At 61.2% G+C, this 48,536-nt stretch carries 54 protein-coding genes and 1 pseudogene; 33 read left to right on the top strand and 22 right to left on the bottom strand.

What is annotated here, in order from left to right:
- The first annotated feature begins 84 nt into the window (after positions 1-84).
- Positions 85-1,011, top strand: a complete 927-nt coding sequence (locus A3722_RS01125; protein ID WP_067626548.1) for a DMT family transporter — start codon at positions 85-87, stop codon at positions 1,009-1,011.
- Here the strand turns inward: A3722_RS01125 and A3722_RS01120 are convergent.
- Positions 947-1,642, bottom strand: coding sequence for a thiamine diphosphokinase (locus A3722_RS01120; RefSeq protein WP_236627308.1), 696 nt, complete (start codon positions 1,640-1,642; stop codon positions 947-949). The two genes, A3722_RS01125 and A3722_RS01120, sit on opposite strands and share 65 nt — an antisense overlap.
- A gap of 53 nt (positions 1,643-1,695) precedes the next feature.
- Between A3722_RS01120 and A3722_RS01115 the strand changes: the two genes are divergently transcribed.
- Positions 1,696-3,900 (top strand): hypothetical protein, encoded by a 2,205-nt coding sequence (locus tag A3722_RS01115; RefSeq protein ID WP_236627307.1) that lies wholly within the window; start codon positions 1,696-1,698, stop codon positions 3,898-3,900.
- 59 nt (positions 3,901-3,959) lie between these two features.
- On the opposite strand, the gene A3722_RS01110 is transcribed toward A3722_RS01115, so the two are convergent.
- The 5 genes from A3722_RS01110 to nthA all read right to left on the bottom strand — a co-directional run bounded on the left by A3722_RS01110 (position 3,960) and on the right by nthA (position 7,189).
- Entirely contained in the window at positions 3,960-4,187 is a 228-nt protein-coding gene (locus tag A3722_RS01110; RefSeq protein ID WP_067626583.1) for a DUF2842 domain-containing protein, read from the bottom strand.
- A gap of 4 nt (positions 4,188-4,191) precedes the next feature.
- Complete coding sequence (locus tag A3722_RS01105) at positions 4,192-5,487, bottom strand: adenylosuccinate synthase (RefSeq protein WP_067626585.1); 1,296 nt, start codon at positions 5,485-5,487, stop codon at positions 4,192-4,194.
- A gap of 90 nt (positions 5,488-5,577) precedes the next feature.
- Positions 5,578-5,904, bottom strand: a complete 327-nt coding sequence (locus tag A3722_RS01100; protein ID WP_082849306.1) for a nitrile hydratase accessory protein — start codon at positions 5,902-5,904, stop codon at positions 5,578-5,580.
- Positions 5,901-6,575 (bottom strand): nitrile hydratase subunit beta, encoded by a 675-nt coding sequence (gene nthB / locus A3722_RS01095; protein ID WP_067626589.1) that lies wholly within the window; start codon positions 6,573-6,575, stop codon positions 5,901-5,903. The genes A3722_RS01100 and nthB overlap by 4 nt, the downstream gene beginning before the upstream one ends.
- Positions 6,572-7,189, bottom strand: a complete 618-nt coding sequence (gene nthA / locus A3722_RS01090; protein ID WP_082849308.1) for a nitrile hydratase subunit alpha — start codon at positions 7,187-7,189, stop codon at positions 6,572-6,574. The genes nthB and nthA overlap by 4 nt, the downstream gene beginning before the upstream one ends.
- 353 nt (positions 7,190-7,542) lie before the next feature.
- Between nthA and secG the strand changes: the two genes are divergently transcribed.
- From secG to A3722_RS01015, 15 genes are all read left to right on the top strand, one after another.
- Positions 7,543-7,908 carry a preprotein translocase subunit SecG gene (gene secG / locus A3722_RS01085; protein WP_067627076.1) on the top strand — a complete coding sequence of 122 codons (366 nt, stop codon included), beginning with the start codon at positions 7,543-7,545 and terminating at the stop codon, positions 7,906-7,908.
- A 179-nt stretch (positions 7,909-8,087) separates the two neighbouring features.
- The gene (locus tag A3722_RS01080) at positions 8,088-9,731 is read left to right on the top strand and encodes a CTP synthase (protein ID WP_067627074.1); all 1,644 of its coding nucleotides are present in this window, start codon (positions 8,088-8,090) and stop codon (positions 9,729-9,731) included.
- A 216-nt stretch (positions 9,732-9,947) separates the two neighbouring features.
- Entirely contained in the window at positions 9,948-10,739 is a 792-nt protein-coding gene (locus A3722_RS01075) for a 23S rRNA (adenine(2030)-N(6))-methyltransferase RlmJ (RefSeq protein WP_067627072.1), read from the top strand.
- A gap of 3 nt (positions 10,740-10,742) precedes the next feature.
- On the top strand, positions 10,743-11,036 hold the full coding sequence (locus tag A3722_RS01070; protein WP_067627071.1) for a DUF1330 domain-containing protein: 294 nt from the start codon (positions 10,743-10,745) through the stop codon (positions 11,034-11,036).
- An 85-nt stretch (positions 11,037-11,121) separates the two neighbouring features.
- Positions 11,122-11,559: a tellurite resistance TerB family protein gene (locus tag A3722_RS01065; RefSeq protein WP_067627069.1), complete on the top strand. Its 438-nt coding sequence runs from the start codon at positions 11,122-11,124 to the stop codon at positions 11,557-11,559.
- Positions 11,560-11,595: 36 nt separating this feature from the next.
- Positions 11,596-12,036, top strand: a complete 441-nt coding sequence (locus A3722_RS01060; protein ID WP_067627067.1) for a tellurite resistance TerB family protein — start codon at positions 11,596-11,598, stop codon at positions 12,034-12,036.
- Between the two features lie 111 nt (positions 12,037-12,147).
- A complete protein-coding gene (locus tag A3722_RS01055) occupies positions 12,148-12,924 on the top strand; it encodes an ABC transporter ATP-binding protein (RefSeq protein ID WP_067627065.1) in 777 nt (258 codons plus the stop codon).
- Between the two features lie 24 nt (positions 12,925-12,948).
- Positions 12,949-13,686, top strand: a complete 738-nt coding sequence (locus tag A3722_RS01050; protein ID WP_067627063.1) for a transporter substrate-binding domain-containing protein — start codon at positions 12,949-12,951, stop codon at positions 13,684-13,686.
- Between the two features lie 109 nt (positions 13,687-13,795).
- Positions 13,796-14,680 carry an ABC transporter permease gene (locus tag A3722_RS01045; protein WP_067627062.1) on the top strand — a complete coding sequence of 295 codons (885 nt, stop codon included), beginning with the start codon at positions 13,796-13,798 and terminating at the stop codon, positions 14,678-14,680.
- Positions 14,677-15,483: an ABC transporter permease gene (locus tag A3722_RS01040; RefSeq protein ID WP_067627060.1), complete on the top strand. Its 807-nt coding sequence runs from the start codon at positions 14,677-14,679 to the stop codon at positions 15,481-15,483. The genes A3722_RS01045 and A3722_RS01040 overlap by 4 nt, the downstream gene beginning before the upstream one ends.
- A gap of 100 nt (positions 15,484-15,583) precedes the next feature.
- Positions 15,584-16,918 (top strand): glutamine synthetase family protein, encoded by a 1,335-nt coding sequence (locus A3722_RS01035; RefSeq protein ID WP_067627058.1) that lies wholly within the window; start codon positions 15,584-15,586, stop codon positions 16,916-16,918.
- Between the two features lie 10 nt (positions 16,919-16,928).
- Positions 16,929-17,618 (top strand): type 1 glutamine amidotransferase, encoded by a 690-nt coding sequence (locus tag A3722_RS01030; protein WP_067627056.1) that lies wholly within the window; start codon positions 16,929-16,931, stop codon positions 17,616-17,618.
- Positions 17,618-18,979, top strand: a complete 1,362-nt coding sequence (locus A3722_RS01025) for a glutamine synthetase family protein (RefSeq protein ID WP_067627054.1) — start codon at positions 17,618-17,620, stop codon at positions 18,977-18,979. Before A3722_RS01030 ends, A3722_RS01025 begins: the two co-directional genes overlap by 1 nt.
- 14 nt (positions 18,980-18,993) lie before the next feature.
- The gene (locus A3722_RS01020; RefSeq protein WP_067627053.1) at positions 18,994-20,298 is read left to right on the top strand and encodes an NAD(P)/FAD-dependent oxidoreductase; all 1,305 of its coding nucleotides are present in this window, start codon (positions 18,994-18,996) and stop codon (positions 20,296-20,298) included.
- Positions 20,299-20,513: 215 nt separating this feature from the next.
- A complete protein-coding gene (locus A3722_RS01015; protein WP_067628408.1) occupies positions 20,514-21,692 on the top strand; it encodes a DegT/DnrJ/EryC1/StrS family aminotransferase in 1,179 nt (392 codons plus the stop codon).
- Positions 21,693-21,738: 46 nt separating this feature from the next.
- Here A3722_RS01015 and phaR read toward each other — a convergent pair whose 3' ends face one another.
- The 3 genes from phaR to A3722_RS01000 all read right to left on the bottom strand — a co-directional run bounded on the left by phaR (position 21,739) and on the right by A3722_RS01000 (position 24,832).
- The gene (gene phaR / locus A3722_RS01010; protein ID WP_067622929.1) at positions 21,739-22,287 is read right to left on the bottom strand and encodes a polyhydroxyalkanoate synthesis repressor PhaR; all 549 of its coding nucleotides are present in this window, start codon (positions 22,285-22,287) and stop codon (positions 21,739-21,741) included.
- 143 nt (positions 22,288-22,430) lie between these two features.
- Positions 22,431-22,874: a phasin family protein gene (locus A3722_RS01005; protein WP_067622858.1), complete on the bottom strand. Its 444-nt coding sequence runs from the start codon at positions 22,872-22,874 to the stop codon at positions 22,431-22,433.
- Positions 22,875-23,026: 152 nt separating this feature from the next.
- The gene (locus tag A3722_RS01000) at positions 23,027-24,832 is read right to left on the bottom strand and encodes a PHA/PHB synthase family protein (protein ID WP_067622861.1); all 1,806 of its coding nucleotides are present in this window, start codon (positions 24,830-24,832) and stop codon (positions 23,027-23,029) included.
- A gap of 50 nt (positions 24,833-24,882) precedes the next feature.
- Between A3722_RS01000 and phaZ the strand changes: the two genes are divergently transcribed.
- The gene (gene phaZ / locus A3722_RS00995) at positions 24,883-26,214 is read left to right on the top strand and encodes a polyhydroxyalkanoate depolymerase (RefSeq protein ID WP_067622864.1); all 1,332 of its coding nucleotides are present in this window, start codon (positions 24,883-24,885) and stop codon (positions 26,212-26,214) included.
- 9 nt (positions 26,215-26,223) lie between these two features.
- Here the strand turns inward: phaZ and A3722_RS00990 are convergent, their stop codons facing one another.
- The 3 genes from A3722_RS00990 to A3722_RS00980 all read right to left on the bottom strand — a co-directional run bounded on the left by A3722_RS00990 (position 26,224) and on the right by A3722_RS00980 (position 29,167).
- Positions 26,224-26,934, bottom strand: coding sequence for an alpha/beta fold hydrolase (locus A3722_RS00990; protein WP_067622867.1), 711 nt, complete (start codon positions 26,932-26,934; stop codon positions 26,224-26,226).
- Positions 26,935-27,076: 142 nt separating this feature from the next.
- Positions 27,077-27,829 carry an alpha/beta hydrolase gene (locus tag A3722_RS00985; RefSeq protein ID WP_067622870.1) on the bottom strand — a complete coding sequence of 251 codons (753 nt, stop codon included), beginning with the start codon at positions 27,827-27,829 and terminating at the stop codon, positions 27,077-27,079.
- Positions 27,830-27,880: 51 nt separating this feature from the next.
- Positions 27,881-29,167 carry an MFS transporter gene (locus A3722_RS00980; RefSeq protein WP_067622873.1) on the bottom strand — a complete coding sequence of 429 codons (1,287 nt, stop codon included), beginning with the start codon at positions 29,165-29,167 and terminating at the stop codon, positions 27,881-27,883.
- Between the two features lie 173 nt (positions 29,168-29,340).
- Here A3722_RS00980 and thrS point away from each other — a divergent pair, with 173 nt between their 5' ends.
- The 5 genes from thrS (at position 29,341) to A3722_RS00955 (ending at position 34,008) form a co-directional block, all read left to right on the top strand.
- On the top strand, positions 29,341-31,287 hold the full coding sequence (thrS, locus tag A3722_RS00975; protein WP_067622875.1) for a threonine--tRNA ligase: 1,947 nt from the start codon (positions 29,341-29,343) through the stop codon (positions 31,285-31,287).
- A gap of 224 nt (positions 31,288-31,511) precedes the next feature.
- Positions 31,512-31,814, top strand: coding sequence for a BufA1 family periplasmic bufferin-type metallophore (locus A3722_RS00970; protein ID WP_067622878.1), 303 nt, complete (start codon positions 31,512-31,514; stop codon positions 31,812-31,814).
- Between the two features lie 63 nt (positions 31,815-31,877).
- Complete coding sequence (bufB, locus tag A3722_RS00965; protein WP_150119976.1) at positions 31,878-32,723, top strand: MNIO family bufferin maturase; 846 nt, start codon at positions 31,878-31,880, stop codon at positions 32,721-32,723.
- Entirely contained in the window at positions 32,720-33,478 is a 759-nt protein-coding gene (locus tag A3722_RS00960; RefSeq protein ID WP_067622884.1) for an HvfC/BufC N-terminal domain-containing protein, read from the top strand. Before bufB ends, A3722_RS00960 begins: the two co-directional genes overlap by 4 nt.
- Positions 33,475-34,008, top strand: a complete 534-nt coding sequence (locus A3722_RS00955) for a DoxX family protein (protein ID WP_067622887.1) — start codon at positions 33,475-33,477, stop codon at positions 34,006-34,008. Before A3722_RS00960 ends, A3722_RS00955 begins: the two co-directional genes overlap by 4 nt.
- Here the strand turns inward: A3722_RS00955 and A3722_RS00950 are convergent.
- Positions 34,005-34,325, bottom strand: coding sequence for an ArsC/Spx/MgsR family protein (locus tag A3722_RS00950; protein WP_067622932.1), 321 nt, complete (start codon positions 34,323-34,325; stop codon positions 34,005-34,007). The genes A3722_RS00955 and A3722_RS00950 overlap by 4 nt on opposite strands.
- 171 nt (positions 34,326-34,496) lie before the next feature.
- Between A3722_RS00950 and A3722_RS00945 the strand changes: the two genes are divergently transcribed.
- The gene (locus A3722_RS00945) at positions 34,497-34,703 is read left to right on the top strand and encodes a cold-shock protein (RefSeq protein ID WP_067262111.1); all 207 of its coding nucleotides are present in this window, start codon (positions 34,497-34,499) and stop codon (positions 34,701-34,703) included.
- 54 nt (positions 34,704-34,757) lie between these two features.
- On the opposite strand, the gene A3722_RS22950 is transcribed toward A3722_RS00945, so the two are convergent.
- The 4 genes from A3722_RS22950 to A3722_RS00930 all read right to left on the bottom strand — a co-directional run bounded on the left by A3722_RS22950 (position 34,758) and on the right by A3722_RS00930 (position 37,686).
- Positions 34,758-35,063 (bottom strand): hypothetical protein, encoded by a 306-nt coding sequence (locus A3722_RS22950; protein ID WP_082849307.1) that lies wholly within the window; start codon positions 35,061-35,063, stop codon positions 34,758-34,760.
- A gap of 83 nt (positions 35,064-35,146) precedes the next feature.
- Positions 35,147-36,331 carry a cytochrome P450 gene (locus tag A3722_RS00940; protein ID WP_067622890.1) on the bottom strand — a complete coding sequence of 395 codons (1,185 nt, stop codon included), beginning with the start codon at positions 36,329-36,331 and terminating at the stop codon, positions 35,147-35,149.
- Positions 36,332-36,373: 42 nt separating this feature from the next.
- On the bottom strand, positions 36,374-36,853 hold the full coding sequence (locus A3722_RS00935; protein WP_067622893.1) for a dihydrofolate reductase: 480 nt from the start codon (positions 36,851-36,853) through the stop codon (positions 36,374-36,376).
- Positions 36,853-37,686 carry a thymidylate synthase gene (locus tag A3722_RS00930; protein ID WP_067622896.1) on the bottom strand — a complete coding sequence of 278 codons (834 nt, stop codon included), beginning with the start codon at positions 37,684-37,686 and terminating at the stop codon, positions 36,853-36,855. The genes A3722_RS00935 and A3722_RS00930 overlap by 1 nt, the downstream gene beginning before the upstream one ends.
- A gap of 260 nt (positions 37,687-37,946) precedes the next feature.
- Between A3722_RS00930 and A3722_RS00925 the strand changes: the two genes are divergently transcribed.
- Complete coding sequence (locus A3722_RS00925) at positions 37,947-38,381, top strand: VOC family protein (RefSeq protein WP_067622898.1); 435 nt, start codon at positions 37,947-37,949, stop codon at positions 38,379-38,381.
- Between the two features lie 151 nt (positions 38,382-38,532).
- Positions 38,533-39,279, top strand: a complete 747-nt coding sequence (locus A3722_RS00920; RefSeq protein ID WP_067622901.1) for a DUF1194 domain-containing protein — start codon at positions 38,533-38,535, stop codon at positions 39,277-39,279.
- Here the strand turns inward: A3722_RS00920 and A3722_RS00915 are convergent.
- The 3 genes from A3722_RS00915 to A3722_RS00905 all read right to left on the bottom strand — a co-directional run bounded on the left by A3722_RS00915 (position 39,273) and on the right by A3722_RS00905 (position 40,518).
- A complete protein-coding gene (locus A3722_RS00915) occupies positions 39,273-39,773 on the bottom strand; it encodes a MarR family winged helix-turn-helix transcriptional regulator (RefSeq protein ID WP_067622903.1) in 501 nt (166 codons plus the stop codon). The two genes, A3722_RS00920 and A3722_RS00915, sit on opposite strands and share 7 nt — an antisense overlap.
- 84 nt (positions 39,774-39,857) lie before the next feature.
- Positions 39,858-40,124 (bottom strand): succinate dehydrogenase assembly factor 2, encoded by a 267-nt coding sequence (locus A3722_RS00910; protein WP_067622905.1) that lies wholly within the window; start codon positions 40,122-40,124, stop codon positions 39,858-39,860.
- Positions 40,117-40,518: a helix-turn-helix domain-containing protein gene (locus tag A3722_RS00905; protein ID WP_067622907.1), complete on the bottom strand. Its 402-nt coding sequence runs from the start codon at positions 40,516-40,518 to the stop codon at positions 40,117-40,119. Before A3722_RS00905 ends, A3722_RS00910 begins: the two co-directional genes overlap by 8 nt.
- Positions 40,519-40,603: 85 nt before the next feature.
- Between A3722_RS00905 and A3722_RS00900 the strand changes: the two genes are divergently transcribed.
- Positions 40,604-41,806: a pyridoxal phosphate-dependent aminotransferase gene (locus A3722_RS00900; protein ID WP_067622935.1), complete on the top strand. Its 1,203-nt coding sequence runs from the start codon at positions 40,604-40,606 to the stop codon at positions 41,804-41,806.
- A 9-nt stretch (positions 41,807-41,815) separates the two neighbouring features.
- Positions 41,816-42,217, top strand: a complete 402-nt coding sequence (locus tag A3722_RS00895; RefSeq protein WP_067622908.1) for a hypothetical protein — start codon at positions 41,816-41,818, stop codon at positions 42,215-42,217.
- 3 nt (positions 42,218-42,220) lie between these two features.
- On the opposite strand, the gene A3722_RS00890 is transcribed toward A3722_RS00895, so the two are convergent.
- Positions 42,221-43,576 (bottom strand): MATE family efflux transporter, encoded by a 1,356-nt coding sequence (locus A3722_RS00890; protein WP_067622910.1) that lies wholly within the window; start codon positions 43,574-43,576, stop codon positions 42,221-42,223.
- 148 nt (positions 43,577-43,724) lie between these two features.
- Between A3722_RS00890 and A3722_RS00885 the strand changes: the two genes are divergently transcribed.
- The 5 genes from A3722_RS00885 to A3722_RS00865 all read left to right on the top strand — a co-directional run bounded on the left by A3722_RS00885 (position 43,725) and on the right by A3722_RS00865 (position 48,186).
- Positions 43,725-44,612, top strand: a complete 888-nt coding sequence (locus A3722_RS00885; protein WP_067622912.1) for an alpha/beta fold hydrolase — start codon at positions 43,725-43,727, stop codon at positions 44,610-44,612.
- Between the two features lie 47 nt (positions 44,613-44,659).
- Positions 44,660-44,908: a hypothetical protein gene (locus A3722_RS00880; RefSeq protein WP_067622915.1), complete on the top strand. Its 249-nt coding sequence runs from the start codon at positions 44,660-44,662 to the stop codon at positions 44,906-44,908.
- Positions 44,905-45,282: a type II toxin-antitoxin system death-on-curing family toxin gene (locus tag A3722_RS00875; RefSeq protein WP_067622918.1), complete on the top strand. Its 378-nt coding sequence runs from the start codon at positions 44,905-44,907 to the stop codon at positions 45,280-45,282. The genes A3722_RS00880 and A3722_RS00875 overlap by 4 nt, the downstream gene beginning before the upstream one ends.
- Positions 45,283-45,378: 96 nt before the next feature.
- Positions 45,379-47,334, top strand: a complete 1,956-nt coding sequence (gene parE, locus A3722_RS00870; RefSeq protein WP_067622921.1) for a DNA topoisomerase IV subunit B — start codon at positions 45,379-45,381, stop codon at positions 47,332-47,334.
- Positions 47,335-47,346: 12 nt separating this feature from the next.
- Positions 47,347-48,186, top strand: a complete 840-nt coding sequence (locus A3722_RS00865) for a TIR domain-containing protein (protein ID WP_067622924.1) — start codon at positions 47,347-47,349, stop codon at positions 48,184-48,186.
- Positions 48,187-48,242: 56 nt separating this feature from the next.
- On the opposite strand, the pseudogene A3722_RS00860 reads toward A3722_RS00865, so the two are convergent.
- Positions 48,243-48,536: pseudogene (locus tag A3722_RS00860) on the bottom strand (transposase); the annotation flags it as partial.

Genomic DNA, 48,536 nt, shown 5'->3' with positions numbered 1-48,536 from the left:
CTGTCTTAATCTCCTCCCTTGAAGCTGGTGGGGCAGGGCGTCATACCTGCNNCATTGAACACAAACCTTCCTTAGCGTAACGCAATGCAACAGGATCGGCCCCTTATCGGAATAGCCCTGATGATGGGCTTCTGCATCGTAGCGCCCGTGGGCGATGCGGTGGCCAAGCTACTGGGCGCTTCGGTCCCCTTGGGACAGGTGGTGCTGCTCCGCTTCGCCCTTCAGGCGCTGATCCTGATCCCGATCGTGTGGTACTCTGGCCGCGTCTGGCACATGCGCGGGCGGGTGTTTCGGCTGACCCTTCTGCGCACCCTGCTGCATATGGCGGGCATTGCCGCCATGTTCACCGCGTTGAAATACCTGCCCCTCGCCGATGCCGTTGCCATTGCTTTCGTCATGCCATTTTTCATGTTGCTGCTCGGCAAACTCATCTTAAAGGAAGAGGTCGGCCCAAGACGTTTGGGCGCGAGCATCGTTGGGTTTCTCGGTACGCTTCTCATCGTGCAGCCGAGTTTTGTGAACGTCGGCTGGCCCGCGCTGCTGCCGATCGTCGTGGCGGTCGTCTTTTCTTTCTTCATGCTGGTCACCCGTCAGATCGCCAAGGAGACGGACCCGATCAGCCTGCAAGCGGTGAGCGGGGTGATGGCTGTCGTGATGATCCTGCCGTTGCTGGCGCTCGGCGCCATCACGGAGTTCGCGCCTTTGCAGATCATACAACCCGATGCCTTCGACTGGACCCTGCTGCTCGGCATCGGGGTTCTCGGTACGATCGCGCATCTGCTGATGACATGGTCCTTGCGCTTTGCCCCATCGGCCACATTGGCGCCGATGCAATATCTTGAAATCCCCTTCGCCACGCTGCTTGGTTTGCTCATCTTCTCCGACCTGCCCAATCCGCTCGCAGGTTTGGGCATTCTGATCAGCGTCAGCGCGGGTCTCTACGTGATCATGCGCGAGCGGGCCACTGCGCGTGATCTGGCCGCAGCAGTTGCGCCGCCAGTGGCGCCATAAGACGACGTGGCAGGATCAGCAGCATATCGGGGCCGTCCATCTCAAGCGCGACGGGCCCCAAAGCGCGGTTCGACGTGCCAACTCGGCCACCAGGCGCAAAATCCAGCCCGTCAATCGGCCATTCCAATCCACGGCTGCGCCCCGTCACCGGCGCCAATGGCATGAGAGAGACCACATCCCCCGCCTCCGTCGGTAGGGTGATGCGCGGCGGCGCGAGCAGCACGATCTCATGCGCGCCCAACAAGATGCAGGGCCGAGCCGGATAGGTGGCGAGCGTATTAAAGGCCGCAAGCTGATGGTCCAACCGCGCCCCGGTAAAACCAACCCCCAGCACCAGCGGCGCGTCGATCCGGGTCAGCGCCTTGTCGAAATCCGTGCTCTCTTGCTGGGCGATCCGGTGACACCGCTCTGATGGGATCCGTGCCAACACCTCTGCCGGGGCGGAATCGAAATCGCCGATGACCGCCGCCAATTCCACCCCTGCCGCCAGAGCCAGCGCGGCGCCACTGTCGGCCGCAACGCAGGTGGGTGCCAGCGCCAGTGCAGCGCCGATGTCTCCTTCAAAGACCTCTCCGCCGCCGAGCAGCGTGACTGGTTTGTGGTCCCGCACGATATGGTCTGAAGTGGTCAATTAGTGCCCCTTTTGGAAATCTGCCTTAATCTTGCCTTGAAATCATACGTTGAATGGCACAGATTCGAGCCGCTTTGGTCTTGGACATCGTGGTAAACGATACCTGCAACACCGCAGAGGACGAGCATCCGATGATGAACAGCAACAAAATCTTGACGGTCTCCTATGGCACTTTTTCGTGTACGCTGGAAGGCTTCGATGATTCCTTCGGCACCATGAAGGCCATTGCCGAGTATTTCCGCGATCTGGCCTCGGATGACCGTTACTTCGGTGCCGAGCCACCACAACCGGATGCTGAGATGCTCACCCGGATCGCGCAGCGCGAAGTCTCCCGCCGGGTGCAAGCCCGTGAGCAGGAAGGCAAGATCGTGCTGAGTGCGCTGGAGAACCAAAGCGCCGAGGCTCCGGCCCAAGCGCCCCCGGCAGCAGCAGCCCCCGCCGCAGCCGCTCCGGCTCAGGCCAAAACCGCAGCGCCGCAAGCGCCCGCCGCGGCAGAGCCTGCGCCTGTGCAAGAAGAAACGCCAGCCCCCCTTAAGGCTGAGATCGCCGACACCGCCGCCGTGGAAGCCACAGCAGCAGCCGAACCTCAGATCGCAAAGGCCGTTGAAAAAGCCGAGCCCGCCCCTGCCGCCGAGTCTGCACCGGCAGCCGAAGCAGAGGAAGAAGACACCAGCGACGCCGAGGCGTTCTTTGCCGCCAGCCCGCAGCCGCAGTCCCACTACGAGGATGAAGCGCAGGCCGCCAGCGTCGAAGAGATCCCCGCCGCAAGCGCCGCCCCCGCCGACAGCATCGCCGCCAAATTGCAGCGCATCCGCGCCGTGGTCGCCCAGCAGGACGAGGATGAGGCCGCAAGCTACGACGAGGAAGAAGCAGCCGCGCCCCAAGTGGCCCGTGCCACCGCCGAAACGCAGGTCGAATCCGAAGAGAGCCAAGCCGCCATCGACGCCGCACGTCGCGACATCGAAGATGCGCTGGACGCCGATGAAGCCACAGAGATGGCGCAAGACGAAGCGGAAGAGGACGACGACGATCTCGCTGACATCCTCAACCGTCTTGAGGCCGAAGAAGAAGACGAAGCAGAAGTCGCCGAGACGGATGAGAGCCTGTTCGACGCAGAGGACGAAGAGGAACCTAAAGCCGAAGCCGCACTGGAGATCGACGCCGCCGACCTGCCCCGCAAAGGGCGCGTGATCAAGGTCAAACGCGCAGATCTCGAAGCCGCCGTGGCCCGGGGCGATCTGGAAGAAGTCTCTGACCCGGCACCGCAAGATGCACCCGCCGCGCAAGCCGAGGAAGCGCGCAACTCTTCACTGTCGCCCGAGGATGAAGACGAACTGGCCCGCGAATTGGCCGCGTTGGAGGCTGAACTTGGCGCGTCCACCCCGCCAGAGGCCGAGGAAACGCCCGCCCCCGCGGTCGAGATGACCGAGCCGGAAGCCGCGCCTGTTGAAGACGAACCCGCAGTCGAAGAGCCCGAAGAGGTTAAAGCCGCAGAGCAGGAACCAGCAGAGGTTGAAGCCGCAGCGGAACCGATCGAAGAGCAAGCCGAGCCTGCGCAAGCGGCCCGTCACAGCCTGCCCACCATCGACGATGAGACCGGCCCCGACATGTCGCGTCTGATGGCGGAAACCGACAGCAAGATGGACGAGGCCGAAAGCACCACGCGCCGCGATGCCTTTGCCCATCTTCGCGCCGCCGTCGCCGCGAAGAAAGCCGATGAGGCGATGGGTGGCCGCGCCACCACCGCGACCTCGGATGACGCCTACCGCGAAGACTTGGCCGATGTGGTCCGTCCGCGCCGCCCCGTGAGCCGTTCGGCCCGGACCGAGCGGCCAAAGGCCGACGCCCGTTCTGCTCCGCTGAAACTGGTAGCCGAGCAGCGCATCGACGTCGACAAGCTGCGCAACGCGGGCCCCGTGCGTCCGCGCCGGGTGGCCGCCGTGGTCGAGCCGGTCAAAACCAACCCCGACGCCGAAAGCTTTGCCGATTTCGCCGCCGACATGGGCGCTACCAAGCTGCCCGAACTGCTTGAGGCGGCGGCGTCTTACATGTCCTTTGTCGAGGGGCGCGACCAATTCTCGCGCCCGCAGTTGATGGGCAAGGTCCGCTCGATCGGGCTGCCGGACTTCACCCGCGAAGACGGACTACGCTCCTTCGGTCAACTGCTGCGCGCAGGCAAGATCGAGAAGATCAAAGGCGGGCGGTTCACCGTCTCCGATGAGATTGGCTACCGCCCCGATCACCGCGCCGTGGGTTAAACCCCCGACCAAAGTGCAGATACGAAAAAGCGCCCCGCGGGGCGCTTTTTTATTGCGTGTTACTGGTCGTCGTCCGCGTCCGGGTCCGCCTGTCCGATGCCTTTAAAGACAAATTTGAACGGCAGCGCCCAGACGATGCCAAGGGCAACATAGATGCCAAGCTCAAGCAGCACCGGCGGGCGGTCGAATTGGGCCACCGTCCAGACCGCCACCGCGATATAGCTTGGCAGCCCGATCAGCAGGATCACCAGCGCCCAACGGCGACGTGCTTTGTAGCTCAGCGCCATCAGATCAGTCCGCGAAAGGGTCGGTCACCAGAATGGTGTCCTCCCGCTCTGGCGAGGTGGAGACGAGTGCGACGGGGCATTGGATCAACTCTTCGACCCGGCGCACATATTTGATCGCATTGGCGGGCAGATCGGCCCAACTGCGCGCGCCTTCGGTCGATTCGGACCAGCCCGGCAGTTCTTCGTAGATCGGCACGCAACGGGCCTGCTGTTCGGCGGCGGTCGGCAGATAGTCGAGCCGCTCACCGTCCAGATCATAGCCGACGCAGACCTTCAGCGTCTCGAACCCATCAAGCACGTCAAGCTTGGTCAGGCAGATGCCGGTGATGCCCGAGGTGGCGCAGGTCTGGCGCAGCAGGGCCGCGTCGAACCAGCCGCAGCGGCGCTTGCGCCCGGTGGTGGTGCCGAACTCATGGCCCCGCTCACCCAAACGTTGGCCGTCTGCGTCTTCCAACTCTGTCGGGAACGGGCCTTCGCCGACGCGGGTGGTATAGGCTTTGACGATGCCCAGCACATAGTCGATGGCGGTGGGGCCAAGGCCCACGCCGGTCGCCGCCTGCCCCGCGATCACGTTCGACGACGTGACAAAGGGATAGGTGCCAAAGTCGATGTCGAGCAGAGCGCCCTGCGCCCCTTCAAAGAGGATGCGTTTGCCCGCTTTGCGTTTCTCGGCCAGCACTTTCCAAACGGGTGCGGCGAAAGGCAGAATTTTCGGAGCGATTTCTTGCAGTTGCGCGATCAGCGCATCACGGTCGATAGCTTCAACGCCCAAGCCCTTGCGCAGCGGGTCGTGGTGCTGCAGCGCACGGTCAACGCGGGCTTCCAAGGTCGCGGGGTCGGCCAGATCGGCAACGCGGATGGCGCGGCGGCCAACTTTGTCTTCGTAACAGGGGCCGATGCCACGACCGGTGGTGCCGATCTTGGTGCCCTTGCTGGCCGCTTCTTCGCGGGCGCGGTCCAATTCGCCGTGGAACGGCAGGATCAACGGCGTGTTTTCCGCGATCATCAGGTTCTCGGGGTTGATCTCAACGCCCTGCCCTTCGATCGTTTCGATCTCTTTCAGCAGGTGCCACGGGTCCAGCACCACGCCGTTGCCGATGACAGACAGCTTGCCACCGCGCACCACGCCCGAAGGCAGCGCGTGCAGCTTATAAACCTTGCCGTCGATGACCAGAGTGTGGCCCGCGTTATGCCCGCCTTGAAAGCGCGCGATCACATCGGCGCGTTCGCTGAGCCAGTCAACGATCTTGCCTTTTCCCTCGTCACCCCATTGGGCGCCGACAACGACGACATTGGCCATGATATATTCCTTTGCGATGTCCCGCGCCCGTATAGCGACAGTGGCAGGCGTGTGAAACTCGAAAAACGCGCTGAGCGCCAGCGAGGGGGTTTAGAGGTTTCCTGCCGCCTTCAAACGCACCGGATCGCCATGTGGCGTGCTGAGATAGGCGGCCTCCCACCTGTCGCGCAGGCTGCGCAGATCACCGGGGCGGGCATGGCCTGCGTCGATCAGCAGGGTTTCGAGGGTTTCCAGCCAAGCGTTGAAGTAGTCCTCTCCGCCGTTCAACTCTCGCCTTAGCCCATGCCGTGCCAAAGTCGCGCCAAAGCGGTCGGCCCAAAAGGGCCAATCGAAAAGACCACTCTCGTTCAGATGCACCGTCAGCGCGAAGAGATGCGCGTGCCATGGCGCCTCAAAGACGGGTTCCGGGGCGTTCATGGGGCCTCCAGATAGCTTTGCCATAGGTCGAGCACGACCTCATCGCGGGGGTGTTCGGGATGCGCCCAAAGCTCAGAGGCCGGAAAGGCTACGGCATAAAGCGGCTCGGGGGCTTCGCCCAGATCATGGGCGTTGCTGTCGGGTAAGACATGCGCGCCATGCAGCCGCAGCACCCGGCCCTTCGCGCCCGCGGCATAGGCAGGCAACCGAGTGTGGCCGCCGGGAACGATGGTGTTTTCAGGCCGCTTGCGGGTGACGACCGCATCACCGGGCGCAAAGATTGCCGCGATGTCAGAGGGGCGATCCGCCGGGCCGCCACGGGCCAGCACCCCAGCCACCTGCGGCGCCTTTAGCGCTTTTTCCGCCAGCGGGCTGGGCGCAGGATCGGCCTTGCCCGCCAGTTCCTCACGGCTGACCACCCCGCGGGCGACCAACATATCAGCCACCCCGGCGAGCCACTTCTCGTAATAGCTGAACCGCATGTAATCGGTGGGGGCGAGACATTCGCGGGCATGGCGCGACACGTCGATGTTCCATTTGCCTAAGGTGCCGGTGGCCAAGGTCAGCGCCAGCGCGCGGCGGTGCCACTCGGCGTGAAAAATCGCATCTTCGGCCTCGGGTGTGACCGGGCCATCGCCGAAACGCCCGCCCATATCATGCACGCGGGTCATGGGGCTTTGGCCAATCCGGTGCCGATCATACTGTCGCGGGTGACAAGGTCGGCCAGCGCCGCGACATCCAAGCCCTCGCTTCCCGCCGGGCGCTGCGGGATCACCAGATAGCGCACCTCGGCTGTTGAATCCCAGACCCGTACGGCGGTGTCTGCGGGCAGGTCCACCCCGAATTCCGCCAGCACCTTGCGCGGTTCGCGCACCACGCGGGCGCGGTAGGCGTCGGATTTATACCAACCCGGCGGAATGCCCAGAAGCGGCCAAGGGTAGCAGGAGCACAGCGTGCAGACGACGATATTATGCACCTCATCCGTATTCTCGACCGCGACCATATGCTCGCCCTGCCGCCCGAAGAACCCCATCTCGGCCACCACGGCGGTCGCATCCTTGAGCAGCGCCGCGCGGAAATCACGATCGCTCCACGCGCGGGCGACGACCTCAGCCCCGTTGCGCGGGCCGATGCGGTTCTCATAGGTGTCGATGATCTCATCCAATGCGGCGGGGTCAATCAGCCCCTTGGCGGTCAGCAGCGTTTCCAGCGCCTTGACCCTGAGCGCAGGCTCGGGCGGCAGCAGGGCATGGGAGTGGTCGTGGTCTGAATGATCATGAGGCATGGCGGCAGACTGCCCCAGAGGGGATCGGCTGTCCATCGCCGATCAGAGCCAATTCCTTCATTTCTCTGCAAAGAAAATGGGCGAATTTGCCCGCATTTCATGCTATAGTATTCCTACGAAGCGAGTCTGCACCACCTTAATTCCAGGATAACCCTCTTACATATTGTGGTTGAGTACTGCTTCAAAAGACCGTCGCCCCCATGCGGCGGTCTTTGCTCGTGCCGCGCGTCCGTCTGGTGCCCCCTCCCCGCTTTTCACCCCGGTCCGATCGCTGCTCGGCGGCAATCCACCCTTGCCCCCATGGGCAAAGACGAATAGATACCCGCCAACCAAAACCGAAAGCTGTCGTACCCATGGAAAATGTCGTTCTGATCATTCACCTGATTCTGGCCCTCGGCCTGATCGCCGTGGTACTGCTGCAACGGTCTGAGGGCGGTGGCCTTGGCATGGGTGGTGGCGGCGGCGGTGCCGTTTCGGGCCGCTCTGCCGCGACGGCACTGGGCAAGGTGACATGGATCCTTGCCGCTGGTTTCATCGCCACCTCGATCACGCTGACCATCATCGCGGCGGAAAAATCCGCAGGCTCGTCGGTCATCGACCGGCTGAGCGCGACACCGCCCGCCCAGAACCAAGATGGCAGCCCTGCCCTGCCTGCGGGCGACGATCTGCTGCCGCCTTCCGCGGATGGCAACTCACCGCTGGTCCCTGCGGCCGATTAAGCTAACGAACACAAAACCTTGAGGCACGGCCTTGTTCCGCAACTGCATGTTGCGGCAGGCCTTGCCTCACACGCACGAATCCTGTAAGGCTTAAATCCCGTGGTGCTGCGGTTTTCCGCAGCGCGTTTGGCTGGTTTTTGCCTGCAACAAACTTTGATTTCACGGGGGTCTCCGATCACATGGCACGCTATATCTTCATCACAGGCGGTGTGGTCTCGTCGCTGGGCAAGGGTCTGGCCTCGGCGGCCTTGGGCGCCTTGCTTCAGGCACGCGGTTTTTCGGTTCGTCTGCGCAAGCTGGACCCCTACCTGAACGTCGATCCCGGCACGATGTCGCCGTTTGAACATGGCGAAGTCTTCGTCACCGATGATGGCGCGGAGACCGACCTCGACCTTGGGCACTATGAGCGCTTCACCGGCGTGGCCGCACGGAAAACCGACAGCATCAGTTCGGGCCGGGTCTATTCCACCGTGCTGGAGAAAGAACGCCGCGGCGACTATCTGGGAAAGACCATTCAGGTTATCCCCCACGTCACCAATGAAATCAAAGACTTCATCGATATCGGCGATGATGAGGTCGATTTCATGCTCTGCGAAATCGGTGGCACCGTGGGCGATATCGAAGGTCTGCCCTTCTTTGAAGCGATCCGCCAGTTCAGCCAAGACAAGCCGCGCGGGCAGTGTATTTTCATGCACCTCACGCTGCTGCCCTACGTCAAAGCCAGCGGCGAATTGAAGACCAAGCCGACGCAGCACTCGGTCAAAGAGCTGCGCTCCATCGGCATCGCGCCTGACATTCTGGTCTGCCGGTCCGAGGGCCCGATCCCCGCGAAAGAACGCGAGAAACTGGCGCTCTTCTGCAACGTGCGCCCGGATTCGGTGATCGCCGCGCAAGACCTTAAATCGATCTACGAAGCGCCCTTGGCCTACCACCGCGAGGGGCTGGATCAGGCGGTTCTGGATGCCTTCCAGATCACCCCTGCCCCCAAGCCGAACCTGCGCCGTTGGGAAGACGTGGCCGACCGCATCTACAACCCCGAAGGCGAAGTCAAAGTCGCCATCGTCGGCAAATACACCCAGCTTGAAGACGCCTATAAATCCATCGCCGAGGCGCTGACCCATGGCGGCATGGCCAACCGGGTCAAGGTTAACGTGGAATGGGTCGACGCCGAGATTTTCGACAGCGAAGACCCCGCGCCGCATCTTGAAGGTTTCCACGCGATCCTCGTCCCCGGCGGCTTTGGCGAGCGTGGCACCGAAGGTAAGATCAAGGCCGCGCAATATGCCCGTGAGCACAAGGTCCCCTACCTCGGTATCTGCCTTGGCATGCAGATGGCGGTGATCGAAGCCGCGCGAAACGTGGCCGGACTGAAATCTGCGGGGTCAGAAGAGTTTGACCATGAGGCAGGCAAAAAGCGTTTCGAGCCGGTGGTTTACCACCTGAAAGAATGGGTGCAGGGCAACCACAAGGTGGCGCGGAAGGTCGATGACGACAAAGGCGGCACCATGCGTCTGGGTGCCTATGACGCGACGCTGGCCGAAGGCTCGCGCGTGGCCGAAGCCTATGGCACCACCACAATCGATGAACGTCACCGTCACCGTTATGAGGTCGACATCGCCTATAAGGAACAGCTTGAGAAGGCTGGGCTGAAATTCTCGGGCATGTCGCCGGATGGCAAGCTGCCAGAGATCGTGGAATGGTCGGATCACCCGTGGTTCATCGGCGTTCAATTCCATCCTGAGCTGAAGTCAAAGCCGTTTGATCCACATCCCTTGTTCAAGGATTTCGTGCGTGCCGCGAAGGATGTGTCGCGGTTGGTATAAGATCGAAGGCCCGAGCGTTAAACGCCGGGCCTTTTTCTGTCTGGCAGCCATCACAAGGCCCGGAATCAAGCCGCAGGCGCCGGGCCATCGCCTGCCCGCCCGCCACGCCGCAGGCGTGCCATCATTCATTCGCCGCACCTGCGGTGCGACGGGTAGGCTATGGCCCTCTCCGCTCTTTCGCGTTGCACCCGCCAACCACTCCGCTACAGCTAGACCATGCTGAGCTATCAACACATCTACCACGCCGGAAACCTAGCAGACGTGCAGAAACACGCGCTTTTGGCGTGGATGCTGTCGTATCTCACCCGCAAGGACAAACCGCTCACCTATCTGGAAACCCACGCAGGCCGGGCGCTCTATGACCTGTCGGACGCGACGGCGGAAAAGACCGGCGAAGCGCGGCAGGGCATCGACAAGGTGGCCGGTTGGTTCGCCCCCGATCACCCCTATTCCCAAGTCTTGCAAGAGTTGCGCGAGACCCACGGCCCCCGCGCCTACCCCGGCTCACCTCTGCTGGCTGCGAAACTGCTGCGCCCCGATGACCGCATCCATCTGGCCGAGTTGCACCCGCAAGAGCATAGCGCGCTTGATCTGGCGATGTCGCCCTATCCGGTGAAATGCCACCTCAGCGATGGGTTCGAGATGGCCTTTGCCCTCACCCCGCCCACGCCGCGCCGGGGGATGCTGCTGATTGATCCCTCCTATGAGATCAAGACCGATTACGAGACCATCCCGCGCCAGATCGCCAAGCTTAACCGCGCGTGGAACGTCGGGATCATCGCCCTGTGGTATCCGATCCTGACCAACCGCGCGCATATACCGATGCTCGACACGCTCGCGGCCAACCACCCCGATGCGCTGCGCCACGAAGTGCGCTTCCCGCCTGCGCGCCCCGGTCATGGCATGGTCGGCTCGGGCATGTTCGTGATCAATCCCCCCTACGGGCTGGCAACTGAGGCGCAGAACCTCACCGCCCGTTTCGCCACTTTGACCCAACAGGAGAGATAACAAATGCCAAAGGGCTATTGGATCGCCACTATGGATATCCACGACACCGCGATTTATGATAAATACCGCGCCGCCAATGCCAAACCATTCGCGGATTACGGCGCGCGTTTCCTCGTGCGCGGCGGCACCCAACAAGTCCGCGAAGGCCAGATGCGCGCCCGCACTGTTGTCTTGGAATTCGACAGCTATGCCGACGCGGTCGCCTGCTACGAAAGCCCCGGCTACCAGCGTGCCAAAGACATCCGCCTGAACGTGGCCGATGGGTCTTTGGTGATCGTAGAAGGCTATGACAGCTAAATCCATGCGGACCATTGCAGGAACCAGCGCGCCCCACGCGCAGTTTCCTCTATGGCGACCCTGTTTCCTGCGATAAGTGAGCCCCATGCTGAACCGACTGTTCCCCCGCCGTAAGGCACAGCCGAAACCTTTGCCGCAGCCCAATGCTCAACTGGCACTGGGCGCGCTTTTGGTGCGTGTGGCCTTTGCGGATCGTAACTACCGCGCCTCTGAAATCGGCCAGATCGACCAGATTCTGGCGCGGACCTTTGGATTGAAACCGATTGAGGCCGCCAAGCTGCGCGCCACGTGCGAGGCGCTGGAGCGTGACGCCCCCGGCACGCCTGAGTTCACCCGCATCCTGCGCGAAGAGGTCGACTATGCCGACCGCAAAGCACTGGGCGAGGCGATGTGGCAGGTGGCCCTCTCGGACGGGGCGCGCAATGATGACGAGGAAATCCAGCTTGTCGCCATCGAAACCGCGCTTGGCCTATCGGATGAGGATATGGCCGCAGCCCGCGCCAACGCCTTGAATACGCTCTGACATTCCCTTTCCCCGCAGCAGGATGATAACGCACTTATGTTTGGTGACTTTCTCAAACGGCTGACCCAGCCCGAACCCGACCCATTGGCCGACAACGATGCCCGCCTCGCGCTGACCGCGCTTTTGGTCCGCATCGCCCGGTCCGACAATGACTACGCAATGAGCGAACGGCGCTTGATCGACCGGATCGCGGCTGAACGCCACGGGCTGAATGAGGCCGACGCCACCGCCCTGCGCGAAGAAGCCGAGGCGCTTGAGGCGCAAGCCCCCGACACCGTGCGCTTTACCCGCGCGATCAAAGACGCGGTGCCCTATGAGCGTCGGCTAGAGGTAATCGAGGCGCTTTGGCAGGTGGTTTTGGCCGATGGCAGCCGCTCTGATGAAGAAGACGCGCTGCTGCGGTTGGTGTCGAACCTATTGGGCGTCACCGATACCGACAGCGCCATGGCGCGCCAGCGTGTCGCCAAGGAAAGCTGACCTAGCGTCAGCACCGGTGCTGCGGTGCAACGCGGGCCAAACTCTGCGTTGCAATTTCCGTCGATTCGTCGCTTTATAGCGCACTGAAATGACAGATTGGCGACAGTTTCCGTGACGACAGATACCCCGGTTATCCAGATCAAGAACCTTCACAAAGCCTATGGCTCACTGGAGGTTCTCAAAGGGGTCGATCTGACCGCCCCGCGTGGCCATGTGATCTCGCTGATCGGCTCATCGGGTTCTGGAAAATCCACCCTTTTGCGCTGCTGCAACCTGTTGGAAGACAGCCAACAGGGCGAAGTGATTTTCAAAGGCGAACCGGTGCGCTGGAAAGGCAACGGCCACCAGCGCTGCCCGGCGGACGCCAAACAGGTGCTGCGCATTCGTACCAACCTGTCGATGGTGTTCCAGCAGTTCAACCTCTGGGCGCATATGTCGATCCTGCAAAACGTCATGGAAGCACCCCTGACCGTGCTGGGCCGCGACCGGGCAGAGGTGGAGCGCGCCGCGCGCGGCTATCTCGAAAAGGTCGGGATCGGCGACAAATGCGATGTCTACCCTGCCCAACTGTCCGGCGGCCAGCAACAGCGCGCCGCCATCGCCCGTGCACTCTGCATGGAGCCCGAGGCGCTGCTGTTTGATGAGCCGACCAGCGCGCTCGACCCCGAGCTGGAGCAGGAAGTCGTCAAAGTTATCAAGGATCTGGCCGCAGAGGGGCGCACGATGGTGATCGTGACCCACGATATGAAACTGGCGGCTGACGTCAGCGATCATGTCGTCTTTTTGCACAAAGGTCTGATCGAAGAACAAGGGACGCCCGAAGAAGTCTTCGGCGCGCCCAAATCGGAACGTCTGCGTGGGTTCCTTTCGGCAACCCAGCCTGCGTAAACAAAAACCAAAGGGAGTTACCAAATGAAAAAGATCCTACTGGCAAGCGCCGCGCTCAGCATGACTGCTGGTTTCGCGATGGCCGAAGCACATGGCAAAACCATCCGCATGGGCACCGAGGGCGCCTACCCCCCCTACAACTTCATCAACGACGCCGGCGAAGTTGACGGTTTCGAGCGTGAGCTGGGCGACGAGCTTTGCAAACGCGCCGAGCTGACCTGTGAATGGGTGAAAAACGACTGGGACAGCATCATCCCCAACCTCGTGTCGGGCAACTACGACAACATCATGGCCGGGATGAGCATCACCGACGAGCGGAAGGAAGTCATCTCCTTCACGCAGAACTACTATCCGCCGACCGCTTCCGCTTATGTTGCGGCCTCTGAGGATGCGGACATCGAAGGCGGCGTTGTTGCAGGTCAGACAGCGACCATCCAAGCCGGTCACGTTGCCGAAAGCGGTGCCACGCTGATCGAATTCGCGACCCCCGAAGAAACCGTCGCGGCCGTGCGCAACGGCGAAGCCGACGCGGTATTCGCTGACAAAGATTACCTCGTTCCGATCGTCGAGGAATCCGGCGGTGAGTTGATGTTCGTGGGCGACGATGTCCCGCTTGGCGACGGCATCGGCATGGGTCTGCGCCAGTCCGACACCGAACTGCGCGACACATTCGACGCCGTCATCACCGAGATGAAAGAAGACGGCTCGCTGAACGAAATGCTCAAAAAGTGGTTCGGCGACGACACCAACACCTACGAGTGATCCAACCTCAGGCGCGCCCTTCGCGGCGCGCCTGACCTTCCCTGCGCGGCACCCTCGCGCGGATCAGCCCTCGCGCAGCACCCTCGCGCGGACCAGCCCATGGGGGCCCATGTTTTCTTTCTGCTCTGACCCATCGATCCTGAACGACTGGTTCTGGACCGCCTGTTACCTGACAACCGGCGTTCATATGTCGTTCTACATGTCCTTCCTTAAGGTCTTGATGCTGCTTGCCGTGACCGCGCCTGTGGCGCTGGCCTTCGGCTTTGGCGGGGCCATGATGGCGCGTGCGCGTTTCGCGCCGCTGAGTTGGGTCGGCAAAGGTTATATCGCGCTGGTGCGCGGTGTGCCGGATATCGCCTTCTTTCTGTTTTTCGTCATCGCCTTGGATCAGGGCATCGAATACCTGCGTCACAAGGCGCTCTGTTCCGATTGGGACATGCCGGTCCGTCAAGGCAGCGATTTCGTGGTCTGTCAGGCCGCCAAAATGCCTTTGGGCAATGCCGCGCAATGGGTGCATGAGACCTATGGTTTCGGGCTTGCGGTCTTTACCTTTGCGATCGTCTTCGGCGCTTTTGCGGCCAACGTCCTGTTTGGTGCCATGCGCGCCGTGCCCCGGGCGCAGCTTGAGACCGCCGAGGCTTACGGCATGAACCACCGCCAGACCTTCTGGCGGGTGCTGGTGCCGCAGATGTGGGTCTATGCCCTGCCCGGTCTCAGCAACCTGTGGATGGTGCTGATCAAGGCCACGCCGCTGCTGTTTCTCTTGGGCGTCGAGGATATCGTCTATTGGGCGCGCGAACTGGGCGGCACCAAGACGCCGCGCTTTACCGACTATCCGCACCCCGACTGGCGCATGTGGTACTTCCTCGGACTGCTGGTGTTCTACCTGCTTTTTACCCGGATTTCCGAGATTTCATTGGACCGCCTGATGAAACGACTGACACGCGGCCAAGCCACCACCGGCGGCGAAGCCCAGCGGAGGGCCGGCGCATGAGCTGTCTGCAAACGATTCAGGACTACGGTCTGCGGTCCCTTGGCTATGGCGAACGGCTGCTGCCGCGCGAGGGTTTCACGCTTTGCGAACAGTTCACGCTGATCGGCTCAGGGATGCTGTGGAACATCTACTTTGGCGTTATCGCCCTGCTGACTGGCTTCTTCTTTGCCACAGCGCTTGGCGTTGGAAAGGCCAGTCCGAACCCTTGGTTCCGCAAACCGGCGGAGTGGTTCATCTTCATCTTTCGTGGCTCGCCGCTCTTTATCCAGTTCTTCTTTGGTTACTTCCTGTTTCTGTCGCTGAAGTCCGAATACGCTTTCTTCGCCCCCTTCACCGCGGCATGGCTTGGGGCGCTGATCGTGCTCTTTCTCAACACTGCCGCATATTCGGGCGAAATTTTTTACGGTGCGCTGCAATCCATCCCCAAGGGCGATGTCGAGGCCGCAGATGCCTATGGTCTGTCCGGTTGGTCGCGCTTTCGCCGGGTGATCTGGCCCACCTCGCTGCGGCTCGCTTGGCCCGCCTATACGAATGAGGCAATTTTCCTGTTTCACGCCACGACACTGGTGTTTTTCAGCGGTTTCCCGGCATGGCAACAGCGCGGTGATGCGCTCTATTACGCCAGCTATTTTGCCGACAAAACCTTCAATCCCTTCATCCCCTATCCCATTCTTGCCGGTTATTTCATCCTTCTGACGCTCTGCATCATCGGCGTCTTCGGTTTGATCAATTCCCGCCTCAACCGCCACCTGCCCCAAGCGCAACGCCGTAAAATTCGCTTGCGTCCTAATTTGATCCGGTAGTATCCATTATTTGATCAAATTACGCGGCGCGTGGGCGCCAACCGCTTTTGCCCTCGGGCGAACCGCTTTGTGACATGCCCACCGCCTTTGCAGGTGACGTATGAACAACTGGCTTCGTAAAAACCCCCAAGTCCGCACCATCCGTGTGGCCGCCGCCGATCTCAATGGCCAAGCGCGGGGCAAGCGCATTCCGTCGCGTTTTGCCGATAAGGTGACAACCGAAGGCACCCGCTTTCCGGTCTCGGTGCTGAACCTCGACATCTGGGGCGAGGATATCGACGACAGCCCGCTGGTGTTTGAAAGCGGCGATGCGGATGGCGTGCTGAAACCGACCGAGCGGGGCTTCATGCCAATGCCATGGCTCGACGCGCCCTCGGCCCTTCTGCCGATCTGGATGTTCCGCGAAGATGGCCGCCCCTACCCCGGCGATCCGCGCCATGCGCTGCGCGCGGTGCTGGACCGCTACAAGGCGCGCGGGCTGACGCCGGTATGCGCGGTGGAGTTGGAGTTCTTCCTCATTGACGACTCGGACCGCAACCTTCAGGTGCCGATCTCGCCCCGCTCGGGCAAACGGCGCAAGGCGGCCGAGACCATGTCGATCCGCGCGCTTGACCAGTTCGATCTGTTCTTCACCGATCTCTATGACGCCTGCGAAGAGATGGACATCCCCGCCGACACCGCCATTTCCGAGGCGGGTCTGGGCCAGTTCGAGATCAACCTGATGCATTGCGACGACGCCCTGCGCGCCGCCGACGACGCATGGCTGTTCAAAATGCTGGTCAAAGGGCTGGCGCGGCGGCACGGCTTTGCCGCAAGCTTTATGGCGAAACCCTATGAGGATTACTCCGGCTCTGGCCTGCACACGCATTTCTCGGTGCTGGATGAAAATGGCGACAACATCTTTGACGATGGCGGGCCCAAGGGGACCGACACGTTGCGCCACGCCGTGGCGGGCTGCATGAACGCGATGCGGGGCTCGGCGCTGGTCTTCTGTCCGCACGCCAACAGCTTTGACCGGATGGTGCCGGAATCCCATGCGCCCACCGGGGTATGCTGGGCCTATGAAAACCGCACCGCCGCGATCCGCATCCCTTCGGGCAGCCACAAGGCGCGGCGGATCGAACATCGGGTCTCTGGCGGCGACGTGAACCCCTATCTGATGCTGGCCGCCGTTCTGGGCGCGGCGCTTAACGGGATCGAAGACGCGGCAGAACCGCCTGCCCCGATCACCGGCAACGCCTATGCCGCCGATCTGCCGCGCATGCCCAGCGATTGGAAAACCGCTATCGACTTGTTTGAAAGCTGCCCCCATGTCGCACGGATCTTTGCCCCCGAGATGGTCCGCAACTTCGTGCTGACGAAACGCCAAGAATTGCATTACATGCAAGAATTGACCCCAGAGGAACAGGTCGAGATCTATCTCGACACTGTGTAACAGGTGACACATGAAAATCGGCATTCTTCAAACCGGCCATTCTCCCGAGGACTTCCGCGAACAGCTGGGCGACTATGGCGAAATGTTCACCAAGCTGCTGGACGGTCATGACTTTGACTTTCAAATCTGGTCGGTCGTCGATGGGATCTTGCCCGAAAGGGTGGATGAAGCCGATGGCTGGCTCATCACCGGGTCCAAACACGGCGCTTACGAGGATCACGACTGGATCCCGCCGCTGGAAGACTTCATCCGCGAAACCTATGCCGATGGCCGCCCGATGATTGGCGTCTGTTTTGGCCATCAGGTCATCGCCCAAGCGCTTGGCGGCAAGGTCGAAAAGTTCACCGGCGGCTGGTCGATCGGCCGCACTGAATACGACATGGACGGAGACAAGCTGGCGCTCAACGCATGGCATCAGGATCAGGTTGTCGAACTGCCCGAGGGTGCCAAGGTCGTCGCCTCGTCTGATTTCTGCCCCTATGCGGCGCTGGCCTATGACAACCGCATCTGGACGGTTCAGCCACATCCCGAATTCGGCCATGATTTCATCGACGGGCTGATCAAAACCCGTGGCAAGGGCGTGGTGCCAGACCACCAGCTTGAACAGGCGACCGCCGCGCTTGGTGGCCCCATTGATAACCAAAAAATCGCGGACCAAATGGCCGCATTCTTCAAAGACAACAGGAAAGAGAGGGCCTGATGGCCGAGGATTGGACAGAAGCACTACCCGAAGCGGCGCGCGCCTATCTTGAGGGCCGGCGTCTGGACGAAGTGGAATGTATCATCCCCGACCTGCCCGGCATCGCCCGCGGCAAGGCTGTCCCGGCGTCGAAATTCGCGCGGCAGGATTACTTTCACCTGCCCGACAGCATCTTTTACCAGACCATCACCGGTGAATGGGGCGAAGCGGCAGGCGACGATGGGTTCATTGAAAAAGACATGATCCTGCGCCCGGATATGGACACGGCCACCGCCGCCCCATGGACCGGGGACTGGACGCTTCAGGTCATCCACGACGCCTATGACCGCAACAATGAGCCGGTGGCCTATTCGCCGCGCAATGTGCTTAAACGGGTGGTGCAACTGTACCGCGACAAGGGATGGGAGCCTGTGGTGGCCCCTGAGATGGAATTCTTCCTTGTGGCGCGCAACATCGACCCGGCCAAGGAAATTCAGCCGATGATGGGCCGCTCGGGCCGCCCCGCTGCGGCGCGGCAGGCCTATTCGATGACCGCCGTGGATGAATTCGGCCCCGTCATCGACGACATCTATGACTTCGCCGAGGCGCAGGGTTTTGAGATCGACGGCATCACCCAAGAAGGCGGCGCTGGCCAGCTTGAGATCAACCTGCAGCACGGCGATCCGGTACGGCTCGCCGACGAAGTGTTTTACTTCAAACGCCTGATCCGCGAAGCGGCGATGCGGCACGAGTGCTACGCCACCTTCATGGCCAAGCCGATTGCCGATGAGCCGGGCAGCGCGATGCATATCCACCACTCGGTGCTCGACGTGAAAACCGGCGAAAACATCTTTGTCGATACGGATGGGGAAGAGACTGCGCCCTTTCAGCATTTCATTGCCGGGCTGCAAAACCACATGCCTTCGGCGTTGGCCGTGATCGCGCCCTACGTCAACTCCTATCGCCGCTACGTCAAGGATCACGCCGCGCCGATCAACCTTGAGTGGGGCCGCGACAACCGGACCACAGGCATCCGCGTGCCGCTCTCGGGGCCGAAATCGCGCCGGGTTGAGAACCGTCTCGCGGGGATGGATTGCAACCCCTACCTCGGCATCGCCGCCAGCCTCGCCTGCGGTTATCTGGGCCTGATCCAGCAGAAAGAGCCGCTGCCCGAATTCAAGGGCGACGCCTATGTCGGCGAAGGGGACATCCCCCAAGTTCTGGGCCAAGCGCTTGATCTGTTTGAGGAAGCCACAGAGTTGCACGAGGCTTTGGGTCCGGAGTTCGCCCGCGTCTATTCCATCGTGAAACGGGCGGAATACGAAGAGTTCCTTCAGGTCATCTCGCCTTGGGAACGTGAACATCTGCTGATGAACGTCTAACGCCCGGAGGCCCGATGAACCTGCTATACGCCAACGACACGCCCGGCCAGTACCCCACCAGCTGGTACGCCGCCACCGCCACGAAGCACGCGGCCCACCCGCCGCTTCAAGGCGACACCAAAGCCGATGTCTGTGTCGTTGGCGGGGGCTATACCGGCCTTTCGGCCGCGCTGCATCTGGCCGAGGCGGGCTATGACGTGGTGCTCTTGGACGCGCAGCGCGTGGGCTTTGGTGCGTCGGGCCGCAACGGCGGGCAGTTGGGGTCAGGCCAGCGGGTTGAGCAGGACGGTCTTGAGAAAATGCTGGGCCACGCGCATGCCACCAAGCTCTGGGAGATGGGGCAAGAGGCCAAGGCGCTGGTCAAATCGCTGATCGAAAAGCATGAGATCGACTGCCAACTGAAACCCGGCGTGGCATGGACCGGGTCAACCGCCTCTGACGTGCGGCATCTGCACGACTATGCAGAGCATCTGCAAAAGAACTACGGCTATGATGAGATCGAGGTGCTGGATCACGCCGCGCTGCAATCGGTTTGCCCCTCGCCCGACTACAAAGGCGGTGTGCTGGATATGGGTGCGGCGCATCTGCATCCGCTGAACTATGCGCTTGGCCTTGCAAGCGCCGCCGCCGCCGCGGGGGTGCGCATTCATGAGACAAGTCCCGCCGAGAACATCGTCGAAGGCAGCAAGGCACTGGTGCAGACCGCCACCGGCAGCGTCACCGCCGACCATGTGGTGCTGGCCTGCAATGGCTATCTGGGCAATTTGAATGGTGAAGTGGCGGCGCGGGTCATGCCGATCAACAACTTCATTGCCGCCACCGAACCCTTGGGCGACCGCGTAAACGATGTGCTGCCCCGCGACGTGGCGGTGGCTGACAGCCGGTTCGTGGTGAATTACTTCCGGCTGTCGCACGACGGGCGCCTGCTTTTCGGGGGGGGCGAAAGCTATGGCTACCGGTTCCCGCAGGACATCGCCGCCAAGGTGCGCAAACCGATGTCGCAGGTCTTTCCGCAGTTGAAGGATGTTAAGATCGACTATGCTTGGGGCGGCACCTTGGGCATCACGATGAAGCGCCTGCCCTATGTCGCGCGGCTGGCGCCGAACATCTTATCGGCCTCGGGCTATTCTGGCCACGGCGTCGGTACGGCGACCCACGCAGGCTATCTGATGGCCAAGGCGATCGAGGGCAATGCCGATGGGTTCGACACGATGGCCGCGATCCCGACGCAGGCATTTCCGGGTGGCGCCTCTCTACGCAGCCCGCTGCTGGTGCTGGCCATGCTCTGGTATGCGACGCGGGATCGGCTGGGTCTTTGACTTCGGCGGCGTGAGCGGCAATGGCGGGGGGGTCGTTTTGGGCGGGCCTGTAAAAAGAGGGGGCGCTGCCCCCATCGCGCCGGGGGCGCGATTCCCCCGCGGGTATTTAAGAAAGAATGAAGGAAGAACTGGGGTGCAGGCTGCGCTGGTCTTCTCTTGGCCTGAGCGGCGCGTTGTTTTACAATTCTGGAAATCATTATTCAGGATTTTGAAATATGGCTTTGCCCGACATGCACCGCGCCGAACCTATCCCCGCTGAAGCCGAGGCCGCCATTGCGGCGCTTTTGCAAAGCGGCGATCTTTTTCGCTACACCGCTGCAAAGGACGCACCCGTTTCCTTGCTGGAGGTCGAATTTGCGCAGATGATGGGCAACGAATATGCGCTGGCCGTTTCTTCATGCTCTGCCGCGCTGTTTCTGTCCTTGCTCGCCTTGGACCTGCCGAAAGAGGCGTCGGTGTTGATCCCCGGGTTTACTTTCGCCGCCGTGCCCTCTGCGGTGATCCACGCAGGCTGCAAGCCGGTGCTTTGCGAGGTAGGCGAGAATTACCGTGTCGATCTTGAGGATTTCGCCGCCAAATTGCCCGGTGTTCAGGCCGTGATTATCAGCCATATGCGCGGGCATACGTCGGATATGGATGCGATCATGACACTTTGTGAGGCCGCCGATATGCCGGTGATCGAAGACGCCGCCCATTCGCTGGGTACGCTTTGGCAGGGGCGAAAGATTGGCACGATTGGCAAAATCGGCTGTTTCTCTTTTCAGTCCTACAAGATGATCAACGCGGGCGAAGGGGGCATCTTGATCACCGATGATGCCGATTTGGTGGCCCGTGCCATCATCATGTCGGGCGCCTATGAGCATAATTGGAAGAAACACGCAGCCCTGCAAGACAGCTTTGCCACGTGGCAGAACCGGCTGCCGCTTTACAATCTGCGCATGTCGAACCTGTCGGCGGCGATCATCCGCCCGCAACTGTCGCATCTGCCGCGCCGGGTGGCGGATGGGCTGCGCAATCATGATCACATGGCCGCGCGGCTGGCGGCCTCACCGTTGATCGATGTGCCAAGCCCGCTGCCCGGAGAGACCCGCGCGCCGGATTCGATCCAGTTCAATCTGGTGGGCCTGCCCGATGCCACGATCCGTGCCTTCGCCGCGGCGGCAGAGGCGGCGGGTGTGAAGGTGCAGGTCTTTGGCCAGAGCAGCGATAACGCCCGGGCTTTTTGGAACTGGCAATTCATCGAAGACCTGCCTGACCTGCCGCGTACCCGCGCCATGTTGATGCGGGCCTGTGACGTGCGCCTGCCGGTTCAGTTGACGCTGGATGAGATCGACGCTGTGGCGGATGTGATCTTGGCGGCGCTGGCCGATGTGGCGGATGCGCAGGCCGCATAGGGTGCACCGAAAGGAGGGAGGGCAGGGCTCCCTCACCGGGAGTGGGTCAGTTCAGCTTTGACAGTTTGTCTTGCAATTCGGCCAACTGCTTTTTGATCGCATCCAGATCATCGCCCTGTTCGGCCTGCTGCTTGGGTGGTTCCGGTGCGGTCGATTTGGCCCAGCCCCCTGTCATCGCTTTCATGAAGGCTTCTTGCTGCGCCTGCATCGCTTCCATGCCGGGCATTTTGGCCATTGGGTTCATCGCGCTCATGTTTTCGACCACTTTGCTCTGCCCATCGCGGAGCATGTCGAAAGAAGCCTGCAAGAACTGCGGCACCACCGAAACATTGCCCGACATATAGCTGCGGACTAGATCGGTCAGCACATCGACCGGCAAGACGGCTTCGCCCCGACTTTCGTGTTCGGCGATGATTTGCAACAGATATTGCCGTGTCAGGTCATCGCCAGACTTCAGGTCAACGATCTGAACCTCACGGCCATCGCGGATGAAACCGGCGATATCCTCCAAGGTGACGTAATCGCTTGTTTCGGTATTGTAGAGCCTGCGGCTGGCATAGCGTTTTATCAGCAAGGGCTTCGGTTTGTCCGCCATGATGTTACTCCCGACCAGTGGTGCTGCATCGCAGCTTAGGACAGGGATCAGCAAATAGAAAGAGCGCATGACAAAAGGGCAGGCCCGATTGGACCTGCCCTTTTTCTAGGCATCATGCCGAGAAGATAAAACCGACGGGCGGTTTACTTCACGGTGGATTTCTTAGCAGCAGCCTGAGCGTTCTCGGCTGTTTTGGTCGCTGCGGCGGTGGCGTCGCTCTGGAATTCTTTGCCAGCCGACATCATCAGCTCAACAGTGTCCATCTGCACCTTTTTCGCGATCTCGGCGAAGGCGGCCATATGCTCGGCCGCGGATTCAGCGGAGGCGGAAGCGAAATCGGTCATCGCTTTGGCGTAGTCTGTGGGCTCGGCTTTGACTTTGGTCATCTCGGTCAGGCGGGACAGAGTTTCTTTGGTCCAGGCGGTGGAGATATCAGCCGATTTTTCAGCCGCGTCAAAAGCAACGCCCGAGAGTTTCTCGTTCAGGGAGGCGGTGTTTTTGAATGCGTCTTGCATGGCGGCGTTATCCACGGGGAAAGCGCCCATAATGTCTTTGAACATCGCGGTCATGTCAGGTGTCTTGGTCATGTCTCAATCCTTTTACTGCTACTGTGGCAAGGGAGCGGGAAGACCCGTCCGTTTCGCGTCTGACCACAATATAGATGCCGCAGTGCAGCATTTCAAGGTTTTTTCTGCATTGCAGCATAAGCTGCTTAGCGCGCTAAGATTACGTAAGGTAATCAGTCATTTGCCTTGCGGGCCACATAGGCGCCCGGCGCGTCGCCAAGTACCTCGCGGCCATCATCGCCGGGAAAGCGCGCGGGAATCATAGTGCCTGCACGTTTGACCAGCCACTTGCCCCACCGCGGCCACCATGACCCTTCGTGATAAGTTGCGGCCTCGCGCCAGGCTGCGTAATCTTGGCTAAGATCACCGTTCACATAGTGGCCGTATTTATTGCGGCTGGGCGGGTTCACGATGCCCGCGATATGGCCTGATTGCGCCATGATGAAGGTCTTGTCCTTTGAACCCATCTGCTGCACGCCGCGGTAGCAGTCTTTCCACGGCGCGATATGGTCGGTCTCGCAGGCCACAGCGCAGAGCGGCACCTCGATATCGTCGAGGGTCAGCCGCTCGCCCAGCAGTTTATACCCGCCCTCGGCCAATTCATTCCGCTGGCACAGGCCGCGCAGATATTGCATCGCCATTTGCCCCGGCAGATTGGCCCCGTCCCCGTTCCAATAGAGCAGATCAAAGGCCGGTGGGGTCTCTCCCATCATATAGCTGCGCACGGCGGGGCCATAGACCAGATCGTTGGAGCGCAGAAAAGAGAATGTCCGCGCCATGACCACGGAGGGCAGGATGCCCTTGTCCGCCGTCTCGGCCTCGATCCCGTCGATGAAGTCATTGGTGAGGAAGGGCTGGAATTCGCCCTGATCCGAGAAATCGGTGAGCGCGGTGAAGAAGGTCGCGGATTTGATCGACGTGTCGCTGCGTTTTTTCAACAGCGAGAGCGTCAGCGCCAGCGTGGTGCCTGCAATACAATATCCGACGACATTCACGCGCTTTTCATCCGTGATCGCCTTCACCTCTTCAATCGCTGCGAGGTAGCCTTCTTCGACGTAATCCTCCATGCCGATCTGGGCATAGCTGACATCGGGGTTCACCCATGAGACGACGAACAGCGTGTGCCCCTGATCGACAAGCCATTTGACGAGGCTGTTCTGCGCCTTGAGGTCGAGGATGTAGAACTTGTTGATCCATGGGGGGAAGATCAGCAACGGGGTCTTGTGCACCTCTTCGGTGCTGGGCGTGTATTGGATCAGCTCGAACATGCGGTTGCGAAACACCACCTTGCCGGGCGTGGTGGCGATGTTACGGCCCAACTCAAAGGCGCTGTCATCCGCCAGTTTGACGACCAACTCGCCGTTGTTGGCCTCCAAATCAGCGATCAGGTTTTCCAGCCCCTTCACAAGACTCTCGCCTTCTGTCTCTACCGCGCGCTCCAAAACATCGGGGTTGGTGGCAAGGAAATTGGTCGGCGACATCATCGCGATGATCTGCTGGCTGAAATAGACCAGCCGCTTCTTCTCGGCCGGGTCCATGTCTTGGGCGTCTTCGACCGCTTGGCGCAGCGCTTCGGCGTTGATCAGATACTGCTGCTTGATGAAGTTGAAATAGGGATGGGTTTGCCACAGCGGATTGGCAAAACGTTTGTCGGTGGGCGCCTCCCCCTCGACCGGGGCCAGCCCGCCCTTGGCCAGCGCCTGCTGCGCCTCGACGAAATGGGCGACCGATTTGGTCCAATAGCCCATCTGATGCTCCATCAAACGGGCCGGATTTGTCATCGCCTCGGCCCAGTAAGACTGTGCTGCTTTCGCGAAAAGTTGTTGGTTCGGCCCGTCCAACGCGGGCTGATGGCCCTCGCGCTGCGACATCACGCGGGTCAGGCGCTTACTTAATTCTTCAACCTTTTTCAGGTTTTGCGCCATTCGAGACAGGGCTTGAGGCTCAGTGATCTCGGGATTTTCGGATTCTGTTGTCATCTTAACCCTTACCTCCTATCTTTGCAGGTGCAGCATAAAGGAGCCCCCACATGCGCTATATGGCCACCTACGACATGATGGAGTCCATCCGGAATACCAATCAATGGCTCGGCGCTTCGGCGCTTGCTATGGCATCCTACCCGGCTTTTTCTCTGTTTCCAAACCCTGCGATGGAATGGTTGGCGGCATGGGGCGAAGTGACGGAGCGTAGTTTCGCCCGCATGGTCGTGAAACCCGACTGGGACATTCCCCCAGTGGTCGGCCCCACGGGCCAAGATTGTCTGGTCAGCATCGAGCCGGTGATGGAACGCCCCTTTGGCGATCTGCTGAAATTCTCGGTCCAAGGCCGCAAAGAGACGGGCCGCAAGGTTCTGCTGGTTGCGCCAATGTCCGGTCATTATGCCACGCTCCTTCGGTCCACCGTGATCTCCCTGCTGCCTGATTGCGACGTCTATGTGACAGACTGGCACAATGCGCGTGATATTCCAGTTAGCGCAGGCAAATTCGACATCGAGGATTATACGCTCTACCTCGTTGATTTCATGCACCACCTTGGCCCCGACACCCATGTGATCGCGGTTTGCCAGCCTGCCCCGCTGACCTTGGCGGCCACCGCCTATCTGGCCGAGGAAGCGCCCGAGGCGCAGCCGCGCTCGCTGACGTTGATTGGCGGCCCGATTGACCCGGATGCCGCGCCTACCGATGTGACCGACTTTGGTCATAGTGTCACCATGGGCCAGCTTGAGCAGTTGATGATCCAGCAAGTCGGCTTCAAATACGCGGGCGTGGGCCGCAAGGTGTACCCCGGTCTGTTGCAACTGGCGTCGTTCATTTCGATGAACAACGACACCCACCGCGATGCCTTTACCAATCAGATCACCCGCGTAGCGCAAAAAGCGGCGCATGAGCATGACAAACACAACAAGTTCTACGACGAATACCTCGCCGTGATGGACATGCCGGCGGAGTTCTATCTGTCGACCGTGCAGCGCGTGTTTAAGGAACGTGAGATCGCGCGGAACGTCTTTACCGTGGCGGGCCGTCAGGTCGATATCGGCAAGATTACCACGGTGGCGGTCAAAACGGTTGAGGGCAGCAAGGATGACATCTCGGCCCCCGGCCAATGCATCGCGGCGCTTGATCTGCTGACCGGTCTGCCTGATTCCAAAAAGGCCAGCCATCTTGAAGATGGGGCGGGCCACTACGGGATTTTTGCAGGCAAAAGCTGGCGCAACAATATTCGGCCCTTGGTGCTGGACTTTATCGATGCCAACAATGGCCAGCCCGAGCCGAAAACGCCCGAGCCTCAGAAATCCAAGCCTCAGAAACCCGTGTCTCAGAAATCTGCGCCCAAGAAGACCGACAAACCGGCAGCGGCCTGAGCCGCCGCCCTATTGCAGCACCAGAGGTTGATGCAGCCAGTCGCGCAGCGCGGCGGTTGTGGCCTCTGGTGCCTCTAGGCTGGGCCAATGGCCTGCATCCTCCAGCACCGTCAGCTTGGCGTAGGGGATCATCTCGGCCATGAAGGCGTGGCGTTTGACGGGGCAGAGCATGTCATGCTCCCCACAAAGCACCAGTGCCGGCACCTTGCATTTGCGCAGCACGGCTTGCTGGTCCCGCCGCCGTTGCAAGGCACGGGACTGGCGCACAAAGGTATCGCCGCCCAGTGTCTCGGCCATTTCCATCGCGCGGGTCAGCACCTCGCCCCGTCCCTTGCCGGGGGCGAGAAAGCCCGAGGCCATCCGCGCCTGCATCGCCTCCCCCAGCTTGCCGGATTGCGCCATGATGATCTGCGGCTCCCGGTCCGCGGCGATGGCGGGCAGTTCGGCCAGCACCTGCGTCGCCAGCAAGGCAATGCGGCTGATCCGGTCGGGGGCGCGACGCAAAAGCTCCAGCGCCACCACACCGCCCATGCCCTGCCCCACCAACGCGAAACGCGGTGGCAGTTGATCCAAAAGGCCCGAGGCGATCTCTTCGATCCGTTCCCCTTGGGTGATCGGAGCCAGCACCACCGTGCTGCGCGGGGAGAGCGCTCGGACCTGTGGTGTAAAGACACGGGCATCGCACATCATGCCGGGCAGCAGAACAAGCGGCTCAGCCATTGCGCAGGATCCGCTGCGGTATGCGGTTGAAATGACGTGGTTTCATGCCGTCCCCCTTGGGTTTGGCGGTCTCTTAGCATGGGTGGTTTGGGGTGGCATCGGGGGCGCGACCTTATCGGCGGTTCCATGCCCGCGCCTTGGGTCAGCCCTCTCTACCGGAAACCTCGTTTATTGCCGCGACGATCATCGCCAGACAGCGCGCGTCTGAGAAGCGGTGATCGGCGTCTTTGACCAGCGTCAGTTGCATATCAGGGCTCTGCGCGTGCTCCAGCAGCCGCACCGCCGTGGCCGTGCTGACGGCGGTGTCCGCCGTGCCCTGCAGCAAGCGCACGGGGAACGGCAGGTTCAGCGGATCGCGCAGCACCAACCGCTTGCGCCCATCCTCGATCATGCGGCGGGTGATGACATAGGGCTCCATATAGTCCGACGGCAGTTCGACCTGCCCGACCTTTGCCAGCGTCTGTTTCTGCGCCTCGGTGAAGTTCGCCCAGTATCCGTCTTCGGTAAAATCAGGTGCGGCGGCGATGCCGACCAGCCCGGCAATACGCTCAGGCCACTGCCGCGCCAACAGCAGTGCCTGCCAGCCCCCCATGGACGACCCCACAACGATCAGCGGCCCCTCGGTCAGCGCCGTAACTGCGGCCAGCGTATCTTCGTGCCAATCGCCGATGCAGCCTTCGGCAAAGCTGCCCGAGGATTCCCCGTGACCGGAGTAGTCGAATCGCAGAAAGGCCCGCCCCTCGGCCCGCGCCCAGTCTTCGAGATAGACCGCCTTGGTCCCCATCATGTCGGACTTCAGCCCGCCGAGGAAAACAACGCAGGGCCCCGCCCCTTCGGTCTTGTGATAGGCGATGCGCCGCCCCTCTGGGGAGTCGATGAATTTGCTGTCTGCCATGCTGCCTCCGTCTTTGGCCCAATCATGGGCATCGCCGCGGATGAGGGCAAGTCAGTCCTCGGAAAGATGCTCAACCTCCGGCAGCCAATGGGCCAGAACCGCGGCGGCAACCGCCATCACGGCAAAGAGCATTAGCGTCGCCTGCGCCCCGATCAGCGCAGCACCACCGCCCAGCACCCCGGCCAGCAGCAAAAGCAATCCGATCACCGTATTGCTCACGGCGGCATAGGCGGCGCGGTGGTCTTTCGGGGCCATGTCGACCAGATAGGTCGAGCGCCCCTGCCGGACGCCATGATAAGCGATCATCAGGATGAACAGCACGCCGGGCATCGCCCAAACCGCCTGCGCCAAACCAAGGAACCACAGCCCCACCGCCAAGGCGATCGCCAGTGCGCCGACGATGCCCGTCAGCATCAGCACTCGGCGGCTCGACATATCTGACAGCCGCCCCCAGACATATGAGCTGACCAAGGATGCCAATGCCGAGGCCAGCACCAAGGCGCCCAACTGCCCCAACTGCCCGCCCTCCGACGATCCGGCCAGCACGACCAGATAGGGCGGCGCAAGGGCGGTCGATACCAAAAGCCCACGCACCAGAATGAACAGCCACAGGTCGCGATTGCCGCGCAGCAGTTTGAAATCCACGCCATCGGCCTTTTCGGTCTCGCTCGGCGTTTCTTCGATCGTAGAAAAAAGCAGCGCCGCCGCGACCCAAAGCCCCGCCGCCAGCGCAATCGCCACCACGACGACACCGCGGCTTTGAAACAGGCCCGACATCAAGAGCCCGGCAAAAATCACCACCCCGACCGAGGACACGGACCCCGCCAAACCGGTCACCGATCCACGCCGGGTTTTGCCCACGGTCTTGCCCAGAATTTCCTTGAACGACACCGAACAGGCGGCGCGGCAAACGGCCAGCAGCGCGAGGGCCGCGCAGATGGCATAGCCCGCCGTGGCCCCCTCAAGGCTCAGCGCGGCGAGGGCGATCAGCGCCGCCGCCACGCCCTGCCCGACCGAGCCCCACACCCAAGCCCATTTGCGCCGCGCCATGCGCTGCACCACGCCCGCCAGCGCGATCTGCGGCAAAAGCGATCCGGCCTCGCGGATCGGCACTAAGGCCCCCGCAAAGACCGCAGGCGCGCCGAGGGCACTCAGCAGCCACGCCAACACCAGCTTGGGATCGATCAGCCCATCGGCCACTTTTGTCATCGACAACGACAGGATATGGCGCAGCCCATTACGCGCCTCGGCCCGCTGCGCCTTGTCGTCCAACCCCGGTGCCGGGTCATCCGCCCCCGAAATCGTCTCGAAAGCGCGCTGCGCCGTGTCGTCTTGCATGCGACCCATCCTCGTTGTTGCCCGCCTGACATAGCGCGCCGCCGCAGGGCCGCAACTTGCCTGCCCAAGGTCCCGCTCGCATTGACAAAACGCCCCCGCCCCGCCACATAGGCGCAACACATAACCCGCAACCGGGCGTCTCGTAGGCGCCAAACCGACGAGGAGCGCCCAAGATGGCCCAAATCTCCCTCACCCTTCCCGATGGCAATAGCCGCCAATATGACGCTGGTATCACCGCTGGCGAAGTGGCTGCCGACATCTCAAAATCCTTGGGCAAAAAGGCCATCAGCGCCACCGTCAACGGTGCGCATTTCGATCTGGCGTGGCCGATCGAAGCGGACGCCGACATTGCGATCCACACCATGGCCGACGAAGAACAGGCCAATGAACTGGTGCGCCACGATCTCGCGCATATCATGGCCCGCGCCGTGCAGGAAATCTGGCCCGACACCAAGGTCACCATCGGCCCGGTGATCAAGGATGGCTGGTACTACGACTTTGACCGCAAAGAGCCCTTCACCCCAGAAGACCTCGGCGCGATCGAAAAGAAGATGAAAGAGATCATTAACAAACGCGATCCCGTCCGGACCGAGGTTTGGGACCGCGCCCGCGCGATCAAACATTACGAGGACTTGAACGAGCCCTATAAAGTCGAGCTGATCAACGCGATCCCCGGCGATGAGCCTTTGCGGATGTATTGGCACGGCGATTGGCAAGACCTCTGCCGTGGCCCGCACCTGCAACACACCGGCCAAGTGCCGGGCGATGCGTTCAAGCTGATGTCCATCGCCGGTGCCTATTGGCGCGGCGACTCGAGCCGCGCGATGCTGCAACGCATCTACGGCGTGGCCTTCACCGGCAAGGAAAAGCTGCGCGCGCATCTCAACATGCTCGAAGAAGCCGCCAAGCGCGACCACCGCAAGCTGGGCAAAGAGATGGGCCTGTTCCACATGCAGGAAGAGGCACCGGGCCAAGTCTTCTGGCACCCCAACGGCTGGCGCATCTACACCACCTTGCAGGACTACATGCGCCGGATGCAGGACCGCGACGGCTATGTCGAGGTGAACACCCCGCAGGTCGTCGACCGCAAACTGTGGGAGAAATCCGGCCACTGGGACAAATATCAAGAGAACATGTTCATCGTTGAAGTCGACGAGGAACATGCCCGCGAAAAGGCGGTGAACGCGCTCAAGCCGATGAACTGCCCCTGCCATGTGCAGGTGTTTAACCAAGGCCTGAAATCCTACCGCGACCTGCCGCTCAGGATGGCCGAGTTCGGATCCTGCGCGCGCTATGAGCCTTCGGGGGCGCTGCATGGCATCATGCGGGTGCGCGGCTTTACCCAAGACGATGGGCATATCTTCTGCGCCGAGGATCAGATCACCTCGGAAACCGCCAAGTTCATCGCCTTTCTGTCGAAGGTCTATGCCGACCTCGGGTTTGAGAACTGGACCATCAAGCTCTCCACCCGCCCCGAAAAGCGGATCGGTTCCGATGAGACATGGGACAACATGGAGAAGGCGCTTGGCGATGCTTGCAAGGCCGCGGGCTATGACTTTGAGGTGCTGGAGGGCGAAGGCGCTTTCTACGGGCCGAAGCTGGAGTTCACTCTGACCGACGCCATCGGGCGCAACTGGCAATGCGGCACCCTGCAGGTCGATGCCAACCTGCCCGAGCGGCTGGAGGCGAGCTTCATTGGGCAGGACGGCAACAAGCACCGCCCTGTGATGCTGCACCGCGCCACTTTGGGCAGTTTCGAGCGTTTCATCGGCATCCTGATCGAAGAACACGCGGGCAAGCTGCCCTTCTGGCTGGCCCCGCGTCAGGTGGTCGTGGCCTCCATCACGTCTGAAGCGGATGGCTATGTGGCCGAGGTCGTCGAGACCCTGAAAGCCGCTGGTGTGCGTGCGGAAGCCGACATGCGTAACGAGAAGATCAACTACAAAGTCCGTGAGCATTCGGTCGGCAAAGTGCCGGTGATCCTCGCCGTCGGGGCGCGTGAGGTTGAAGAGCGTACCGTTTCCGTGCGCCGTCTGGGGCAAAAGCAGACTTCGGTGCAGCCGCTGGATGCACTCACCGCCGAACTGGCGCAGGACGCGACCCCGCCTGACCTGCGTTAACGGCTTGTAACAAATCTGCGCTCCGGCGGTCTTGCGGGCAGCTTGCCCCCTGCCCGCCGGAGCGTTTTTGTAACAATCATTCCCTTCCTGCGCGGGAAGGTTACAATTTTCGCTAGTTTTCCGCGTGATTTCTGACGGGACCGTGACGCACTCCCTCGTGACTGGCTTGTGAGGAAGCAGGCTGCTCTAGTAAACCTGTTCAAACCATCAGGAAGGAAACGACAATGTCCACCACACTCAAAACCGCCGCCATCGCAGGGGCCGTCGCCGCCGCGCTGAGCAGCCACGCCACCACCGCCACCGCCGCTTCGCAAGAGAAATGCTTTGGCGTTTCGCTGGCCGGTGAGAACGACTGCGCAGCGGGCCCCGGCACCACCTGCGCGGGCACCTCTGTGACCGATTACCAAGGCAACGCATGGACCCTCGTTGACGAAGGCACCTGCGCCGAGATCGACCTGCCCGAGATGGCAGACGGGACCGAGCGGACCGGCTCTTTGGAAGCGCTCGACCGCGACCTGCCCGCTTAATCTATAGCGTTCCGGGCGGCATCCCCGCCCGGAACCCCGCCCCGCAACATGCCGGAGGCCGTTATGCGCGACGATACCCCCCCTGTTACAACACTGCCCAATGCCCCCGGCGTCGGATTTAAATCTCGACATTTCGATGGCTTGATGGCCGATTCTGGCCCGGTCCGCTGGATCGAGGTGCATGCTGAAAACTACATGGGCGACGGTGGCCGCCCCCATGCGCAACTACGCGCCTTGCAAGACCGTTTCGCCCTGTCGGTCCATGGTGTCGGCCTGTCGATCGGTGGCGAAGGGCCGCTGGACGCGGCCCATCTGGCACGGCTCAAAACCCTCTGTGACCGAACGCAGCCCGCGTCCTTCTCCGAACATTTGGCGTGGTCGACCCATGGGATGGAGTATCTCAACGATCTCCTTCCGCTGCCCTACACCGAGGAAACGCTGACCCGTGTGGCGTCACATATCAACCAAGTCCAAGATGGACTGGGTCGGCAAATGCTGCTGGAAAACCCCTCCAGCTACCTTGCATTCGCGGAATCCGACTTGTCTGAAACAGACTTTTTGACAGAGATTATAGCGCGCACCTCCTGCGGTCTCTTGCTGGATGTCAACAATGTCTTCATTTCGGCCACCAATCTCGGGCTGTCGCCACAGGGCTACATCGACGCCTTTCCGACAGACCATGTGGGCGAGGTTCATGTGGGCGGCCATGATGACGACACTGACGATCACGGTGCGCCACTTTTGATCGACAGCCATGGCAAACCGGTCGTCGATCCTGTTTGGGACCTGCTAAGCTACACGCTGGCCCAAACCGGGCCAAAGCCGGTGCTGGTCGAGTGGGACAATGACGTGCCCGACTGGCCCGTCCTACGGGCCGAAGCCACCCGCGCCGCTGAGGTGCTGGTGTGACCGACCAACACAGCTTTCGCGCGGCCCTGCTTGATCCGTCACGGTCTGCACCCGATGGGCTGCGCGATGGCCGGGGGCAACCGGCGGGCGCGCGCTATGGCGTCTATCGCAACAACGTCACGCATTCCCTGATCGCCGCGCTCGAAGTGGCCTTTCCCCTTGTGCGCAAGCTGATCGGCGCCCGCAACTTTGCCGAATTGGCCCCCCTTTACGTCCGGGCGCATCCGCCGACATCTCCGATGATGATGCATTACGGCACGGATTTCCCCGCCTTTATCGCGGCTTTCGCCCCTTTGGCCAAGATTGGCTACCTCGCCGATGCGGCACAGCTCGACCTCGCGCTGCGTGCCTCCTATCACGCGGCTGACGCGGCTCCGCTTGATCCGAAGGTCTTCGAAACGCTTGGACCCGATGCATTGATGGGGGCAAGGCTCTCCCTCGCGCCCGCAACCCGCCTCTTGCGGTCAGACTGGCCGCTTTTCGACATCTGGCGCTATAGTTTCACCGAGGATGCGCCCAAGCCCCGCAGCGCAGCGCAGGATGTGATAATCACCCGCCCCGCCTTTGATCCCGCGCCGGATCTGCTGCCGCCCGGTGCGGCGCTATGGCTATCCCACCTTGCCGACGGCTTGCCCTTCGGGGCGGCCCATGACGCCACGGCGGGCGCCCAGCCCGCGTTTGACCTCGCCGCCGCCTTGACCCTCGCCCTGAGCCACGGTGTCTTCAGCGCAATTTCCTTGGAGGGCAGTAAATGACCCAGCTTCTCACCCTATACCGCAACGCCGCCGACCGTCTGGAGCGGGCCGACTGGCTGCTTCCGACCCTCGCCCGGTTCCTCTTTGCCGCAGTGTTGCTGGTCTATTTCCTGAATGCCGGGCTGACCAAACTCGGGCCCGGCCCCTTGGGCCTCCTTACCCCATCCACCGGAGCCTATGCGCAAATCTTCCCCCGCTTGTTTGAGGCCGTAGGCTATGACAGTGACGCGCTTGGGGTGTTCCATTGGCTCGTCGTCGTCGCCGGAACGGTGGCGGAATTTATCTTGCCGCTGCTCATTGTCTTTGGCCTGCTGACCCGACTGGCGGCACTGGCGATGGTGGGCTTTGTCGTGGTGCAATCACTTACCGATCTTTACGGCCATGGCAGCGCGCTTGGCGCGTGGTTCGACCGCTTTCCCGATGCCCATATCCTTGACCAGCGGGCGCTCTGGGTGTTCTTGCTTTTGGTACTCGTCGTCAAAGGCGCCGGCCCATTGTCACTGGACCGGCTGATTACAGGTCGAAGTTAAAGCATCGCATGAACGTCAGCTTCTATCTCTTTGTTCCAACCTAGAAATAGCTTGTCACCCACCGAGATCAGAGGCCGTTTCATCAGCGCTGGATGAGCTTCTATCAGGGCGAGCGGGGCCTGCTTGCGCGTCTCTTCATCCAGCCCCCGCCAAGTGGTGGAGCGGGTGTTGAGCAAGGCCGCGCCAAATTGCTCATGGGCCTGCGTCAAAACCGCCCTTGGCACGCCCGCCTCCCGAACATCGACCAACTGCGCCTCTGGCAGCGCCTTTTTCGCCTTGCGACAGCTGTCACAGTTTTTCACCCCACAAATTAGCACATCCGTCTCCCTCAACCACGCGATCGCGCCCCCAATTGCGGGTTTCGCACCTGATCGCTTGATTTTTTCCAAGTCCGCGCGATCTTTCTATTATGGCGGGTCGCAATTCAATCGCTTTCGCCATTCTGCTCGACGCAGAGACGCAAAGACAAAGGAGGCGCGGAGAAGATTATGCCGACTGGCACCGTGAAATGGTTTAACACCACCAAAGGCTACGGGTTCATCGCCCCCGAGAGCGGCGGTAACGATGTATTTGTTCATATTTCAGCGGTCGAACGCTCTGGCCTGACCGGCTTGGCGGATGATCAAAAGGTCAGCTACGAGCTGACCGAAGGCCGCGACGGTCGGCAGATGGCCACCGATCTCGCCCTGCTCTAGCGACGATATCGCAAAAGAACACCCGGCGTCCCGCGCCGGGCGTTGCTTGAGAGCTCACTGATACGAACAGCCCTTTGCCCCGACCGGGCAAGGCACGCGGGCTGAACGGCGCAGTGTCACTGCGCGGTGCGGGTGGCGATGGCGGTGGACAACCGGATGCGCTTTGACCTCTGCATAGGTCATGGGCTGGTTCGGTGTCCCGCAGCCAATCGCGCCGCCAAGCGTCACCGGCTGCAATCCAGCCGGGCAATAATTCGCGCTACTAGGATAGGCATAGACCTTAGGCTCGGCCGAAGCCTGACCGGCCAAACCCGCAGAAAGCAGCCCTACCGCCGCGGCAATAGCTGTCGTTAGACGCATGATAATCCTCGCAATTATATACAATATGAACGAAGATTGCCGGGGCGCTTTCATCAAGTCCAGTCTTTTATGGCAGTGCGCCTTTAACTCAACCGCGCCGGAAGCGTCGCATAACCGTGAAAACGGATGCGCCCACCGCCCTGACGCGCCGCGCTGATTTCATAGTCCGGGTAACGGTTCAGAAAGCGTTGGAGGGCGATTTTCCCTTCCATCCGTGCCAAGGTCAGCCCCACGCAGACATGCGGACCACCGGCAAAGGCCAGATGCCGATTGGGTTTGCGCCCGATACCGAATTTCGTCGGTTCCTCAAAGACTTCCGGGTCGCGGTTGGCCGCTCCGATGCAAAGATGCAGGTTGGTCCCCGCGGCAATCTCCACCCCGCCGATCGTGACGGGGGCCGTGGCCTCGCGGTTGCCGAACTGATTGGGCGAACGGAAGCGCAGCACCTCTTCGATACAGGGGCCGATCAGCGCGGGCTCCGCCAGCAATCGCGCCTTTTGATCCGGGTGGTCATGGAGCAGCGCGAGGGCGCTGCCGATCAGGTTGGTGGTCGTCTCATGGCCTGCGTTGAGAATAAAAATGCAGTTTTGAATCAACTCGATCTCGGTCAACTGCCCGCCGTCATCTCCGGCAATGAGCCGCGTCAGCACGTCGGTTTCAGGATCCCCCGGATCAGCCCGGCGCCGGGCGATGAGGTCTTGCAGATAGGCTTTGAACGCGCGCACCGCAGTATGGCCCGCCTCCAACTCCGCTTCGCTCAAGGTAGGCTCCAGCGCGCCGAGAATTGCCAGCGACCAGTCCCGAAGGGGCCCGCGTTCTTCCATCGGGACGTCCAGCAGGTTGCCGATGATCTGCACCGGAATGCAACTGGCATAGTCCTCAATTAGGTCCGGCGTGGGGCCCAGCCCTTCCAGCAGACGGTCGACCGTGTCGATCAGCCCCGGCTCCATCCGTGCCAGCGCCTTGGGCGTCAGGGCCGATGTCATGATCCGCCGCACGCGGGTGTGCAACGGTGGGTCATTGAACACGAGGCTTGTGGTGTGATGCTCAAACAGAGGGCTGCCAGGGCCGAATTTCGGCGCGAAGGCCAGCTTTTTGTCCGAGATATAAAGCGTGGTGTCGCGGTAAATCGCGTTCAGGTCCGCGTGGCGGCAGATCAGCACAGAGCCATCGGGCTGGCGCAGCACCGGGGCCTCGCGCAGCAGGCGGTCGTAATGGGGGAATGGGTTTTCGACAAACCCCTCAGGCGGTGCGGACAGATCAAACATAGGCCGCAGTGATGCGTGCCGCGCGGCCTATGTCAATGGTTGTCACCGGCGGCGCAGCCACTCCCGCGCGATGGCGCGCGGGCCCTTGGCGCGCAGGCAGAGATTGCCAAGCTCAATCCATTCTTCGGGGTCAAACTCGGGGAAAAATGCGTCTGCCGCGTCGATTTCCACGTCGACTTCGGTCACCAAGAGCCGATCCGCCAAGGGCAGAAGCGCGCGGTAGATGCCTTCGCCGCCGATGCCGTAGACCCGGCGATACCCCTCGGCCGCGCAATGGCCCAAGGCCGCCTGCGGGTCGCGCGCCACATGGACGCCCTCAATATCAGTACTGGAGACCACGCAATTCAGACGGTTCTTCAAAGGCTTGAACGGCAGGCTTTCCCATGTGCGGCGCCCCATGATGATGGCACCGCCGGTGGTTTCGCGCTGAAAGAATTTCAGGTCTTCGGGCAGCGACCAAGGGATATCCCCGTCTTTGCCAATGGCACCATTGCGGGCGCGGGCGACGATCAGGCTCAGCATCAGACGGCCACCGGCGCTTTGATAGCTGGGTCGGGGTCATAGCCTTCGAAGGTGAAATCCTCATAGCGGAAATCAAAGATCGAGCTCACCTCGCGGTTGATCCGCAGCTTTGGCAGCGGCTTGGGGGTGCGCGCAAGTTGGGTCTGCACCTGTTCCAGATGGTTGGAATAGATATGCGCGTCGCCCATCGAATGCACGAAATCGCCCGGTGCGTAGCCAGTGACATGGGCCAACATCTCCAGCAGCAGCGCGTAGGAGGCGATGTTGAACGGCACGCCAAGGAACATATCCGCCGAGCGCTGATAAAGCTGCAAATGCAGCTTGCCGCCCGCGATGCGTACCTGCCATAGCGTATGGCAGGGCGGCAGCGCCATCTGATCTACCTCGCCGGGGTTCCACGCCGAAACGATCAGCCGGCGGCTGTCGGGGGTCTTGCGGATCGCCTCGACCAGCTTGGCGATTTGATCGACTTGACCGGCCTGATGCAGCACCGTCCCATCGGGCTGCGGCATCGGCTCACCCACCATCGGAAAACGCCGCCATTGATGGCCATAGACCGGGCCGAGGTCACCGTTCTCATCCGCCCATTCGTCCCAGATGCGAACGCCATTTTCCTTGAGGTAGCCGATGTTCGTGTCGCCCGAGAGGAACCACAAAAGTTCATGCACGATGGATTTCAGATGCAGCTTCTTCGTCGTCACCAGCGGGAAGCCATCGGCCATCCGGTAGCGCTGTTGCATCCCGAAATGAGAGATCGTCCCCGTTCCCGTGCGGTCGGTCGAGGTCACCCCCTGATCCAGCACTTCGCGCAGCGCATCATGGTACTGTTTCACGCAGGCACCCCCCCGTTATCCGTGGCATTTGTCATTGCATACCCTTCCGCGCCGCGCGCCTCAAGGCGGCTTTGCGGGGGCAATCGCCTGACAATGCCGATGCCGCCTTTGACACCGGTGGTTTCGCGCCTAAACTCTCTATCAAAGCGCGGCGGGCATATTTTGCCGCTTCCCGTTTTGTGACGACTTTTTGACGACGAATTTTCGGCCCGAACAGGGTGTTTCATCCCTCCCCAAGCGGCCCAACTGAAGGAAAACCGATGCCCATCAAATACTTGCATACAATGGTGCGCGTGAAGGATCTGGACGCCTCTATCGCATTTTACAAACTTCTGGGCCTTGTGGAACGGCGCCGGATCGACAACGATGGGGGCCGGTTCACGCTGGTTTTCCTCTGCCCGCCGGGCATGGACGATGGCCATGCGGATGTGGAGCTGACCTATAACTGGGACGGCGATGACGCGCTGCCCAGTGACAGCCGCCATTTTGGTCACCTCGCCTATACGGTCGAGAATATCTATGAGACCTGCCAGCACCTGCAAGACAACGGCGTGACCATCAACCGCCCGCCGCGGGACGGGCGGATGGCCTTTGTCCGCTCGCCCGACAATATCTCGGTCGAATTGCTGCAAGAGGGTGACGCCCTGCCCGAGCAGGAACCTTGGGCCAGCATGGAAAACACCGGTCATTGGTAAGGCTCTGCATCAGTGCCCTGCTGGCGCTGATGCTCGCGCCCATGGGCGCAGCGCGGGCGGGCCTTTGTCGTCACGCGCGGCGTCCGGTGCGTGATGTGCCCTCTTCGGTCGCCCCAAAGGAGGGGCCGCCGGGGCTGAACGGATCGCTGGGATGATCCGCGCGGCCCTCGCCCTTTTTCTCACGATCAATGCCATTCCATCGGCCGAGGCCGCTTGTCGGCAGGCGCTTGCCTTGGGGCTGGATGTCTCTGGTTCGGTCGATGCGCGAGAGTATCGGTTGCAGATCGGTGGTTTGGCCGACGCGCTGAACGATCCGCGTGTGCGGGACGCCCTGCTGGCGCTGCCGGAGCATGGCGTCGACCTGATGATCTATGAATGGAGCGGATCCAGTGATCAGACGGTGATCTTACCTTGGACCACGTTGAGCGATGCGGCGGCGCTTGAGGGGGCCATCGCACTTTTGCGCAGCACCGAGCGGCGTGAGGCGTCTCCCGGCACGGCATTGGGGGATGCGATGCAGTTTGGCGCAGGCCAGTTGGCGATGCGCGCCGCCTGCCAGAAACACACGCTGGATATCTCGGGCGATGGCATCTCGAACTTCGGTCCGCGGCCTCGGGATATACGCGACAGGTTGCAAGCCCAGCCCCTCGGGCCACAGGAGCTGACCATCAACGGTTTGGTGATCGGCGCGGAAGACCCGGCGCTTGGCGACAGTCAACAGGGCGGGGTCGGCGCGCTGGCGTCATACTACCGGGCCGAAGTCATGCTCGGCCCCGGCGCTTTCGTTGAGACGGCAGAGGGGTTTGAGGACTACGCCCGCGCTATGACACGCAAGCTCTTGCGGGAAGTGGAGGGGAGGGTCTACTCGAACCTCATCCCTCCTGCCCGCGATCAGTAGATATAGCGGATCTGATCCGTCCAATACCGCTCCATCCGTTTGAGAGAGCGGGTGATATCCTCGATTCCTGCATCGCCCAGCACGCCCTTGTGTTCCATCCCATCGGCATGGCGCGAGAAAAGTTCGGCCACCACATCGCGGATATAACGCCCCTTTTCGGTCAGCCGAACGCGGACGGACCGGCGGTCAATTTCGCAGCGCTGGTGATGCATATAGCCCATTTCGACCAACTTCTTGAGGTTGTAGCTGACGTTGCTGCCCTGATAGTAGCCACGGCTTTTCAGCTCGCCCGCGGTCACCTCGTTATCGCCGATGTTGAACAAAAGCAGCGCCTGCACGGCGTTGATCTCTAACACGCCGACACGTTCGAATTCGTCCTTGATCACGTCCAGCAGCAAGCGGTGCAACCGCTCGACCAAGGACAGGGACTCAAGATAGCCTGCCATAAAACCCTTTATGGCCATCGGCTGCGCAGCGGGGTCTTGAATGCTCATGCGAAATCTCCGGTTCACCTTGTTCGAACCGGAAACTCGCTGAAAAATCAGAATAATTCGTTAAACCCTTTCGGGTTTTTTGAATCAGCCCCGCGCCTCGGCCAATTGCCCGCGGATATCCGTGACCAATGCTGCATAGTCGGCGGGGGCCTCGGCCTGTCCGCTCACCCAAAGATAGAGGTCGTAGTCATTCTCATTGAGCATCTGATCATAGAGCGTAAGCCCCGCGTCATCCATCTGCGGCAGCCGCGCCTCGGCATAGGCCGATAGGATCAGGTCCATCTCTTTGATGCCCCGGCGCATGGAGCGCATTTGCAGGCGTTTCAACCGGTGTTCATGGACCTCAGGCATCTGCGGGCTCCGTCATAAGGCGCCGAATGCGCTTTTCCATTTTCCCGACAGTCTCGGCCTTTTTCAGCAGGTCGCTGCGCAGGGCGCGCATGTCGGCCAGCACCTCTTCAAGATCGACGCGGCGCGCGGTTTCGCCCGCTTCGGGAGCATCGACCCCTTCGCCTTCGCCATTGATCAGCCACATCATAGAGACATTGAGCAGCCCCGCCAGCATCGAAAGCCGGTTGGCGCGCGGCTCGGACAGGTCTTCTTCCCAGCCGCGCAAAGTCGCCAGACGCACGCCCAGCCGTTTGGCCAGCATCGCCTGTGTCATGCCGGTCTGTTCGCGGGCCGCCGCGACCCGGTCGCCAAAGGTGGCGGCCTCAGGCCCGTACCAGTCAATCTCGTCGGTCATGCTTTATCTCCTGCCAGACACCCTTGCCGGGTGCGGGGCCGCCCCCTATGAACGTGGGGATATTCATAAGCAACCCGAGGCTGAAATGGAACTGCTGTCCGCGACCCTTGATCGGGTCAAACCGTCGCCCACCATCGCCGTCACTACCAAGGCGGCAGAACTCAAGGCCGCGGGGCGCGATATTATCGCACTTGGCGCGGGCGAGCCGGACTTTGACACGCCGCAGAATATCAAGGACGCCGCCGTCGCCGCGATCAACGCAGGCAAGACGAAATACACCCCCGTGGATGGCATCCCCGAGTTGAAACAGGCGATCTGCGCCAAGTTCAAACGCGACAACGGGCTGGACTATACGCCCGCACAGGTCAGCGTCGGCACCGGGGGCAAGCAGATCCTCTACAACGCGCTGATGGCAACGATGAACCCCGGCGAAGAAGTCGTGATCCCCGCGCCCTATTGGGTCAGCTATCCCGATATGGTGCTGCTCGCAGGCGGCACCCCGGTGATCGCGCCCGCCACGCTTGAGAATAACTTCAAACTGACCCCCGAGGCGCTGGATGAGGCGATCACGCCGAAGACCAAATGGTTCATCTTCAACTCGCCCTCGAACCCTACCGGGGCGGGCTATAGCCGCGACGAGTTGAAGGCGCTGACCGATGTGCTGATGCGCCACCCGCATGTCTGGGTGATGAGTGATGATATGTACGAGCACCTCGCCTATGACGGTTTCGCGTTCTGCACCCCGGCTGAGGTGGAACCCGCGCTTTACGACCGCACGCTGACCGTCAACGGCGTGTCCAAAGCCTATGCCATGACGGGCTGGCGCATCGGTTATGCCGCAGGCCCGGAAAAGCTGATCGGCGCGATGCGCAAAATCCAGTCGCAAAGCACGTCGAACCCCTGCTCGGTCAGCCAGTGGGCCGCGGTTGAGGCACTGAACGGCACGCAGGATTACATCGCTGAGAACAACGAGATGTTCGTGCGCCGCCGCAATCTGGTGGTCGAGATGCTCTCGGCCATTGAGGGCATCACCTGCCCGACACCCGAGGGGGCGTTTTACGTCTACCCCTCCATCGCCGGGCTGATCGGTAAGACCTCGGCGGCGGGCACCAAGATCTCAGATGATGAGACCTTTGCCACCGCGCTGCTTGACGAAACCGGCGTTGCGGTCGTCTTTGGCGCGGCCTTCGGTCTTTCGCCGAATTTCCGCGTCAGCTACGCTACGTCTGACGACGCGCTGAAAGAAGCATGCACCCGCATCCAGACTTTCTGTGCCGGGCTGACGTAAAGGCGAACCATGGCAGGCGATCTTCCCGACTATTATTTCAGGATCCGCGAGAATGGCGCGGCGGTGTTTCGGCTGGATGCCGCAAACCGCCAGCGCCGGATCGAGATGGAGCAGATCGCCGTCGTCAACATCCGCAACGGTGAGGTAAAGCCTCACGGGCAGCACCGTCTAACCGATGCCGATAAGTCCGAGATCGCCCGCTGGACAAAGGCGCGCCGCGAAACCCTTGCCGCGCGGGAGATTGACGACATCCGCCGCGCGGTGGATTATCTGAACCTCACCACCCAATGGGCGCAATCGCGCGCCACGGACGCCGAGCTTGAGGCGGTGACGGATGACTTGTTGTTGGCAATGCACGACCTGCGCAGCACGCTGGTGCGCAAAAAGGCGGATCGGATGGATCGGGGCTGAGGGTTACCCGGCCAGTGACTTAACCGTGACGCCCCAGAACCGCGCGTTGAGCAGCAGCCCCGCAACGCCCAGCCCGGCCACCAGACCGGCCCAAATGCCCATCGCTCCGAACCCCAGCGTAAAGCCAAGGAAATAGGAGCAGGGCATGCCGACCACCCAATAGCTGATCGCGGCCATCACCATCGGGATCTTGGTATCCTGCACCCCGCGCAGCAGGCCAAGCGCCACGACCTGCGCCCCGTCGACCAGTTGAAACAGCGCGGCCATGACCAGAAGGCCGGTGCCGATGGCAAGGATCTCAACCCGCGCAGGCTCATCCTCTTGCATGAAAACCGAGATCAACGGCTCGGGCCAGCCCACAAAACCGACCATAGTGATCAGCGCAAAGACCAGCGACAGGACCGTGACAATCACCGCCCCGCGCTTCATATGCGGCACGTCGCGGCGGCCATAGGCATTGCCCGCGCGGATCGTGGCGACATTGCTCAGCCCCAGATGCACCATGAAGGTCAGAGAGGCGAGCTGGATCGCAATCCCATGCGCCGCCAGCGGGATCGTCCCCAGCCAGCCCATCATCAACGATGAGGCCGCAAACAGACCGACTTCGCTTAGCGTGGTCAGACCAATCGGCAGCCCCAGCGTAAAGACCCGCACCAGCATCTGCGTATCAACCCGCCAGAGCCGCACGAACAGACTGTGTTGCGGCAGGGCGATCAGCACGTAGATCACCACCCCGATCAGCGAGACGCATTGCGTCGTGACCGAGGCCACCGCCGCGCCCATCACGCCAAGCTCCGGCGCGCCCCAGTTGCCGAAGATCAGCGCGTAGTTCGCCATCGCATTGATCACGGCGGCCAGCAGCGTGATCCACAGCACGACCTGAGTCCGCTCCAAGGCAGCAAGGTAGGATTTCAGCACCATCACCAGCAGCGCAGGCACAATCCCCCAGCCTGCGACTTTGAGGTAATCCCCCGCCGTATCGGCAAGGTTGGGCCCCTGCCCCAGCAGGTCCAGCACCGCAGGTGACCAGATCATCGCAGGCAGCGCGATCATCGCAAAACCCACCGACAGCCACAGCCCCATGCGCGTGGCGCGGCGCAGGCCAATCTCATCATCCTCGGCGTCATAGGCGGCCACCAGCGGCATCACCGCCATGGCAAAGCCCGAACCGAAGATGAACAGCACGAAGAAATAGGTGCTGCCCAGAACAACCGCCGCCAGCGCCTCGACCGAATACCAGCCCAGCATGACCGTATCGGTCACCCCGATGGCCATCTGCGCCAGATGCCCGCCGATCAGCGGCAGGCCAAGCGTCAGGATCGCCCGGACGTGATTGCGGTTGGTCATTACTTTGGTCATGGGCCAGCCTTACGCCGGGCCGCTGCAAAGGGAAAGTCCGGTTTTTGCGCTCTGCCATAGGGTTGCGGGGCTTTCTTGCCCTGATTTTGCCATGAATTCCTTGCGTCTGCGGCCCTGAGCGGCAAAGCTGATGGCAGGAGGGCTCGCGATGGAACCAACACGGACCGAAACCCGCCGCGTGAACGGTCAGGAGATTTTCATACGCCATTGGGGCGATGAGAACCTGCCGCCGCTGCTCATGCTCCATGGCTTTCCCGAATATGGCGGCGCATGGCGCGATCTGGCCCCGCTGCTTTGCCAGCACTTCCATTGCATCGCCCCCGACCAGCGCGGCTATGGCCAAAGCAGCGCGCCCGAAGGGATCGAACCCTACGCGATGGCGCATCTTATGGCCGATATGGCCGCGTTGATCGGAGACAGGCCAGTGACGGTTTTAGCGCATGACTGGGGCGCTTCGGTGGGCTACGCACTGGCGATGTTCCGGCCCGAATTGGTGGCCCGGCTGATCATTCTCAACGGCGTGCATCCCGTGCCTTTTCAGCGTGCCATGGCCGCAGGCGGTGCACAGTCCCGCGCCTCGCAATATATCAACGCGCTGCGCGCCGAAGGCAGCGCGGTGAGGCTGGCCAAAGACGACTTCGCCGGGCTGCTAAAGCTCTTTTCGGCGCATATGGACCTGAGTTGGCTGACCACAGAGCGGCTTGAGGATTACCGCGCGGAATGGGGGCGTCCGGGGCGGCTGAGGGCGATGATCAACTGGTATCGCGCCTCCCCCCTGCAGGTCGCGCCCCCCGGCAAGCCCCTGCGCGACCTGCCAGAATTCCCGGTTGAACGTTTGCGCGTGAACTGCCCGCATCTGCTGATCTGGGGGGCCGAGGATACCGCCCTTTTGCCCGAAGCCACCGCGGGGCTGGAAACCTTTGCGCCAGACCTTACCCGGATTGAGATAGAAGGCGCGGACCACTGGTTGCACCACCAAAAACCGTCGGTTGTGGCAAAGGCGATCCTTGATTGGTGCAGGGCGCGGCCCTTGTAAAATGCGCAACCAAATGTATATTGAGATGTGTATTCAGGAGCCACGCCATGACTCGCATCCATACCAACCACATCGCCACCATGACCGAAATGCGCGAACCGCATAAGGTATTGGAACGCTCTGGCGGCAAACCCGTGGCGGTGATGAAGAACTCACGTTGTGTGGGGTATTTCGTACCAGCCGAGGCGACCCTGCAGGAGGAGCCGCGCGTGGCCACGCTAGATGAGGTGATGAAGAGCATTGCCCGCAGAAAGCACATCAACCAGCCGGTTCTGGACTATCTCAAAGATAAATGACCTATGTGCTGCTTTCACCTGACCTCGTCGTCAGGATCCACGATTCCGCGTTAAACCCCGGTGAGTTGGCCGGCATGGCCTTAGACAAATCGCTCGAAGGAGCGCTGGCACGGGTCGACAACCGACTGGTCTACGGCATGATCGAAGATGTCTTTGACCTCGCTGCGGCTTATTGCGTGGCGGTTGCCACTGGGCATGTCTTCAACGACGCGAACAAGCGAACCGCGCATCTCGTTCTCGATATCTGTCTTGATCTCAATGGGGTGCAACTTGACCACGACACCGTCGAGGCAGGCGACCTGATCCGCGAAGTGGCTCAACGGCGCATCGACGAAGACACCCTCGCCGATTGGCTACGCGCCAAGGCCACCTGACCACTCCAAATCCGGCCCATTAGACAAACCCGCGATTGCCCCCGGCGCGCGGGGCTGTCAAAATGGCCCCCACCCACAAACAAAGAGCAGGCCCGCATGACCGATCTTCTTTCCGGCCAGGAACCCACCGAATACGATGCCTCCTCCATCGAAGTGCTGGAGGGGCTGGAGCCTGTCCGCAAGCGCCCCGGCATGTATATCGGCGGCACCGATGAACGCGCTCTGCACCACCTCGTGGCCGAAGTGCTCGACAACTCAATGGACGAAGCGGTGGCGGGCCATGCCAACCGGATCGAGGTGGAGCTGAACGCCGATTATTCGGTCACCATTCGCGACAACGGCCGCGGCATCCCGATTGACCCGCACCCGAAGTTTCCCGACAAATCCGCGCTTGAAGTGATCCTCTGCACGTTGCACGCAGGCGGCAAGTTCTCGGGCAAAGCCTATCAGACCTCGGGCGGTCTGCACGGGGTTGGTGCATCTGTGGTTAACGCGCTGTCGGATTCGATGGTGGTGCAGGTCGCGCGCAACCGCGAACTGTTCGAACAACGCTTCTCCCGCGGGATCCCGCAAGGCCCGGTGGAGAAGATCGGCGCGGCGCCCAACCGGCGCGGCACCACAGTGACTTTCCACGCGGATGAGCAGATTTTCGGCGCCCACCGTTTCAAACCCGCCCGCCTGCTCAAGATGGTCCGGTCCAAAGCCTATCTGTTCTCCGGCGTCGAAATCCGCTGGAAATCTGAGATTGAAGACGGCGACACGCCGATGGAGGCGACTTTTCACTTCCCCGGCGGCCTGGCTGATTACCTGCGCGAAACACTTGGCAAATCAACCACCTATGCCGAAAACCCCTTTGCCGGAACGGTCGAGTTCCAAGAACGCTTTGGCGTGCCGGGCAAGGTCGAATGGGCGATCAACTGGACGCCCGCGCGTGACGGCTTCATCCAGTCCTACTGTAACACCGTGCCCACGCCCGAGGGCGGCACTCACGAAGGCGGCTTCTGGGCTGCGATCCTCAAAGGCATCCGCGCTTATGGCGAATTGGCGAACAACCGCAAGGCCAAGGACATCACCCGCGACGACCTGATCACCGGGGGCTGCGCGCTGGTGTCTTGCTTCATCCGCGAGCCGGAATTCGTGGGCCAGACCAAAGACCGCCTCGCCACAACCGAGGCCGCACGTTTGGTTGAGAACGCCGTGCGCGACCACTTTGACAACTGGCTGGCGGCGGACACGAAATCCGCCGGTGCCATCCTCGATTTCCTCGTCCTGCGCGCCGAGGAACGGATGCGCCGCAAGCAGGAAAAGGAAACCGCCCGCAAATCCGCCACCAAGAAGTTGCGCCTGCCCGGCAAGCTGACCGATTGCACCAGCAAGACCCGCGAAGGCACCGAGTTGTTCATCGTTGAGGGCGACTCGGCGGGCGGCTCTGGCAAGGGCGCGCGCAACCGCAATACGCAGGCGCTGCTGCCGCTCAAGGGTAAGATCCTGAACGTGCTGGGTGCCGCCTCAAGCAAGCTCACGACCAACGCCGAGATCAACGACCTTTGCGAAGCGCTTGGCGTCGGCATGGGCACGAAATTCAACCTCGACGATCTGCGCTATGACAAGATCATTATCATGACCGACGCCGACGTCGACGGCGCGCATATCGCGTCGCTGTTGATGACGTTTTTCTTCACCCAAATGCGGCCGCTGATCGACGCGGGGCATCTGTACCTCGCCTGCCCGCCGCTGTTCCGCCTGACGCAGGGGGCGAAACGGGTCTATTGCCTTGATGAGGCAGAGAAAAACATGTGGTTGGAGAAGGGTCTCGGCGGCAAAGGCAAGATTGATGTCAGCCGCTTCAAGGGTCTGGGCGAGATGGACGCGAAGGACCTGAAAGAGACCACGATGGACCCCGAAACCCGCAAGCTCATCCGCGTGACCGTGGATGAGGACGTGCCGGGGGAAACCGGGGATCTGGTTGAGCGGCTGATGGGGAAAAAGCCGGAGATGCGGTTCGCGTATATTCAGCAGAACGCGCAGTTTGTGGAGGAGTTGGATGTTTGAGAAAGGTATTTAATGACAAATGTTTTTATAAGCTGGAGCGGTGAAACGAGTAGGAAGATCGCTGAGGAACTTTACCGCTGGATCCCTTCGGTGCTTCAATTTGCACAACCCTATTTTACCCCAAATGATGTCGAAAAGGGCGCGAAATGGAGTTCAGAGATCGCGCAGAAACTATCTGACACTCATGTCGGCGTGATATGCCTGACACGGGAAAACTATGAGAAATCGTGGATCCTTTTTGAAGCGGGTGCGCTTTCGAAAGACTTAGGAAAATCAAAGGTATGTTCGGTTCTATTTGGAATGGAAAATACGGATTTAAGCGGCCCCTTGGCGACATTTCAAACCACAAATTTCGATAAAGACGACTTCAGAAAGGTGCTCAGCACGATAAATGAGGCTGGGGAGGACAACCATCTGCCGAAAGACACATTTGATCGTGTGTCTGAAATGTGGTGGCCTCAATTAGAGGCGAAAATCAGTGAGATAATGACTGATGAGGGCGCACAAGAGAGAGGTGAACTGCGAAGTGAACGGGAACTCTTAGAAGAGGTTTTATCCCTGAGCCGTCTGTTAGCTCGGAAAACAAGATCGGTTGAGCGGGATTTCTCACCCAATGCGCTACTACATATAATTAGGAACGCAAGCGGACTACTAGCCGATGCAATCACCCATAGCGATTTGAATATTTTTCGGGCAGTGGTCGAATTGAGCGATGCAGTTACGCATATTGCTCGGGGATCGGCCTTGCACGAAGAATTGAAAGAAGAGCTTAAAATGCTGCAGGTCAAAATTTCCGAAACTGAAAAAAGACTAGATAGAGCGCAGCAGATAGATGACGTGATTCCGTTTTAATGGGAGTGTCATGAACTTTGTGTATCTGGCCTGGCCCATGCGGGTTTTAGATACAGTCACGCATTGAAGCGATCCTCGAACATTATGGCGAAATGATTGCGGGCCGCAAACCATTCTCGAACATTCCGGCCGCCTTTCTCAAAGTTGCGGATCGCCAAGTAGATCAGCTTCGTTGCAGCGTCTTCGGTCGGGAACGATCCCCGCGTCTTGATCGATTTGCGGATTACACGGTTCAAGCTTTCAATCATTGCCCGGCAGGCGCATGCAAAGCATGCTGCCGAGAGGGGGCGTTGGTGGTGTAGATGATCTTCCGGATGGCAGGATCAAAAGCAAAGAACGGGATCACTTCC

It is taken from the genome of Sulfitobacter sp. HI0027 (assembly GCF_001634775.1).
Lineage (GTDB): Bacteria > Pseudomonadota > Alphaproteobacteria > Rhodobacterales > Rhodobacteraceae > Sulfitobacter.
The sequence above is the reverse complement of the archived record's forward strand: the minus strand, read 5'-3'. Positions and strand labels throughout refer to the sequence as shown.

Excerpts from the sequence above, each read along its gene's own strand:
- nthB (WP_067626589.1), bottom strand. The coding sequence starts at position 6,575 with ATGACCCGCGTGCATGATATGGGCGGGCGTTTCGGCGATGGCCCGGTC.
- A3722_RS00920 (WP_067622901.1), top strand. The coding sequence starts at position 38,533 with ATGATCCGCGCGGCCCTCGCCCTTTTTCTCACGATCAATGCCATTCCA.
- A3722_RS00885 (WP_067622912.1), top strand. The coding sequence starts at position 43,725 with ATGGAACCAACACGGACCGAAACCCGCCGCGTGAACGGTCAGGAGATT.
- A3722_RS00925 (WP_067622898.1), top strand. The coding sequence starts at position 37,947 with ATGCCCATCAAATACTTGCATACAATGGTGCGCGTGAAGGATCTGGAC.
- A3722_RS01060 (WP_067627067.1), top strand. The coding sequence starts at position 11,596 with ATGTTTGGTGACTTTCTCAAACGGCTGACCCAGCCCGAACCCGACCCA.
- secG (WP_067627076.1), top strand. The coding sequence starts at position 7,543 with ATGGAAAATGTCGTTCTGATCATTCACCTGATTCTGGCCCTCGGCCTG.
- A3722_RS01050 (WP_067627063.1), top strand. The coding sequence starts at position 12,949 with ATGAAAAAGATCCTACTGGCAAGCGCCGCGCTCAGCATGACTGCTGGT.
- A3722_RS01065 (WP_067627069.1), top strand. The coding sequence starts at position 11,122 with ATGCTGAACCGACTGTTCCCCCGCCGTAAGGCACAGCCGAAACCTTTG.
- thrS (WP_067622875.1), top strand. The coding sequence starts at position 29,341 with ATGGCCCAAATCTCCCTCACCCTTCCCGATGGCAATAGCCGCCAATAT.
- A3722_RS00990 (WP_067622867.1), bottom strand. The coding sequence starts at position 26,934 with ATGGCTGAGCCGCTTGTTCTGCTGCCCGGCATGATGTGCGATGCCCGT.
- phaR (WP_067622929.1), bottom strand. The coding sequence starts at position 22,287 with ATGGCGGACAAACCGAAGCCCTTGCTGATAAAACGCTATGCCAGCCGC.
- A3722_RS00865 (WP_067622924.1), top strand. The coding sequence starts at position 47,347 with ATGACAAATGTTTTTATAAGCTGGAGCGGTGAAACGAGTAGGAAGATC.
- A3722_RS00905 (WP_067622907.1), bottom strand. The coding sequence starts at position 40,518 with ATGACCGACGAGATTGACTGGTACGGGCCTGAGGCCGCCACCTTTGGC.
- A3722_RS01125 (WP_067626548.1), top strand. The coding sequence starts at position 85 with ATGCAACAGGATCGGCCCCTTATCGGAATAGCCCTGATGATGGGCTTC.
- A3722_RS01005 (WP_067622858.1), bottom strand. The coding sequence starts at position 22,874 with ATGACCAAGACACCTGACATGACCGCGATGTTCAAAGACATTATGGGC.
- A3722_RS01110 (WP_067626583.1), bottom strand. The coding sequence starts at position 4,187 with ATGGCGCTGAGCTACAAAGCACGTCGCCGTTGGGCGCTGGTGATCCTG.
- A3722_RS00945 (WP_067262111.1), top strand. The coding sequence starts at position 34,497 with ATGCCGACTGGCACCGTGAAATGGTTTAACACCACCAAAGGCTACGGG.
- A3722_RS01025 (WP_067627054.1), top strand. The coding sequence starts at position 17,618 with ATGGCCGAGGATTGGACAGAAGCACTACCCGAAGCGGCGCGCGCCTAT.
- A3722_RS01015 (WP_067628408.1), top strand. The coding sequence starts at position 20,514 with ATGGCTTTGCCCGACATGCACCGCGCCGAACCTATCCCCGCTGAAGCC.
- A3722_RS00910 (WP_067622905.1), bottom strand. The coding sequence starts at position 40,124 with ATGCCTGAGGTCCATGAACACCGGTTGAAACGCCTGCAAATGCGCTCC.
- A3722_RS01100 (WP_082849306.1), bottom strand. The coding sequence starts at position 5,904 with ATGAACGCCCCGGAACCCGTCTTTGAGGCGCCATGGCACGCGCATCTC.
- A3722_RS01035 (WP_067627058.1), top strand. The coding sequence starts at position 15,584 with ATGAACAACTGGCTTCGTAAAAACCCCCAAGTCCGCACCATCCGTGTG.
- A3722_RS01105 (WP_067626585.1), bottom strand. The coding sequence starts at position 5,487 with ATGGCCAATGTCGTCGTTGTCGGCGCCCAATGGGGTGACGAGGGAAAA.
- parE (WP_067622921.1), top strand. The coding sequence starts at position 45,379 with ATGACCGATCTTCTTTCCGGCCAGGAACCCACCGAATACGATGCCTCC.
- A3722_RS00940 (WP_067622890.1), bottom strand. The coding sequence starts at position 36,331 with ATGTTTGATCTGTCCGCACCGCCTGAGGGGTTTGTCGAAAACCCATTC.
- A3722_RS01020 (WP_067627053.1), top strand. The coding sequence starts at position 18,994 with ATGAACCTGCTATACGCCAACGACACGCCCGGCCAGTACCCCACCAGC.
- A3722_RS00985 (WP_067622870.1), bottom strand. The coding sequence starts at position 27,829 with ATGGCAGACAGCAAATTCATCGACTCCCCAGAGGGGCGGCGCATCGCC.
- A3722_RS01070 (WP_067627071.1), top strand. The coding sequence starts at position 10,743 with ATGCCAAAGGGCTATTGGATCGCCACTATGGATATCCACGACACCGCG.
- A3722_RS00900 (WP_067622935.1), top strand. The coding sequence starts at position 40,604 with ATGGAACTGCTGTCCGCGACCCTTGATCGGGTCAAACCGTCGCCCACC.
- bufB (WP_150119976.1), top strand. The coding sequence starts at position 31,878 with ATGCGCGACGATACCCCCCCTGTTACAACACTGCCCAATGCCCCCGGC.
- A3722_RS01040 (WP_067627060.1), top strand. The coding sequence starts at position 14,677 with ATGAGCTGTCTGCAAACGATTCAGGACTACGGTCTGCGGTCCCTTGGC.
- A3722_RS00880 (WP_067622915.1), top strand. The coding sequence starts at position 44,660 with ATGACTCGCATCCATACCAACCACATCGCCACCATGACCGAAATGCGC.
- A3722_RS01000 (WP_067622861.1), bottom strand. The coding sequence starts at position 24,832 with ATGACAACAGAATCCGAAAATCCCGAGATCACTGAGCCTCAAGCCCTG.
- A3722_RS00895 (WP_067622908.1), top strand. The coding sequence starts at position 41,816 with ATGGCAGGCGATCTTCCCGACTATTATTTCAGGATCCGCGAGAATGGC.
- A3722_RS22950 (WP_082849307.1), bottom strand. The coding sequence starts at position 35,063 with ATGCGTCTAACGACAGCTATTGCCGCGGCGGTAGGGCTGCTTTCTGCG.
- A3722_RS01080 (WP_067627074.1), top strand. The coding sequence starts at position 8,088 with ATGGCACGCTATATCTTCATCACAGGCGGTGTGGTCTCGTCGCTGGGC.
- A3722_RS01045 (WP_067627062.1), top strand. The coding sequence starts at position 13,796 with ATGTTTTCTTTCTGCTCTGACCCATCGATCCTGAACGACTGGTTCTGG.
- A3722_RS00970 (WP_067622878.1), top strand. The coding sequence starts at position 31,512 with ATGTCCACCACACTCAAAACCGCCGCCATCGCAGGGGCCGTCGCCGCC.
- phaZ (WP_067622864.1), top strand. The coding sequence starts at position 24,883 with ATGCGCTATATGGCCACCTACGACATGATGGAGTCCATCCGGAATACC.
- A3722_RS01030 (WP_067627056.1), top strand. The coding sequence starts at position 16,929 with ATGAAAATCGGCATTCTTCAAACCGGCCATTCTCCCGAGGACTTCCGC.
- nthA (WP_082849308.1), bottom strand. The coding sequence starts at position 7,189 with ATGCCTCATGATCATTCAGACCACGACCACTCCCATGCCCTGCTGCCG.
- A3722_RS00915 (WP_067622903.1), bottom strand. The coding sequence starts at position 39,773 with ATGAGCATTCAAGACCCCGCTGCGCAGCCGATGGCCATAAAGGGTTTT.
- A3722_RS00955 (WP_067622887.1), top strand. The coding sequence starts at position 33,475 with ATGACCCAGCTTCTCACCCTATACCGCAACGCCGCCGACCGTCTGGAG.
- A3722_RS00890 (WP_067622910.1), bottom strand. The coding sequence starts at position 43,576 with ATGACCAAAGTAATGACCAACCGCAATCACGTCCGGGCGATCCTGACG.
- A3722_RS01115 (WP_236627307.1), top strand. The coding sequence starts at position 1,696 with ATGGCACAGATTCGAGCCGCTTTGGTCTTGGACATCGTGGTAAACGAT.
- A3722_RS01075 (WP_067627072.1), top strand. The coding sequence starts at position 9,948 with ATGCTGAGCTATCAACACATCTACCACGCCGGAAACCTAGCAGACGTG.
- A3722_RS00980 (WP_067622873.1), bottom strand. The coding sequence starts at position 29,167 with ATGCAAGACGACACGGCGCAGCGCGCTTTCGAGACGATTTCGGGGGCG.
- A3722_RS00935 (WP_067622893.1), bottom strand. The coding sequence starts at position 36,853 with ATGCTGAGCCTGATCGTCGCCCGCGCCCGCAATGGTGCCATTGGCAAA.
- A3722_RS00875 (WP_067622918.1), top strand. The coding sequence starts at position 44,905 with ATGACCTATGTGCTGCTTTCACCTGACCTCGTCGTCAGGATCCACGAT.